The 57,671-nt window shown below is 36.2% G+C and carries 48 protein-coding genes and 1 riboswitch (1 of these 49 running past the window's edge); of the genes, 17 read left to right on the top strand and 31 right to left on the bottom strand.

The features are described from left to right. Positions 1 to 506: 506 nt before the first annotated feature. The 5 genes from GQ596_RS06865 to orn form a co-directional block, all read right to left on the bottom strand. A complete protein-coding gene (locus tag GQ596_RS06865; RefSeq protein WP_160400944.1) occupies positions 507 to 1,928 on the bottom strand; it encodes a cation:dicarboxylate symporter family transporter in 1,422 nt (473 codons plus the stop codon). 110 nt (positions 1,929 to 2,038) lie between these two features. Continuing rightward, a complete protein-coding gene (locus tag GQ596_RS06870; RefSeq protein ID WP_160400945.1) occupies positions 2,039 to 3,370 on the bottom strand; it encodes a CoA-disulfide reductase in 1,332 nt (443 codons plus the stop codon). A gap of 187 nt (positions 3,371 to 3,557) precedes the next feature. Next, positions 3,558 to 4,568: a ferrochelatase gene (gene hemH, locus GQ596_RS06875; RefSeq protein WP_160400946.1), complete on the bottom strand. Its 1,011-nt coding sequence runs from the start codon at positions 4,566 to 4,568 to the stop codon at positions 3,558 to 3,560. 2 nt (positions 4,569 to 4,570) lie between these two features. Continuing rightward, a complete protein-coding gene (gene waaA / locus GQ596_RS06880) occupies positions 4,571 to 5,845 on the bottom strand; it encodes a lipid IV(A) 3-deoxy-D-manno-octulosonic acid transferase (RefSeq protein WP_160400947.1) in 1,275 nt (424 codons plus the stop codon). A gap of 5 nt (positions 5,846 to 5,850) precedes the next feature. Then, positions 5,851 to 6,414: an oligoribonuclease gene (gene orn / locus GQ596_RS06885; protein WP_202112496.1), complete on the bottom strand. Its 564-nt coding sequence runs from the start codon at positions 6,412 to 6,414 to the stop codon at positions 5,851 to 5,853. A gap of 79 nt (positions 6,415 to 6,493) precedes the next feature. Here orn and rsgA point away from each other — a divergent pair, with 79 nt between their 5' ends. After that, complete coding sequence (gene rsgA, locus GQ596_RS06890) at positions 6,494 to 7,522, top strand: small ribosomal subunit biogenesis GTPase RsgA (RefSeq protein ID WP_160400949.1); 1,029 nt, start codon at positions 6,494 to 6,496, stop codon at positions 7,520 to 7,522. 127 nt (positions 7,523 to 7,649) lie between these two features. Here rsgA and GQ596_RS06895 read toward each other — a convergent pair whose 3' ends face one another. Next, a complete protein-coding gene (locus GQ596_RS06895) occupies positions 7,650 to 8,204 on the bottom strand; it encodes an HdeD family acid-resistance protein (protein WP_160400950.1) in 555 nt (184 codons plus the stop codon). A gap of 193 nt (positions 8,205 to 8,397) precedes the next feature. After that, complete coding sequence (gene dauA, locus GQ596_RS06900) at positions 8,398 to 10,071, bottom strand: C4-dicarboxylic acid transporter DauA (protein ID WP_160400951.1); 1,674 nt, start codon at positions 10,069 to 10,071, stop codon at positions 8,398 to 8,400. 249 nt (positions 10,072 to 10,320) lie between these two features. Here dauA and GQ596_RS06905 point away from each other — a divergent pair, with 249 nt between their 5' ends. Further along, positions 10,321 to 11,667: a histidine-type phosphatase gene (locus tag GQ596_RS06905; RefSeq protein ID WP_160400952.1), complete on the top strand. Its 1,347-nt coding sequence runs from the start codon at positions 10,321 to 10,323 to the stop codon at positions 11,665 to 11,667. A 70-nt stretch (positions 11,668 to 11,737) separates the two neighbouring features. Here the strand turns inward: GQ596_RS06905 and GQ596_RS06910 are convergent, their stop codons facing one another. The 11 genes from GQ596_RS06910 to GQ596_RS06960 form a co-directional block, all read right to left on the bottom strand. Then, positions 11,738 to 12,532, bottom strand: a complete 795-nt coding sequence (locus GQ596_RS06910; RefSeq protein ID WP_160400953.1) for an ABC transporter ATP-binding protein — start codon at positions 12,530 to 12,532, stop codon at positions 11,738 to 11,740. A 2-nt stretch (positions 12,533 to 12,534) separates the two neighbouring features. Then, complete coding sequence (locus GQ596_RS06915) at positions 12,535 to 13,467, bottom strand: ABC transporter permease (protein WP_160400954.1); 933 nt, start codon at positions 13,465 to 13,467, stop codon at positions 12,535 to 12,537. Positions 13,468 to 13,536: 69 nt separating this feature from the next. After that, complete coding sequence (locus GQ596_RS06920; RefSeq protein ID WP_160400955.1) at positions 13,537 to 14,514, bottom strand: ABC transporter substrate-binding protein; 978 nt, start codon at positions 14,512 to 14,514, stop codon at positions 13,537 to 13,539. A 277-nt stretch (positions 14,515 to 14,791) separates the two neighbouring features. After that, entirely contained in the window at positions 14,792 to 15,754 is a 963-nt protein-coding gene (locus GQ596_RS06925) for an ABC transporter substrate-binding protein (protein ID WP_160400956.1), read from the bottom strand. Positions 15,755 to 15,917: 163 nt separating this feature from the next. Further along, the gene (gene fdhE / locus GQ596_RS06930) at positions 15,918 to 16,826 is read right to left on the bottom strand and encodes a formate dehydrogenase accessory protein FdhE (protein WP_160400957.1); all 909 of its coding nucleotides are present in this window, start codon (positions 16,824 to 16,826) and stop codon (positions 15,918 to 15,920) included. Positions 16,827 to 16,930: 104 nt separating this feature from the next. Continuing rightward, on the bottom strand, positions 16,931 to 17,647 hold the full coding sequence (locus GQ596_RS06935; protein WP_160400958.1) for a formate dehydrogenase subunit gamma: 717 nt from the start codon (positions 17,645 to 17,647) through the stop codon (positions 16,931 to 16,933). Further along, positions 17,640 to 18,614, bottom strand: coding sequence for a formate dehydrogenase subunit beta (gene fdxH / locus GQ596_RS06940; RefSeq protein WP_160400959.1), 975 nt, complete (start codon positions 18,612 to 18,614; stop codon positions 17,640 to 17,642). The genes GQ596_RS06935 and fdxH overlap by 8 nt, the downstream gene beginning before the upstream one ends. A gap of 15 nt (positions 18,615 to 18,629) precedes the next feature. Next, entirely contained in the window at positions 18,630 to 21,698 is a 3,069-nt protein-coding gene (gene fdnG, locus GQ596_RS06945) for a formate dehydrogenase-N subunit alpha (RefSeq protein ID WP_160400960.1), read from the bottom strand. 249 nt (positions 21,699 to 21,947) lie between these two features. After that, a complete protein-coding gene (gene plsB / locus GQ596_RS06950; protein ID WP_160400961.1) occupies positions 21,948 to 24,395 on the bottom strand; it encodes a glycerol-3-phosphate 1-O-acyltransferase PlsB in 2,448 nt (815 codons plus the stop codon). 326 nt (positions 24,396 to 24,721) lie between these two features. Continuing rightward, positions 24,722 to 25,486: a type I 3-dehydroquinate dehydratase gene (aroD, locus tag GQ596_RS06955; RefSeq protein ID WP_160400962.1), complete on the bottom strand. Its 765-nt coding sequence runs from the start codon at positions 25,484 to 25,486 to the stop codon at positions 24,722 to 24,724. A gap of 113 nt (positions 25,487 to 25,599) precedes the next feature. Then, the gene (locus GQ596_RS06960) at positions 25,600 to 26,472 is read right to left on the bottom strand and encodes a shikimate dehydrogenase (protein WP_160400963.1); all 873 of its coding nucleotides are present in this window, start codon (positions 26,470 to 26,472) and stop codon (positions 25,600 to 25,602) included. Positions 26,473 to 26,646: 174 nt separating this feature from the next. Between GQ596_RS06960 and GQ596_RS06965 the strand changes: the two genes are divergently transcribed. Both GQ596_RS06965 and rsmB read left to right on the top strand, forming a co-directional pair. Then, on the top strand, positions 26,647 to 27,990 hold the full coding sequence (locus tag GQ596_RS06965) for a Na+/H+ antiporter family protein (protein WP_202112495.1): 1,344 nt from the start codon (positions 26,647 to 26,649) through the stop codon (positions 27,988 to 27,990). A 45-nt stretch (positions 27,991 to 28,035) separates the two neighbouring features. Continuing rightward, the gene (rsmB, locus tag GQ596_RS06970) at positions 28,036 to 29,328 is read left to right on the top strand and encodes a 16S rRNA (cytosine(967)-C(5))-methyltransferase RsmB (protein ID WP_160400964.1); all 1,293 of its coding nucleotides are present in this window, start codon (positions 28,036 to 28,038) and stop codon (positions 29,326 to 29,328) included. Between the two features lie 55 nt (positions 29,329 to 29,383). Here rsmB and GQ596_RS06975 read toward each other — a convergent pair whose 3' ends face one another. Continuing rightward, positions 29,384 to 29,923, bottom strand: coding sequence for an NAD(P)H-dependent oxidoreductase (locus GQ596_RS06975; RefSeq protein WP_160400965.1), 540 nt, complete (start codon positions 29,921 to 29,923; stop codon positions 29,384 to 29,386). Between the two features lie 108 nt (positions 29,924 to 30,031). Between GQ596_RS06975 and GQ596_RS06980 the strand changes: the two genes are divergently transcribed. The 3 genes from GQ596_RS06980 to radA all read left to right on the top strand — a co-directional run bounded on the left by GQ596_RS06980 (position 30,032) and on the right by radA (position 32,923). Continuing rightward, positions 30,032 to 30,373 (top strand): helix-turn-helix domain-containing protein, encoded by a 342-nt coding sequence (locus GQ596_RS06980; protein ID WP_160400966.1) that lies wholly within the window; start codon positions 30,032 to 30,034, stop codon positions 30,371 to 30,373. 186 nt (positions 30,374 to 30,559) lie between these two features. Beyond that, positions 30,560 to 31,534: a phosphoserine phosphatase gene (gene serB / locus GQ596_RS06985; RefSeq protein ID WP_160400967.1), complete on the top strand. Its 975-nt coding sequence runs from the start codon at positions 30,560 to 30,562 to the stop codon at positions 31,532 to 31,534. A 9-nt stretch (positions 31,535 to 31,543) separates the two neighbouring features. After that, the gene (radA, locus tag GQ596_RS06990; RefSeq protein WP_160400968.1) at positions 31,544 to 32,923 is read left to right on the top strand and encodes a DNA repair protein RadA; all 1,380 of its coding nucleotides are present in this window, start codon (positions 31,544 to 31,546) and stop codon (positions 32,921 to 32,923) included. A 127-nt stretch (positions 32,924 to 33,050) separates the two neighbouring features. Here radA and ppnN read toward each other — a convergent pair whose 3' ends face one another. The 3 genes from ppnN to GQ596_RS07005 form a co-directional block, all read right to left on the bottom strand. After that, the gene (gene ppnN / locus GQ596_RS06995) at positions 33,051 to 34,427 is read right to left on the bottom strand and encodes a nucleotide 5'-monophosphate nucleosidase PpnN (RefSeq protein WP_160400969.1); all 1,377 of its coding nucleotides are present in this window, start codon (positions 34,425 to 34,427) and stop codon (positions 33,051 to 33,053) included. A 124-nt stretch (positions 34,428 to 34,551) separates the two neighbouring features. Next, a complete protein-coding gene (locus GQ596_RS07000; RefSeq protein ID WP_160400970.1) occupies positions 34,552 to 34,860 on the bottom strand; it encodes a hypothetical protein in 309 nt (102 codons plus the stop codon). Positions 34,861 to 34,963: 103 nt separating this feature from the next. Continuing rightward, complete coding sequence (locus tag GQ596_RS07005; RefSeq protein ID WP_160400971.1) at positions 34,964 to 36,754, bottom strand: SEL1-like repeat protein; 1,791 nt, start codon at positions 36,752 to 36,754, stop codon at positions 34,964 to 34,966. A gap of 287 nt (positions 36,755 to 37,041) precedes the next feature. Here GQ596_RS07005 and GQ596_RS07010 point away from each other — a divergent pair, with 287 nt between their 5' ends. The 3 genes from GQ596_RS07010 to GQ596_RS07020 all read left to right on the top strand — a co-directional run bounded on the left by GQ596_RS07010 (position 37,042) and on the right by GQ596_RS07020 (position 41,573). Next, on the top strand, positions 37,042 to 37,842 hold the full coding sequence (locus tag GQ596_RS07010) for a hypothetical protein (RefSeq protein WP_160400972.1): 801 nt from the start codon (positions 37,042 to 37,044) through the stop codon (positions 37,840 to 37,842). 34 nt (positions 37,843 to 37,876) lie between these two features. Further along, a complete protein-coding gene (locus GQ596_RS07015; RefSeq protein ID WP_160400973.1) occupies positions 37,877 to 38,863 on the top strand; it encodes a putative type VI secretion system effector in 987 nt (328 codons plus the stop codon). A 1,045-nt stretch (positions 38,864 to 39,908) separates the two neighbouring features. Continuing rightward, positions 39,909 to 41,573, top strand: coding sequence for a hypothetical protein (locus GQ596_RS07020; RefSeq protein ID WP_160400974.1), 1,665 nt, complete (start codon positions 39,909 to 39,911; stop codon positions 41,571 to 41,573). Between the two features lie 106 nt (positions 41,574 to 41,679). On the opposite strand, the gene GQ596_RS11105 is transcribed toward GQ596_RS07020, so the two are convergent. Together GQ596_RS11105 and GQ596_RS07025 are read right to left on the bottom strand one after the other, a co-directional pair. Continuing rightward, a complete protein-coding gene (locus GQ596_RS11105) occupies positions 41,680 to 41,844 on the bottom strand; it encodes a hypothetical protein (protein ID WP_160419960.1) in 165 nt (54 codons plus the stop codon). Between the two features lie 234 nt (positions 41,845 to 42,078). Continuing rightward, on the bottom strand, positions 42,079 to 42,342 hold the full coding sequence (locus GQ596_RS07025) for a hypothetical protein (RefSeq protein WP_160400975.1): 264 nt from the start codon (positions 42,340 to 42,342) through the stop codon (positions 42,079 to 42,081). A 694-nt stretch (positions 42,343 to 43,036) separates the two neighbouring features. Beyond that, a riboswitch (molybdenum cofactor riboswitch) is annotated at positions 43,037 to 43,163 on the top strand. Between GQ596_RS07025 and moaA the strand changes: the two genes are divergently transcribed. Next, entirely contained in the window at positions 43,158 to 44,132 is a 975-nt protein-coding gene (moaA, locus tag GQ596_RS07030) for a GTP 3',8-cyclase MoaA (RefSeq protein WP_160400976.1), read from the top strand. It overlaps the preceding riboswitch by 6 nt. Here moaA and gluQRS read toward each other — a convergent pair. From gluQRS to syd, 5 genes are all read right to left on the bottom strand, one after another. Further along, positions 44,112 to 44,999: a tRNA glutamyl-Q(34) synthetase GluQRS gene (gene gluQRS, locus GQ596_RS07035; protein WP_160400977.1), complete on the bottom strand. Its 888-nt coding sequence runs from the start codon at positions 44,997 to 44,999 to the stop codon at positions 44,112 to 44,114. The genes moaA and gluQRS overlap by 21 nt on opposite strands. A 42-nt stretch (positions 45,000 to 45,041) precedes the next feature. Further along, positions 45,042 to 45,497 carry an RNA polymerase-binding protein DksA gene (gene dksA, locus GQ596_RS07040; protein ID WP_160400978.1) on the bottom strand — a complete coding sequence of 152 codons (456 nt, stop codon included), beginning with the start codon at positions 45,495 to 45,497 and terminating at the stop codon, positions 45,042 to 45,044. Positions 45,498 to 45,633: 136 nt separating this feature from the next. After that, entirely contained in the window at positions 45,634 to 46,119 is a 486-nt protein-coding gene (folK, locus tag GQ596_RS07045; RefSeq protein ID WP_160400979.1) for a 2-amino-4-hydroxy-6-hydroxymethyldihydropteridine diphosphokinase, read from the bottom strand. Between the two features lie 193 nt (positions 46,120 to 46,312). Continuing rightward, a complete protein-coding gene (locus tag GQ596_RS07050; RefSeq protein ID WP_160400980.1) occupies positions 46,313 to 47,488 on the bottom strand; it encodes an amino acid aminotransferase in 1,176 nt (391 codons plus the stop codon). Between the two features lie 130 nt (positions 47,489 to 47,618). Continuing rightward, positions 47,619 to 48,152, bottom strand: a complete 534-nt coding sequence (syd, locus tag GQ596_RS07055; protein ID WP_160400981.1) for a SecY-interacting protein — start codon at positions 48,150 to 48,152, stop codon at positions 47,619 to 47,621. 761 nt (positions 48,153 to 48,913) lie between these two features. Here syd and rne point away from each other — a divergent pair. From rne to metA, 6 genes are all read left to right on the top strand, one after another. After that, positions 48,914 to 51,610 (top strand): ribonuclease E, encoded by a 2,697-nt coding sequence (rne, locus tag GQ596_RS07060; RefSeq protein WP_160400982.1) that lies wholly within the window; start codon positions 48,914 to 48,916, stop codon positions 51,608 to 51,610. 78 nt (positions 51,611 to 51,688) lie between these two features. Further along, positions 51,689 to 52,624 (top strand): ABC transporter permease subunit, encoded by a 936-nt coding sequence (locus tag GQ596_RS07065; protein ID WP_160400983.1) that lies wholly within the window; start codon positions 51,689 to 51,691, stop codon positions 52,622 to 52,624. Then, on the top strand, positions 52,617 to 53,477 hold the full coding sequence (locus GQ596_RS07070) for an ABC transporter permease subunit (protein ID WP_160400984.1): 861 nt from the start codon (positions 52,617 to 52,619) through the stop codon (positions 53,475 to 53,477). Before GQ596_RS07065 ends, GQ596_RS07070 begins: the two co-directional genes overlap by 8 nt. 2 nt (positions 53,478 to 53,479) lie before the next feature. Further along, a complete protein-coding gene (locus tag GQ596_RS07075; RefSeq protein ID WP_160400985.1) occupies positions 53,480 to 54,469 on the top strand; it encodes an oligopeptide/dipeptide ABC transporter ATP-binding protein in 990 nt (329 codons plus the stop codon). A 22-nt stretch (positions 54,470 to 54,491) separates the two neighbouring features. Further along, positions 54,492 to 55,304, top strand: a complete 813-nt coding sequence (locus tag GQ596_RS07080) for an ATP-binding cassette domain-containing protein (protein WP_160400986.1) — start codon at positions 54,492 to 54,494, stop codon at positions 55,302 to 55,304. Positions 55,305 to 55,498: 194 nt separating this feature from the next. After that, positions 55,499 to 56,431, top strand: coding sequence for a homoserine O-succinyltransferase (gene metA, locus GQ596_RS07085; protein WP_160400987.1), 933 nt, complete (start codon positions 55,499 to 55,501; stop codon positions 56,429 to 56,431). 95 nt (positions 56,432 to 56,526) lie between these two features. On the opposite strand, the gene dtd is transcribed toward metA, so the two are convergent. Continuing rightward, complete coding sequence (dtd, locus tag GQ596_RS07090; protein WP_160400988.1) at positions 56,527 to 56,961, bottom strand: D-aminoacyl-tRNA deacylase; 435 nt, start codon at positions 56,959 to 56,961, stop codon at positions 56,527 to 56,529. 7 nt (positions 56,962 to 56,968) lie between these two features. Then, positions 56,969 to 57,671: the 3' portion of a virulence factor BrkB family protein gene (locus GQ596_RS07095; protein WP_337189506.1), read on the bottom strand. 164 nt of this gene lie beyond the right edge of the window; 703 of the gene's 867 nt are visible here — the last part of the coding sequence; its start codon lies off the right edge, out of view — the gene reads right to left on this strand; it ends in the stop codon at positions 56,969 to 56,971.

Consider the following 57,671-nt stretch of genomic DNA (forward strand, 5'->3'; position numbering starts at 1 on the left):
TTAGCACGCCAAACAGGACGTTTGGCGAGTTTGTGGTGCGTCGGGAACGCGTCCACAAACGGTGCGTTAAGACCGAGCGACGGCGGAGGGGCGCCGAAGGCCACATTCTGTAGCCAAAGCGTGGGTTGTCAGGGAATTCGCTTTAATTCCCTGACTCGGACGTGGGCACAACAGCTATTTTATTCACCCAAAGCTCAAACGTCCGAAACCACCGCACCTAATCCATTCTATACACCAACAAAAAAGCATCATTTTGATAAAAAAATAAGTCAGGAAAGGTATTGATTTTATTGAAGTTTTTGTTTAGCTCTTTTTAAGAAAAATCAACCGCTTGCATAATTAGCATTAAACACCAACAACTAACAAACCCGTAAAACCAATAAAAGCACACTCAGGATAACTGCATTTAACCGCAAAAAACGGTCAGAAAAAGTGTTGATTTTATTAAATTTTTTGATTTTTAAAATCAACACTAACATCAGCTTAGAACAACCTCCTCATTGCTATCAAACCTCTGATGACTCATTTTCAAGAGTAATATTCGGATCGTTATACACACCCATATCCATAAGGCCAATTTCACGATCGGTTACCACTGCGGCTGTCATAGCGCCAGATACATTAGCTAAAGTTCTTGCCATATCAATAATTGGATCCACGGCTAAAACCATTCCAATTAATGGGAAGTATTCGGCCATCCCCATCCCCGATAAAACAACAGTTGCGGCAACTGTTGCTGTGCCGGGAATGCCGGCGATGCCGATTGAACCAATAACGACCACAATGACAAGCATAATATAAAATTGGATATTTGTTTCAATGCCAACCATATGGGCTACCATCACGGCAAGTAAAGCAGGGAAAAAACCTGCACACCCATTCATTCCCATTGTACTGCCAAGTGAGCCGACTAAATTTGCAGTGCCGGTATTCACTCCCATTCGAATGGTTAACGTTGAGATAGTCATTGGTAATGAGCCAACTGATGAGCGACTAGTAAAGGCTAATAACCATGTTCCTAGCGCTTTTTTTATAAACATAGTTGGTGAAATACCATGAATCGAAACAATGGCAATATGCACAATTAACATAATCAATGTGGCAATATAGATGGCGGCAACAAAGCTTGAGACCTGAATAATGGCCGGTATTCCATTAGAAATAATGGTGCGAGCCAGTAACGCAATGACTGCGTAAGGCATGTATTTAATAACCGTCATCGCAATGGACATAACGATCTTGTAAAGTGCTTCGATAAATGTTTTAAAGAGTGAAATAGGTTGTGGATTCTTCTTTTCCATTCTATTGGCGGCAAGCCCCATTAAGGCAGAGAAGATGACTAATCCAACAATATTTTCATTTACCATTGATGCAATAATATTACTTGGGATTAGATTTACAAAGGTATCAATAATATTGGTGTATTGTTTTGCTTGCGCTTGATGTACAGAGCTTGAGCTTATTTCACCTAAAGAAAATAGATTTGCTAGCAAAATACCGATGATACAAGCAATGGCTGTTGTAAACAGTAACCAAAAAATTCCTCTAAATGCAATTTGAGGTAGATTTTTTTTGCCCGAAAAGTCGATAATCACTTTAACAATCGATACAAAAATAAGTGGTATTACTAGCATTCGGATAAAGGCAATAAATGCTCGACCAAATAGCCCATACCATGTTGCGGTTTCCTGCATCCAGAGGGTTGCCGCATCAGGAAATCCCGCCACAGCTTGAATGCCTAGACCAAGTATAGCACCAAGGATTAGGCCAACTAACATACGAACTGAAAAATTGACTTTTTTATCTTGCAACGGTTTCATCACCGCAAAAAAACAGATGAGAAGTAGTCCAATACCAATGAGGGTTTGATAATGGGTAATTGATAAGAACTTTTCAAAAAAAGTCCCCTGAAAAATGGCATCTGACATAATTAGCCTCTCTTTTGATAATTCAGTTATCTGGTTAACAATCTATGTTTAATTACGTGCTATGTTTAATTACGTGATTTGATGTTTAACTATAAATATATTAATGTTGTTTATTTTGCGATTGAGCCTGCAATATTTAAAATATCCCAAGGTCTGGAAAAAGGTGGCGCGTACAGAAAATCCATCATGGCTAATTCATCAATTTTCAAATTCGCCCATATAGCGGTTGCTAACGTGTTCACTCTTAATACCGCGCCATTCCCCCCCGCTATTTGTCCACCTAAAATCACGCGCGTATCGGCATGATAAATCAGTTTTGCTGTTACACTTGTTTGTCCAGCAACATAATTACTGTGATTTTTATCTTTAACTATGACAGTTTTATAGGGGATTGCGGCTTTTTGGGCTTCGTTTTCAGTTAAACCCGTGCGTCCTGCTTCGATATCAAAAACTTTTAACGCTGAAGTACCAATCGTGCCGGGATATTCGCAATGTCCACCACCTAAATTTTCGCCTACAATTTTACCAAGCTTGTTTGCTCCTGTGGCGAGCGGGATATATACCATTGAATGGCTAACTTTATGGTAAAGCGCGGCGCAATCGCCAGCGGCATAAATATCAGCAATATTGGTTTGCCCTAAGCTGTTAGTGATTATGGCTCCATTTTTAAGTAGGTTGATGCCAAGATCTTTATAGATATCACTGTTTGGTTTTACTCCCGTTGCAATAATAACGATATCAGCAGGATATCGTCCTTTATCAGTAATTACATGGGTGACATTGTGTGATCCCTCAAAGCTAAGAACTCGCTCTTGCAAGTGTAGGTCGCAATGTTGTTTAATATTTTCTTCAATTAGGCTGGTAATTTGTTCATCAAACGCATCGACTAGGATTCTGTCATCTAATTGAATCAATTTGACATTTTTTTGTAAGGCGACCAGCGATTCAGCGATTTCAAGCCCAATATAGCCAGCACCGACAACAATAACATTTTGGGTATTTTTGTTTGATAATACGTGTTTGATTGCTAATCCATCGTGCAGATCACGTAATGTAAAAATGTTTTTTAGCTGATCATTTTTAAAAGCTGGTATGATAGGACTTGCGCCAACCGCCAGTAATAATTTATCGTAGTTGTCATCAAAGCAATGGCCAGTATTATTATCTTTTATGGTTAATTTTTTTTGATTAACATCAATCGTCATTACTTCATGTAACGTTTTAATTTCAATACCATCTTTTTGAAATTGTTCTGGTGTTCGAGATATCATTTCATTGGCATCAGTAAAGTGGTTACCAATGAAATAGGGTAAACCACAAGCGCCAAACGAGACAATATTTGATTTTTCATAAATACGGATGGTTGCCTCTGGGTTCATTCTTTTGGCTTTTGCGGCGGCACTTGCGCCTGCGGCTTGAGCGCCAATGATGATGATTTTCATTTAATTTGCTCCTCAGTGCTCAGATACTCAATTATTAATAATATCCTATCATACGCCATAAATTATAGGAGAGATAGACAGCTATTTAGCATTAATATTTGTGAATTTGAATCATTTGAACATTTACAATCACCAGTCTTGCATAATCTTTTTAAGTCACTTTGCTTCTGTAAAAAATTTTAGGAGACTATGTGTTTGAATATAAGGTGTTTGAGCATAAGTTTTTAAATGTAAGCGGTTGAGTATGATTAATTAGCTCTATGATAAAACTAATCTGTAAGTCGCTCTCATTTAATGCGGGAATATAATAAAACGTTTTTCCTCCTGCATTAAAAAATAGTTCTCGATTTTCTTCATCAATTTCATAAAGGGTTTCAATACAATCTACCGAGAAACCTGGGCAGATGACGTGCACGTTTTTTATGCCTTGCTTGGCTAGCTGTTTTAATACATCACTGGTATTGGGTTCGACCCATTTACCTTTACCAAATTTGGATTGATACGCCATTTGGATTGGTCGATTTATCCCATTTTCTCGACATTTTTCGATTAATAATTGCGTGGTCATTTCACAACGTTCAATATAATCCTCTTTTCGTTTGTGGATATAGCGCTCTGGGATACCATGGTAAGACAGAACGAGCACTTCCGGCTCGCCTTGCTGTTGAAAAGCCTGTTTGATTTGCAAATATAGTGCATTGATATAACTTGGATGATCCGCATAATCACGAATGTAGTTAATGTTTGCAGTGATTTGATTGTGGTTGATGAGTTGGTTAAGTTTATCTAGTACGGCAAGTGTTGTGGTGGTTGAGTATTGCGGAAAGAGGGGCAATACTGTAATTTTGGTACATGAGCTAAGATGATTCAATGCCGATTGCATAGTGGGATCACCATAAGTCATGGCTAATTCGCATTGCACATTGGGTAAACACTGTTGTAACTTGTTACATAATAATTGGCTGTAATGCAATAATGGCGAGTTACCCTCTATCCAGATTTTTTGGTAATGCTTAATAATATAAGGTACGCGTTTAGGGATTATGCGGTACTTTAAAAGCGGATACCAAAGCAGTCTAGGCAGATCAACAACATGCCTATCAAGCAGGAACTCAGTTAAATACTGCGTTATGGCTTCTGGCGTTGCGGCGTTTGGAGTGCCTAGGTTTACAAGTAATAGTCCTTCTTTTGAGGTCACCATTAATCCTTATTTTTAATATATCGGTTGATAATAGCAAGAAGCCGACCTAATGCCCCTTGATTTTGTTTTAATACTTGATAGGCGTGTTCACCCATTTGTTGGCGATTAATTTGACTGTTTAATAATGCATCAATCGTTGAATAAAGTGCATCAGCCGAGCTAGCACAAACTTGCATTCCTTGTGCTGAAATGAGTTGTTCACCAATTACTTTAAAATTAAAAAAATGTTTGCCACTTATGATCGGGATGTGATGCAGTGCTGGCTCTAGTGGGTTATGTCCTCCATGCTCAACTAAGCTCCCCCCAACAAAGGCGATGTTGGCAATGCCATAAAGTTCTATTAGTTCGCCCATTGTGTCGCCCAATATAACTTGGGTTTGTCGCGTTGGGGCATTATTGTGACTGCGGTTGATGTAATTTAGTTTGCGGTCATCAATTAGCTTTTCAACTGTTTTAAAGCGCTCAGGATGGCGGGGAACAATAATTAATAATAAATCAGGATGTTTGAGTAATAACCGTTGAAAGGCCGTTAAAATAATTTCGTCTTCGCCATTATGGGTACTTGCGGCAATAAATACTGGGCGATTTAATGGCCATTGCTGTTTTAGCGTGGCAATTTTTCGCTGTTGTTGTTCGGTTAGCTCAATATCGAATTTAATACTGCCTGTGACGGTTAAGTGATCAGGCGGTAAGCCTAATGACATAAATCGTTCGCCGTCTTGCTTATTTTGTGCGGCAATGGTGCTGATTTTTGATAATAAGTGGCTAATGGCAGAACCGAGTTTGCGGTATCGGTTTGCTGATCGCTCAGATAATCTAGCATTGGCAATAATTAGGGGGATGTTTTTGTTATGGCATTGGCTAATCATGTTAGGCCAAAGTTCGGTTTCCATAATAATCACTAATTTAGGTTGTACTGTTTTTAGAAAACGATGGATTGCACAAGGTAAATCGTAAGGTAAATAAACATGGCTGACACTATCACCAAGTAACGATTTGACTCGTTCAGATCCCGTTGGTGTCATGGTGGTGACAGTGATGGGTAAATGCGGGTATTGTTGCTTAAGTGCTTTGATAAGTGGTATTGCGGCGATGGTTTCGCCTACCGATACCGCATGAACTAAAATGCCGTTGGGCTTGACTTTGTTTTTACAAAAACCATAACGTTCAAGCCAACGTTTGCGATAATTTGGCGCTTTAAGGCTACGCCAAAGTAACCTTAGCCAGACAAAAGGTTGTAGTAAATATAATAAAATAGTATATAAAATTTGCATACTAATTAAATAGTTATATTAAAAAAGTGTTGGCGATAATAAGCCAATTCGGCAATCGAGTCACGAATGTCTTCAAGTGCTTGGTGTGAACTTTGTTTACTGATGCCTTTTAATATTTCGGGCTTCCAGCGTTTGGCTAGTTCTTTAATTGTACTGACATCTAAATAGCGGTAATGAAAATAGCTTTCTAAATTAGGCATATAGTTAAATAAGAAACGTCGATCTTGCCCAATGGTGTTGCCACAAATTGGCGAGCTGTTTTCAGGCACCCATTGTTTTAAGAATTCAATGGTTTGTAATTCGGCTTGTTGTTCGCTGATGGTACTTTGGCGAACACGTTCAATTAGTCCTGATTTGCCATGTGTGTTTTGGTTCCATTCGTCCATTAGTGCTAACTGTTCATCAGATTGGTGAACGGCAATGACAGGTCCTTCAGCAAGGATATTAAGGTCGGAATCGGTGACGATCGTTGCAATTTCAATAATGCGATCAACGGCTGGATCTAGTCCTGTCATTTCAAGATCAATCCAAATTAGATTGTTGCTATTAATTTGTGTTTGTTTGGTCATAATATGTGATAGATAATTTCTTTTTGATACTGAGTAGTGTAGCATAACTGGCAATCTGTTTTAGTAAAAAATGAGTACTATGGCAAAAATTCAATTATCCAATAATCAAAAAAGACGCATGGCAGCTAAACATCAACAACGGCTAGCAACAAAGCAAGATGAAAGCCTATCTAACTTTTCATCACCGCGTGATGGTGTGGTTATCAGTCGTTTTGGTAAATCGGCTGATGTTGAGGATAATATTGGCAATATTTATCGCTGTAGTATTCGACGAACGTTACCTTCGTTAGTCACTGGCGATAAAGTGATGTGGCGTGAAAGTTTAGAGCCTAATACCAATGGTGTGATTGAAGCTGTTCACCCTCGACATTCTGAATTGGTTAGGCCTGATTTTTATGATGGTGTTAAACCTGTTGCGGCAAATGTGGATCAAATTGTGATTATATCGGCTGTATTGCCAGAGTTGTCTCTTAATATTATCGACCGTTATTTGGTGGCTTGTGAAGCAACAGATATTAAACCGATTATTGTTTTAAATAAAATTGATTTATTAAACGATGTCGAGCGAGCAAATGTTGAAAGCCAATTGGCTATTTATACTAAAATTGGTTATCAAGTGTTGTATGTTTCATGCCAGCATCAACAAGGTATTGCTGTATTACAGGATATTTTACAAGGTAAGATTTCTATTTTAGTTGGACAGTCTGGTGTGGGTAAATCAAGTATTATTAATTTGCTGTTACCGCATCAATCACAATCAGCGATGACTGGAGATATTTCAGAAATATCAGGGCTTGGTCAGCATACAACCACATCCTCTAGACTTTATCACTTATCAAACGGTGGTGATATTATTGATTCTCCAGGGATCCGCGAATTCGGATTATGGCACTTAGAACCACAGCAAGTGATTAGTGGTTTTAAAGAATTTGATAATTATTTGGGCGGTTGCCATTTTCGGGATTGTAATCATCTTGACACACCAGGATGTTTACTACAAAAAGCCGTGCAAGATGGTGAAATCGCTCAATCAAGGTTAGATAACTATCATCGAATTTTGCAGACAATGCAAGAAGTTAAGGCAAAAACCAATAAAAGCTATAAGTAGTCGGTTTTGGCGTGTTGTTTGTTGCAATTAAGCTGTATTATGTTCATAAATGATTGCTCACAATAAGTAGGAACCGTGTGACATATAGCTAAACGTATCGCTACTTGATTGTGAGCACTGGCATAATTTATTTTTTATTTACTGCTTTAATTGCAAAACCAATCGCAACATAAGCCCAACCTTGGAAGATGAGGTCGATACCTAGAAACATACCTAATACCCAAAGGCTGTCGTATGGCCATCCTATGATAATCATAAAGCCTAAAATAAGTGTAATAATGGCAGAGGTTAAAATCCATCCCCAGCTTGGTAAATTACGATTATTTAGCGCTGCAAATAACTGAGTAAAACCACTCATCAGTAATAAGAATGAAATAACTAGTGTTAACGCCGATGAAACCGCAACGGGTTGGAAAAATGACATCAAGCCAATCACTATATATAAAATCCCCATTACTGCCCATAAAGCTGATTGACCAAAACTTTTTATGTTAAATGAATGTAATGCTTGAGCAATCCCTGCAATTAATATTAATGAACCAATAAAATAGACAGAAAAGACAGTGGCGATAAACTGATAAGTTAATGCTAAACATCCTAATACAATTAAAATAACACCAATTAAAATAAACCAATTTGATTTTGGTTTTAGGTTTTGTAGCTCGTTTTTGTTAGATATCATGTTATTTTCCTGTTTTTATAAGTTAATTTTGGGTTTTAAATTAAAATTATCTTTAAAACCTATGCGTTTGCTAATAGTGAATAGAAAATAAAAAGAAAGGTCGTGGAGCTTTAATTTATTGCACAGTCATTATTTTTGCTGAAACTTTGACTGTGCAGTTAAATTAGTAAATATGATAAGACTAAATTTAAAATTAATCTTTATCTTTCAGTGCTTCTTCTAATGTTGAATAGAACATGATTTTGTTAGATGTTGGCACTACTTTGGCACGAGCAAGGGTTTTTAATGGTTGAAATTGTAACTCGCAAATCGATAAATCGACATGTTCAGGAAGTTCATCAATAAAATGTATTAAAGCATTGAGTCCGCCTGCATCAAGAATAGGCACGGCATCCCATTGTAATACGATGTGTTTATAACCATTGATTTTTTGATATATTTCTGAAAAAGTACGTTCAGCAGCAGCAAAAAAGAGTGGGCCGTTAATTCGTAATGCAAGGGTTTTATCGTTGCTTTGGTTTAGTTCAACTAAGCGGGTCATTCGAGCAATACGGCGCATAAATAGAATTGATGCCAGCACAATTCCAACAGTAATTGCAATCACCATATCAAATAGTACTGTTAGCGACATGCAAATAAGCATAATTAAAATATCGTCTTTAGGGGCGCATTTGATGATATAAATGACACGTTGAACAGCACTCATGTTCCATGCCACGATAAGTAACAAGGCAGCCATCGCAGATAGAGGAATAAACGATAATGCTGGCGCAAAGCAAATAAGTGCAAGTAATACAACTAATGAATGTAATACAGCAGCAATAGGTGATGTTGCTCCTGCTTTGACATTGGCGGCCGACCTTGCGATAGCCGCTGTTGCTGATATACCACCAAAAAATGGGGCAATGATATTACCTAAACCTTGCCCAATAAGTTCACTATTTGAGTGGTGTTTGGTGTGTGTCATTTCGTCTAATACGACTGCGCACAATAGTGATTCAATTGCACATAACATTGCCATGGTTAGTGAAATGGGTAATAGGGCTGTGAGCATTGACCAATCCCAGTTAAATTCAGTATGAAGCCACGGTAAAGAAAATTCTGGTAGTACGGATGGAATACCGTGCCCTATGGTATTATCAGCCATTGTGTAGGTGAATCGAGAACCAATTGTTTCAATCTGGTAGCCTAATTGATTAAAAATAAACATGACAATCACGCCAGCAATGAGTGCAGGTAGGTGCCCCGGTATTTTTACTTTAAGTTTTGGCCATGCAATTAATACCATTAGTGTGACAAAACCAACAATGGTGTCAGCAATGTTGATAGTTGGTAGGTTTTTTGTTAGTTCAATGACTTTACTAATATAGCTTTCTGGCATATGTTCAAGCGTTAAGCCAAAAAAATCTTTAATTTGCATGGTGGCGATAGTGATGGCAATGCCCGAAGTGAAGCCTAATACAACAGGGAGTGGAATATATTCAATTAATCGACCTAATCGAGCCATGCCCATAAAGATAAGGAATATCCCCGACAATAAGGTGGCAATGAGTAGTCCAGATAATCCGTATTGTAATGAAACAGGATATAAAATAACGACAAATGCAGCCGTTGGGCCAGAAACACTAAAACGTGATCCTCCCGTTAATGCAATCACCAAACCAGCAATAATGGCTGTATATAAGCCATGTTGTGGCGGTACTCCACTGGCAATTGCTAATGCCATTGCTAGCGGAATAGCAATAATACCAACAGTTATGCCGGCTATTAAGTCTTTAATAAAACGAGGAATGCTGTAAGGGGTGTTTATGCATGAGGATACTAATGCACAGCTAATTTTTGTGCCAGAAAGGCCGTATAATTTCATTGTATCTAATCAATTAAAGGAAAGTTGTGTTGAGTGCTTAATAAGATAATCTTTTTTACAAAAAATAAAAGAGTGTTATAAAAATAATCATCTTTTTTTTGAAGTTTTTTATAGGTAGTGTTTTATTGATGCGATGACTTGATAAGTACGGCTTATTTTAATTTTTATGTTAATCTACACTATAAGGTAGTGATGTTGAGCGTATTTTTAATGGTATATTAACATTGTTTATTTCAAGGGGAAAAGCGTATGGTTACGGTTCGTTTTTGCAAATGGTTTACTGTTTTTTTATGTGCGTTTTCTGCTGTAAGTTTTGCTCAACAATCTATAATTGTGGGGTCTAAGACAGCTTATCAATATGATACCGAACAAAAGATTACTCCTGCACCAGTTGGGTATGTGGCGTTTTATATCGATCATGTCGGACGACATGGTTCACGTTATATCAGTAAGTCAAAATCTGAAGATATTGCTTATCAAATTTTGTCAATGGCCGAAAAGCAAGATAAATTAACTAACCTTGGAAAAGATTTATTGAGGCAAATAATTCGTATTAGTGAGTTAAATAAAAATCATTACGGTCAACTTACCGATCTTGGTCGTAAAGATATAGCTTTGATTAGTCAACGAATGCTGAACAATAATCCTACTGTGTTTAACGGAAAGGAAATTGATGTTGTTTCCTCTAGCTCACCAAGAGCCAAAGAAACCGCAGAAATATTCGTTAGTTCTTTCAAATCTAAATATCCTAATATCCATGTCACACAGCAACCCGAAGATCAGCAAACGTTATTGCGTTTTTTTGATTATTCACCAGATTATGATGAATATAAACACAGTAAAATAGTAAAAAATGCCGTGAAATCAGTAGAAAATGCTCCTAAAACGCAACAAATAAGCAAACAGGTTGCAAAAAAGATCTTTGTTGATGATTTTATTCAAAAGCTAGATAGCGGTATTGAAGTTGTCGACAAACCATCTGTAACAACGCGAGATTTCGTGATTGCGATTTACCAATTGTATCAAGAGTTACAAGCATTTTCGCCTCAATTATTAAAGGATAATTATCTTGACCTTAATTCGTATTTTTCGGTTGATGAAAATACTTGGCTTAATACCGTGGTTACAGCTAAAAATTATCTGGAAATTGGTCCTGCTTTTGATGCCAATGGTATCCAAATAAAAATTGCCGCCCCATTGTTGTGGGATATGTTAAACACTGCCGATATTGCAATAGCGAATAATAATATTGATGCTAATTTGCGTTTTGCTCATGCTGAAACTATTTCACCTTTAGCTACTTTACTTGAAATTGAAGGTACATCCACTGTTGCTGAGTCTATTTTTGATTATTATGCCGTTTGGCAAGCAGATAAAATTATTCCTATGGGTGCCAATATTCAATGGATTTTTTATAAAAGCGAACAAGCAAATCAGCCTGTATTAGTTAAAGTATTATTAAACGAGCGTGAAGTGCATCTACCTATAAAATCAGCGCAATACCCTTATTATCGTTGGAGTGATATAAAGCAATTTTATACAGATAAGCTTAATAAATTAGGTTTAAGTTATGTCCCGTCACCCGTGGCAAATTAGGCTGTAATGGAATTAATTGCGATAGATAAAAAGCAATATTTCTAATAGAAATATTGCTTTTTGATAATGGTTAACCTAAAAGCAGAGCATCGTCGGTAACCTTTTCACCGCGTGTTCGTTCAAACATGGCTAAAAGGTCGGTGACAGTTAATTTAGCACGTTCTTCGCCCGATACATCAAGTACTACTTGCCCTTGATGCAACATGACTGTTCGGGTGCCATATTCCAAGGCTTGTTTCATTGAGTGAGTTACCATCATGGTCGTTAATTTGTTTTGTGACACGATTTTATCAGTAAGATCTAAAACAAATTGCGCCGTTTTAGGATCAAGTGCCGCAGTGTGCTCATCTAGAAGTAGTATTTTAGATGGTTGTAAAGTTGACATTAATAAGCTAACAGCTTGCCTTTGCCCACCAGAAAGTAGTCCCATCATGTCGGTTAGTCGATTTTCAAGTCCTAGGTTTAATGTTGCTAGTTTTTCTTTAAATATTGAACGTGCTTTGCGGTTAAGCGCTGAAGATAATGTGAATTTTTTACCACGGTTATAAGCAATAGCAAGGTTTTCTTCAATCGTTAGGTTTTCACAAGTTCCAACCATTGGGTCTTGGAATACTCGAGCAACCATACCCGCGCGTTTCCATGCTGGCCATCGAGTGACATTTTTATCATTGATCATAATACAGCCAGAATCAGTCAGTAAATCACCACTAATTGCGTTAAGTAACGAGCTTTTCCCTGCACCATTACTGCCGATGATTGTGACAAATTCCCCTTCACTGATGTTAAGATTTAACCCTCGTAATACATGATTCTCAATCGGCGTACCTTGATTAAAGGTTAAATGTAATTGTTCTGCTTTAATCATGTTTACTTTCCTCTTTTCTTCGAGAGTTTTCTTATTTGTTTTGGTAATACAAGTGCTAATACCATTAATAATGCGGTGATGATATTAAGATCTTCTGTTCCAACACCAATACTTTTTAGGGTTTCATTACTTAATGCAAAAGCAATAAATAAACGATATAAGATAGACCCTAAGATGATCGCAAACATAATCGACCAGATGCGTTTTGTTGGGAAGATGCTTTCTCCAAGTATAATCGAGGCAAGCCCAATAACGATAGTGCCAACGCCGATAGTGATGTCAGCACTGCCTTGTGTTTGTACAAATAATGATCCACCTAGCGCAATTAAACCATTTGAAATCGCCATTCCTAAAATGATGATGCCATCCGTTGGAATCCCTTGCGATTTTGCCATTCGTTGGTTAGTCCCTGTAGCTCTTAAAGCAAGGCCTTTTTGGGTATTTAAAAATAGGTTTAGTAGCATCCAAAATACAATGACAAACCCTAAGATTATAAGGTATTGCGATATAGATCCTTCAAAAGGAAGTGATGTAAAAATTGTATCCGAACCCAATAATGATAGGTTGGGTGTACCCACAATTTGATCCGCTTCACCAGTGACATAACGGCCAACACCTAAAATCCGAAGATTTATTGAATAGAGCCCCATCATGACAATAATACTAGCGAGTAGCTGTAAGATATTTAGTTTGACATATAATAACCCTGTCATTGCACCAGCAAGACAACCTGCAAACATGCCAAGAAATGTTGCAATCCAAGGATCAACGCCAATATAGATGAATAAACCACATACCGCCCCTCCAAGAGGAAAGCTACCATCAGCAGTTAGATCAGGAAAATCCAGTAAACGAAACGAAATAAATACACCTAAACTGACAAGTGCATAAATAAGGCCAATTTCGGTTGAGCCTAATAAAAATTCAAAAGACATTCAAAAATCCATTAAAGTTAACCGCCAATATTGGCGGTTTAATGATAATAAAAGTGTAAAAATTAAAAATTATTTTTCAACAATTTTTGCGGCTGATTTTAATATATCTTCAGATAAAGTGACACCTTGGCGTTCAGCTGCTTTTTTGTTAATTGTTAGTTGAGTAATATTGCCCACTTGTGGTGGGATATCACCTGGGTTTTCGCCATTAAGGATGCGAATAACAATTTTACCAGCTTGTCGACCAAGATCATAATAACTCATACCTAAAGCAGCAATAGCACCGCGTTCTGCAGAATCAGGATCTGATGCTAGCAAAGGAATTTTGTTTTCGTTAGCTACTTTTGCTAACGCTTCATAAGCGGAAACGACGTTATTATCAGTTGTGGTATAAATCATATCAACCTTACCTTTTAAGCTTTGAGCTGCGGTTGAGATATCTGATGTTCGTTGAGCTGGGGCAGCAATGATTTTCATACCTCGTTTTTCAAGTGCTGATCGTAATTCTTTAAGTACAATTGTTGAATTAACTTCACTTGGGCTATAAACATAACCAATATTTTTAGCATCCGGTTTAATTTTTAGCATCATCTCAATTTGAGAATCAAGCGGTAGTGCATCAGATACGCCTGTTACATTCGTTTTTGATGCTTCCCAGCTTGATGTTAATTTAGCCGCAACAGGATCAGTTACAGCAGTAAAAACGATAGGAATATTTTTGGTTGTAGCAACTAACGCTTGTGTACTAGGCGTTGCGATACCAACGATAACATCAGGTTTACTTGCTGCAAATTGTTTAGCAATTTGCGCTGCATTTGCACTAGTTCCTTGTGCACTGGCAAATTGTAGTTTTAGATTTTGGCCATTAATATAACCGTTATCTTTTAATTCGTCTTCAACACCTTTGCGTACATTGTCTAACGCAGGATGTTCAACAATTGCGGTGATAGCAACAAATTTTTGTTCAGCTTTAGGTTCAGCAAAAGAACAAAATGTTGCTAACGATAAACTCAGTAACATACAAAGTTTAATTATAGAATTACGCATAAAACGCTCCTGTAATATTTTTTTTACATATAAGCTAAATATTGAGTTACTATAAAGCAAAATTAGATAATTTTCTATAATAAAAAACAGGTTATCTGTAAATATTTCATTACAGTTACAAAGGCATTATTAAAAGCGATGTTAATGATGTGTATCTTAGTATTCGATTAAAGTTGAGAGTCAGTGATGTTTATTGATTCAGAATGATGCTTTGTAATATTAAGTGCCTTGTTCACTTAAGTGAACAAGGATTTTTATTGATTTTAGGGATATTAAATTAATGATTACCGATGACTTTGTCAGCAGATTGAATCACTTCAGGTGTAAATGTAATTCCTTGTTTTTTAGCTGCATCAATATTGATGACAAGGCGAAGAGATTGTCCTATTTCTGGAGCAATATTACCTGCGGTTTCACCTTTTAATATGCGTACAACAAGTTTGCCTGACTGACGACCCACATCGTAATAACTCATGCCATATGCCGCAACAGCACCGTGTTCAATAGCATCAGGGAACGAGGCTAAAAGGGGAATTTTATTCTCATTAGCAAATTTAACTAAAGACTCATAGGCCGAAACCACATTGTTATCCGTTGTGGTATAGATTAAATCAACTTTACCCTTTAATGAGGCGGCCGCCGTTGGAATGTCTGATGTTCGTTGAGCTGGCACGGCAAAAAGGGCGATCCCCTGTTCTGTTAACAATGTTTGCAGGTGTCTTAGTACAACCGTTGAGTTAATTTCACTTGGGCTATAAATATAACCGACTGATTTAACGTTAGGTACAATTTTTTTCATAAAATCAATTTGTGGACCTATTTCTTGGTAATCAGATACGCCAGTAATATTGGTGCCTGTTGGTTGCCAATCTTTGGTTAATTTAGCTGCTATGGGGTCGGTAATTCCTGCAAAGACGATAGGAATTTGTTTAGTTGCAGCAGCTGTTGCTTGTGCGCTTGGTGTTGCAATTGCAACGATAACATCAGGTTTTGCTGTAGCAAATTGCTTTGCTATTTGAGCTGCAGTGGCACTGCTTCCTTGTGCGCTTTTGTATTGTACGGTTAAATTATCATTTAATGTATAGCCGCTATCGGTTAATTCATCTTTGACACCATCACGGATTTGGTTTAATGATGGATGCTCAACAATTGCCGTAATGGCGACATTTTTCATTGCATCAGCAAAACTGTAAAAAGGCACAAGCAATATCATTATTATCAATAAAGTAAAGCGTTTCATAAAATACACTCATAAACTAGTACAATAGTTTCATTGTAGCCTTATTAGCCTAAAAAGTTAAGTTGTATTTTATGAATTAATGATTATTGTTAACAAAGCCGTTATAAAAGTGGTAATCAATAACCATAAATTATTTTTTTAATCATCGTGTTATAGTCACTTTTTATTGAGCGAATATAAAAGGATTTATTCCACTTTTAGCAAATCCCTCTTCTTCTGTTTTGATATCTAATATTAGCGAAGCAATGTCATCAGCAATAATCTCAATGTGTGGATCTTTATCTTGATCGAAGATTTTTAAATAGCTATGGCAAGCATCACAGCATTCTGTTTTTGTGGGGGATAATTCGTTATCAAGTGAAAAGTATTGAATATCTTTCATGTTATCACAGCAGGTACATTTTATTCGAGGCACATACCATTCGCTTTCACACAAACTACAATGTAAATAGCGTAAGCCATTATTGCTACCTAATTGGATGATACTAGCAACAGGTATGTTGTTGCATACTGGGCATAACCAGCTTTTATCAGTGCTTTCTGCTATTGCTTTGCCTTTAATTTGGCTTGCTAGTTGACTGTAATAAACCGACAATGCTGCCCAAATAAATATCGCTTCGTTACCCTCTACATGAGCAAATTCATTATTGAGTAGATGTAGCGCTTTATCTTGTAGCTGCTGAACACTATTTTTTTTAAGTTGCTCAATGACTAATGTTATTTGTTCAGTTGTTGCAGTTATCGAACTTAATAATTCATTGAGGTATTCTTGCCAACTCGTGGACAATGGTCGATTGCTTAAACTTAATGGTGGATTTTCGTTGTTAAGATATTCAGACAAATCAACATTAATAGGATTTTGTTTAGCTAAATTGGCTTGTTGTTCGGCGATTGTGGCGCAAAAATTTAAATAATCACTAAATAGGTTATTGGCTGCCAAGCTTTTTAAGCGCTTTGCTCGATGTGCATAAGTCGTTGTTGGTGATGGATAAAAAATTAATGGAATCTGTCTAATCACTGAGTTTGTTGCCTGTTGTTCAAGTTGTTTTTGTGGGATGATTTTTATACTCATTATAAATTCTCATTGATTGTGACTTAGCTGATTATAGACTTTAACCAAACGTAGTACCGCTGATATATTGTCAGCGGTAAATTGGCGTTATATAAAAACGTTAATTAAATCGTTTTATGTTCAATGTCATTCTTGATATCATGTTTCGTGTCAGTTGTCGGCTGATCTGATTCGGTTTTGGCTTTTAGTTCTGCTTGATAGACTTTTTCCATCTCTTGTTCATACCAAGCGGAATGATTTTTTCGTGCCCAAGCACGTGATACATAGCCCGTTATCATCCCTTTAATCGAGCCTTTAACCCAAATTGCCATATAAGCATGGCCAATAGCCAGTAAAATTAAGCTAATTGCGGCAAGTGAATGAAATAATATCGCAATACGAACAGTCTGTACTGGAAAATAATCCGAAATATACTGACGCCACATAATAAGTCCCGTAACGAATAAGACAAAAATTAAGCCCATAATGCACCAGAACAGAAACTTTTGACCGACGTTGTATTTACCAATTGGAATGCCTTCTTCTTTGCCCATAATGACGCTTTTAAAGTTTTTAATCCACACCATATCTTGCTTATTAGGGATGTTATGATGAACCAATTTTAAAAACATAAACATTAGCAATACAAAAACAATACAGCCCAAAATAGGGTGTAATGTCCTCACTAATTGTGGGGTGCCAAGGAACAAACCAAATAGTTTTATTGATGGGAAAAACAGTGATAAACCTGATAGCGCAGTCAAAATAAATAGACATACCATACACCAATGGCAGAAGCGAACAATTAATGGTGTTCTTAATATCATTCCTTTCTTATTCATGATGATTCTCCTGTTGTGGTAAATTAGCACCATTTTTACGTTCAACAACTGGTAATTCTAATTTTTTTCGTGCTTGTTTATCGGCTTCTTTTTCGTGTTCAATATCATCTTGGTCGACTTCAATTGCACCTACGCCCATATAATGGAATAGTAAACCTCCAAAGGTTGCAACAAATGCTGCCGCTGAAAGTGGTTTCCAAACACCTTTCCAGAATTTAACAATTTCGCTAATTTGTGGATCTTTAGGCAGACCGTGATAAAGTTCTGGTTGATCTGCATGGTGTAAAACATACATCACATGCGTACCACCAACACCTTGTGGATCATAAAGCCCCGCATTTTCAAACCCTCGTTTTTTCAAATCGACAATTCTGTGTTCAGCATGGCGAATCATGTCTTGTTTTGTGCCAAAATGGATAGCGCCCGTCGGGCAAGTTTTTACACATGCTGGCTCTTGCCCCACAGCAACACGATCTACGCATAAAGTACATTTATAAGAGTGATTATCTTCTTTACTGACCCTTGGAATGTTAAAGGGACAACCAGCAATACAATAGCCACAACCAATACAGTGTTCTGATTGAAAATCCACAATACCATTGGCATATTGAATAATAGCACCTTCGGCAGGGCAAGCTTTTAAGCACCCAGGATCTGAGCAGTGCATACAACCATCTTTACGAATCAGCCATTCGAATTTACCATTAATTTCAACTTCCGAATAACGCATTACTGTCCAAGCTTTGGGCTCTAAGTCAGCGGGATTATCATACACGCCGACAGTATTGCCAATTTCGGCTCGTAAGTCATTCCATTCGCTACAGGCAACTTGGCACGCTTTACAGCCAATACATGTTGTTACATCGATTAATTTTGCGACTTCTTGTTGATAATCGCGGGCTCGTGGCGCTGGTGTTAATGCGTTGGTTCCTGAGCGGCGAATAATATCTTGTGTTTGTAATGACATAATTGATCTTCCTCCTTATGCCGCACTGGTAACTTTTTCAATATTGACTAAGAATGATTTATATTCTGGTGTTTGTGAATTAGCATCACCTAAATGAGGTGTTAATTCATTAACCAAAAATCCTTTCTTTGTTTGCCCTGTGAATCCCCACACAATAGGAATTCCTATGGTTTCAATCTCTTTACCATCAACGGTTAATGTCGGAAGACGTTTTGTCACGACTGCTTTAGCTTTGATATAGCCCCGATATGAAGTTACTTTAACCGTATCGCCTAATTTGATACCTTTTTTATTGGCTAAATTTTCACTTAGTTCAATAAATTGCTCTGGTTGAGTGATCGATGCTAACCTTGCATGCTGTGTCCAAAAGTGGAAATGTTCAGTGATGCTATAAGTCGTGCCAACATAAGGAAATTCGCTAGCATTACCTAAGCGAGCCAAATCTTCTTTAAATGCTCGTGCAACAGGACTGCTTATTTGATTTGGATGCAATGGATTATTGGTAATAGGCGTTTCAAACGGTTCATAATGCTCAGGGAACGGTCCATCAACTAATCGATTTAAACAAAATAATCCACCTAAACCATCATTATTCATAATAAAAGCGCCTGCTCCAGCACTTGGCGATAATGTTGCCGTAAAATCAGGAACATCATTACCGATCCAGGTTGAGCCGTTCCATTTTACTAAAACTCGTTTTGGATCCCATGGTTTGCCGTTTTCATCCGCTGATGCACGATTATAAAGTACACGTCGATTCATTGGCCATGCCCAAGCCCAACCAGCATGAACGCCTTTGCCAGACGGATCGCTTGGATCTCGCCTTGCCATTTGGTTGCCTTGCTCAGTCCAAGAACCACAAAATATCCAAATACCTGATGACGTTGTTCCATCTGCTTTTAATTGGGAAAAACCACTGAGTAACTGACCTTTTTTAAGGATAACATTTCCATTTGCATCAGTGATATCTGCAAGTGCACGTCCATTATAATCTTTGGCTAGTTCTTCGGCTGCTGGACCTTCAGGGTCTTGATAATCCCAAACTAAATTATCAATTGGCTCATGATAAGTACCGCCCTCTTCGGCATATAGTTCTTTAATTCTTAAAAAGATACGTGCAATAATTTCAGGATCATATAATGCTTCGTAAGGCGGTTTAGCTGCCGCCCAATGCCATTGTAACCAACGGGAAGAGTTAACAATTGTTCCGTTTTCTTCAGCAAAACAGTTAGATGGTAATCTAAAGACTTCCGTTTGAATCTTGCTAGAATCCACATCATTTGATTCACCATGGTTTTTCCAAAACTCAGCGGTTTCAGTCGGCATAGGATCAATGCTAACTAAGAATTTTAAGTTAGATAAACCTTCACGAACACTATTTTTATCGGGTAGAGCAGCAAGTGGGTTAAAGCCCTGACAAATAAAGCCATTGGCTTGTCCATCGCGCATCATTTTACTAAATCTTAAAACATCATAGGTTTTATCCCATTTTGGTAACCAATCAAATCCCCAATCGTTATCTTTAGTCGATTTATCACCGTACATTGATTTCATAAAACTGACAAAGAATTTAGGATAATTTCCCCAAAAATTTATTTCGCTTGGACCAAGTGGTTTTGGTGTTTTTTCATCTAGATACTGAGTAAGTGAAACTTGAGACTCTTTAGGTAAATCAAGATAAGCAGGCAAACGATTTGACAACAAACCTACATCGGTTAAACCTTGAATATTTGAATGCCCACGCAGAGCATTAATACCTCCGCCCATAACGCCAATATTACCTAAAATAAGCTGGACCATGGCAGCAGTACGGATAATTTGTGATCCATAAGTGTGTTGAGTCCAACCTAATGCATATAAAAAGGTTGCTGCTCTATCATTGGTTTTTGTGCTAGCAAGTGATCGGCAGACATGTAAAAATCCATCAATTGGGCTACCAGTAACCTTATTTACCATTTCGGGGGTATAACGGCTAACGTGTTGTTTTAATAGATTCCAGACACAACGAGGATGGTTTAGTGTGTTATCCCGAAGAGCATAACCATTTTCGTCTTTTTGATATGCCCAACTGGTTTGATCATATTGACGATTAGTTGCATCATAACCACTAAACAATCCACTATTAACATCAAAATTAAAATCATCACGCACAATTAAGCTAGCATTGCTGTGTGTCACTAAATACTCAAAGTTAACTTCGTTATGAGTAATCAGATAATTAATAATACCAAGTAAAAATGCAATGTCAGATCCTGAGCGAATGGGTACATAATGATCCGCAACTGAAGCTGTTCGGTGAAAACGAGGGTCAATGGCAATTAGTTCTGCGCCATTATTAATTTTAGCTTCAATTGCCCATTTAAAGCCAACTGGATGGGCTTCTGCGGCATTACCGCCCATGACAATAACAACATTGGCGTTTTTGATATCATTCCAATTGTTAGTCATTGCCCCTCGACCAAACGTGGCAGCTAAGCTAGATACAGACGGTCCATGACAAACTCGAGCTTGGGTTTCAAGGCTTAACATGCCTAATGCACGAGCAACTTTAAAGGCTAACCAGCCTGTTTCGTTGCTTGCGGCCGATGTGACAAGCCATCCTGTTGTTGTCCAACGATTAACCGTCGTGCCTTTCTCATTTTTTTCAATGAAGTTTTTATCTCGGTCAGCTTTCATTAAACGAGCAATACGGTCAATTGCATCATCCCAACTTATTTTTTGCCATTTATCTGAACCTGGTGCTCGGTATTGTGGATATCTAACACGATTTTCACTTTTGATATAATCAAGAACTCCAGCGCCTTTAGGACAAAGCGAGCCGCGGCTAACAGGATGATCAGGATCGCCCTCAACATGAAAGATGGATGATTCGGCATTTTTAGCGCCATCGCCACGACTATAAAGTAGCATTCCACAACCCACTGAGCAATAAGTGCAGTTGTTACGAGTTTCTTTGGATTTGAGTAATTTAAATTGGCGAGTTTGTGCAAGCGCGACATTCGGCGCTAGTCCTAGTGTGGCTACCGTTGTTCCTGCCATACCACCAGCACAGATCTTAAAGAACTGCCTACGGTTAAATAGCATATGGGCTCCTTAGAAAGCTGACATTACATTATTTGATTTATTATATTGGAAGTTATTAACATCCTTATAAGTTGTAATGATAATCTTTAATAGCATGGAAATAAAGGAGAAAACAGGGATGAATTCACAAAATTTGATGTATATCAAAAATATTATTATTAAATATTGCTTGTTTGGCATGTTCGCAAGATTGCGTGATTTTTCATGCCAAACAGTATCAACAAAAAGTATGACTTATTATTTTCTTTTTTAGTTTTTTATTATGTTATTTTTATTGTTTGATGATAGATTAATTTCGTCAATGGTTTGCATTACCCTTGCAGTAATAAGGGGTTTAAGAATTTCGTTCATTTTTTCAATTTTTGGTATGTTTTTGTCACCGTGATCATCTAGATATCCTTGTTCACGCAATGATGCTACTAATGTTGAAAAAACACCTTTATCAAAAAATTCAGGCGCATTGATGCCGTGTAAAATGGATAATCGTTCAGCAATTAATCGACCTTCTTTTTCTAGTGTTGCTCGGCTAATGGTTGGTTCTTTTTGCAATAAAGAAAATGCAATGGCATAACGCTGTAATGTATCTTTAGATGATGAAGCAAGTAATTGTAATCCCGAAATTTTTAAATAATTTATTGTCAGCTTATTTGTCGAATCATTAATCAAATTCAACTCGGTATAAGTTGCAATGATTTGTTTTACATACTCGGTCAGTTGTTCATCGTTATGATAAAGAAATAGCTCTGATTTGATTAAAGGGAAAAGTAGTTTTACTTGTTGTAAAACGTCATCAGGTGAAATTTGGTTATGTTTGAGTACAATTCTGGCTATGATGGCCGGAATAATCAGTAAATGCTGAATATTATTACGGTAATAAGTCATTAATACTGCTTGTTCGGTTGTAAGGCCAACCATTTCGCCAACGTCGTCAGTAGTAATAATAAATTTGCCCATTTCTTTGGCATGCTCAAATAATTCTTCGGGCGTATCATCGGGAATAGTAATTAAATTCGAATAAGGGACTGTTTTAAAAAGTTTTAAAAGATAATCAATATGTTCCAAAAGTCTGACTTTGGTTAGTGCGCATTGGTCTGCAGCTAATAATATTGAACAACATAAATTCATTGCATTAATCGCTGCTGATGAATTTATATTTTCCATAATTTGCTTGGCAAGTAAGTTGGTTGTTGGTGTTAACCATTGCGGGCGTTGGGCGCCTGTTGGTTCGATAGCTTCTCGCCATTCGGGAACGTATTGGTTTAGAAATTGATTTAACGGAATAGGTTGACCAAAATTGACATAACCAAATCCTAATTTCTTTAGCTTTAAAAATGCTTTAATAGTACGCCACAAACTCTCTTTTTCTTTTTTAGCGCCTCGTAGTTCATTGGCGTAGGTTGCAACTTCTAATACATGCTCGTAACCAATATAAACAGGTACAACAGTAATTGGTCTTGCATCTCCACGTAATAATGTTTGAATGGTCATCATTAACATCCCCGTTTTAGGATCGAGTAACCGACCCGTACGAGAGCGTCCACCTTCAACAAAATACTCAACAGCATAACCGCGAATAAATAGTTCGGCTAGATATTCTCGAAAAACTGAGGTATAGAGTTTATTACCTCGGAACGAACGGCGGATAAAAAATGCACCTAATCGTCTAAAAATAGGACCCGCTGGCCAAAAATTTAAGTTAATACCAGCGGCAATATGTGGCGGAACTAAACCTTGTCGATAAAGCACATAAGATAATAATAAGTAGTCCATATGGCTACGGTGACAAGGCGCATAGACAATTTCGTGGCCATTTTGTGCCAATTCACGAACAGGATCGGCATTGGTTACTTTTAATCCTTGATAGAGTCGATGCCACGCCCAAGTAAGGACAAAATCAGTTACTCTAAGCATGCGATAAGAAAAACTAGCGGCAATTTCGTTCAAATTAGCTAATGCATTTTTTTTCGCTTTATCAAAAGTGATATTTTTACTTTTAGCCTCTTCTTGTATTGCCTCCGAAATAACTTGCTTTTTGAGTAAATTATTTAGCATTGCTTGACGAACAGGTAACTTAGGTCCAATTGAAGCCATACGTTGTTTGGCAAAATGAATTCGTGCAACACGAGCTAATTTATGAGCTAATACTGAAAGATCTTGTTCTGCAACATGAATATCTTTAAACGAAACCGTACGAGAAAAGCGCGTATAACAGTCTCGTCCTGATGTGATTATTTTGAAAAATTTACTTGTTGCACCAAGCACTTGTAGTGATAACTTTTTTTTGCCTTCTTTATCGGGACAACGCCCAAACATAACCGAAACAGGTAACATTTGAATATCAAGATCATGATTTTGTTGATGTGCCGAAATATAATCTCTTAAAATGCCAATAGCTTTGTTTTTTTGTTGATTAGAGGCAAAAATACCAGGGCCTTTATCAATATAGATATAAGCTGGAACGTTTTTTCCGTTGATGTCGATTCCAATTAATGGATCAGGTAAATTATATTGTAAACAAAGTGACCGAACCACCATTAAGTCGATTTGAGAGTTGTAAGGTAATACATATAAAATGGGGCTATCGATATCAAGGTCTAATTCTGTTATTGGATCGGTTGGTATCGGTTTACTTTTAACAAAAAGTTTGACCAGCATTTGGATAAGAAAAAAATAGACTTTAGTCCACCAAGAAAACATAAAAAAATAAACCTCATACTTTTGCGTTATTCATAATACTTTAAAAAAGCAACGAACTCAGTATATACTTGTTACTGCCTAATTGTTAGTAAATTTGCATAACCTTTAGGCTATATGATTAGATAAATTCGAAGCCAAATTATCACAATATTTAGCCGTATTATAACGGTTTATCGTTATCAACGCCACGCATCGACTTGGCTTTTAAGTATCAAACGAATTTATTGGGATATCGCCAATTATTTAATGAATTACTACCGCTAATGGTGCGCTCATAATTATGATTAGAAAGCTGTATTGTCATTTATTAAAAATGACAGATTCAATTAACCGTGGCTTTTGTATAGCACATCTAAAATGTATCGTAATTCTTTGACATCTAATTGCCCTGGTGCAGAGGCATTTTTAGCTGCTCCAAAAGTCATTGCAGAACCAAATGTGATTCCTGCAATGCGACTAATAGCGCCAAGCCCCGCCATAGACATGGTAATAATTGGCTTGGTTGCGTATTTTTCGTTCATTTCGGTTGTGGCGGCCAGTAAAGTTAATACATCATCTGTGGTTTTGGGCATAACGGCAATTTTAGGAATATCAGCGCCTAAATCTTGCATTTTTCGTAATCGCTCGATAATGTCGCTTTTTGCTGGTGTTTTTTCAAAATCGTGGTTTGATGCTACAACAAAGACTTGATTGTTGTGGGCAATATCAATGATATCTTTTACATAATCATCACCAATAAATACTTCAACATCAATCAGATCAACAAGTCCACTACAGGCCATTTCTTTATTCAATTGAATATAAGAGGATAACGGCCAAGGTTTGACTCCTCCTTCGTTTGCTGTTCTAAAAGTGAATAAAAGGGGTTTATTGGGTAATAGATCTGTTATTTTTTTAGCGACTTGTTTGACAGCGAAAATATCGTCAACTTGGGTAAAATGATCGACTCGCCATTCTAAAACATCAAAATCAATGGATTGCAAAAATTGAACTTCATCGATTAATTCAGCTTGAGTTTTACCAACAATTGGTACAATAATTTTGGGTGCTCCAACGCCGATCTCAAGTTGTTTGATAGTAACTGTTTTCATTTTATTTCCTATTAATTGTCGATACTCTCATTATAAATGGCTATTTTATGTTTTATATCGGATAAAACAATAGAGTAAAACGAGTTGGTATAATGTTATTACATCGATTTTAACTAATCATTAAAGCCCATTTTTTCTTTTACATATTCAATTGGAGCGTCTTCACCTGTCCATATTTTAATTTGCGCAGCTCCTTGCCATAACATCATGCCAATACCATTTAGTGTTTTGCAACCTTGCTGTTCAGCTATCTCTAATAGTTTTGTTTTGCGTGGACTATAGATACAGTCTGTCACAATAAGATCTGCATGTAGCATGGTGGGATCCGTAATTAAACTTTGACCTTCTAATGGCTTCATTCCAACGCCTGTTGCATTACAAAGCACAGTACTTGTTGCTATTTCTTGACGTAGCTGTGTTTTATCGGCCAAATCGAGAACGTTTACCTGACATTGTGTATTTTGATTTAGTTTTTCGGCAATGGCTTCTATTTTTGTATAACACTCATCTTTTTGATTAAAGATCGAGATTTCTTTTACACCATCAAGAGCGGCTTGCACTGCAATGGCGGTGCCTGCACCACCAGCACCAAGGATGGTTATTTTTTTACCTATCATATTGACACCAGCTTCTTTTAGCATCCGCATGTAACCCATTCCATCGGTGTTATAACCAGTTAAAACACCATTGTCGTTTGAAATGGTGTTACATGCTCCGCTCATTTCAACCGCTGGTGTTAATTTATCCAGATATTGGCAAACGACCTGCTTGTTTGGCATGGATACGGCACTGCCACGTAGACCTAATGCTCGTAGTCCTTTAATAGCATCAGGAAGTTTTTCTTGGTCAACTTCAAACGCTAAATAAACATAGGGAATATTCAATTTAGAATAGATCGTATTTTGCATCTGAGGGGATAAACTATGGCGAATAGGATAAGCCATTAACCCAATCAATAAAAAATGTCCGTCGATATTACTTCTCATTCACCATTCTCCGCGCAAGTTTTTCTTTATTATAATAGGGGTTATGTTTAATCATTCTTCAATAACATGCCTAGGGCACACCTATCGGAAAAGAGTGAGTATACACTATCAATTGCACTTTCGACACCTATCGCCTAGAATAATAAACTTTGCTTCTTAACAAAGAATCTATTTATGAATACCATGCTTGATTTGTTCTCATCAATAAATGCCGTTGTGATAGCGGTAATTTGTATGTTAATTTTGTCTCTTTGCCGTGTTCATGTGGTAATTAGCTTAATTATTGGGGCATTTGTTGGTGGCTTGTTTAGTCATTTATCGTTAAAAGAAACGATTGATGCTTTTAATACAGGTATTAGTAATGGCGCTAATATTGCATTATCTTACGCCATGCTTGGCGCTTTTGCAGTGGCAATATCAAAATCTGGTCTACCCGAGCTATTGGCTGATAAAGCAATAAAACAGCTGACAACAAGTAATGCTAAAAAGCGCATTAAATGGTTATTAATTATTATTATTGCACTTGTTAGTATTTCGTCACAAAATATTATTCCGATTCATATTGCTTTTATACCGCTTTTAATTCCGCCACTCTTGTATGTAATGTCTCGATTACAACTTGATAGGCGAATGATTGCTTGTATCATGACATTTGGGTTAATTACGCCATATATGTTTTTACCTGTTGGCTTTGGTAACATCTTTTTAAATCAAATTTTATTAAAAAACATTACTGCATCAGGAATGGATGTGAGTCACGTCAATGTAATGCACGCCATGGCTATTCCTGCGCTAGGTATGTTTTCTGGTTTATTGTGGGCGATTTTTGTCAGCTACCGTAAACCAAGAGAATATAAAATTATTGATGAACAGACAAATCTTGACGCGTTAAAAAATGTAAATAAGCGTTCACTTATTGTCTCATTATTGGCGATTATTCTTTCATTTGCTATCCAACTTTACACGGGTTCAATGATTTTAGGTGCCTTAATTGGTTTTATCTGTTTTATTGTGTCAGGCTCCATAAAATGGGGTGAAGCCGACGGTGTATTTACCGATGGTATCAAAATGATGGCAATGATTGGTTTTGTGATGATTTCCGCACAAGGCTTTGCCGAAGTTCTAAAACAAACTCACGAAATTGAACCATTGGTTATTAATAGTGCTGCTTTATTTGCAGGAAATAAAATAGTTGCATCATTTATGATGATGTTAATAGGGCTTATTATTACGCTTGGTATTGGTTCTTCGTTTTCAACGGTACCGATTATTGCCGCAATTTATGTTCCGCTTTGTGTTCAACTTGGTTTTTCGCCAATTGCAACTGTTTGTTTAATTGGTGCATCTGGTGCAATTGGGGATGCTGGTTCTCCACCATCAGATACTATTTTGGCAACCTCAGCAGGGCTTAATAGCGATGGGCAACATGATCATATTCGTGATAGTGTTATTCCTACATTTACCCATTTTAATATTCCATTATTTATTGCAGGTTGGGTTGGATCGTTAATTTTATAATCAACATTATTCTATTTAATTGTTGTTTTTTAGGTCATTATTATTATGAATAATCAATCACACCAAAATATTCGTGCAGTTTGTGCGCAAGCTATTTTTAATGTGCTAGAAGAAGGGCAATCATTAAGTGCAACCTTAACGGCACTTAATCATAAAATAGCTGATAAAGATAAGGCTTTAGTACAAGAGATCTGTTTTGGTGTGATGCGAGTATTACCCGAACTTAATTTTTATATTCACACCTTGATGAGTAAAGTATTAACGGGTAAAAATAGAATTTTACATGACCTATTGTTAGTGGGTATTTACCAAATTCTTTATACTCGTATTCCTGCACATGCGGCAGTTGCCGAGAGTGTAAATGCGGTTAACTCACTTAAAAAAACACAACTTAAAGGATTAATTAACGGTGTATTGCGCGAATTTTTGCGCCAACAAACATCATTACAACAACAATTTACGCAAGACAGTAAACAACAAAGCCAGCAAACACTGCACCCAAGTTGGTTGTTAACACGCCTTAAACAAGCTTATCCAAAGCAGTGGCAAAGTATTGTTAATGCTAATAATCAAAAACCACCAATGTGGTTGCGCGTTAATCTTAATCAATACTCAGTAAGTGAGTACCAACAATTACTAGCCAAAGACAACATTGAATCAGAAACCTTTGCGGATATACCTTCGGCAATTAGGTTAATAACCCCCGTTAATGTGGCAAAATTACCTGATTTTGCAAAGGGTGCTGTCACAGTGCAAGATCTATCAGCACAATATGCTGCGTATTTATTAGCGCCACAAAATGGCGAACAAATTTTAGATATGTGCGCGGCGCCCGGAGGTAAGACTACACATATTTTAGAAGTAGCTCCAAAAGCGCAAGTCTTAGCTGTAGATATTGAACCTAGTCGAGTTAAGCGTATTAACGAAAATTTAGCTCGCTTAAAACAGCAGGCTGAAGTAAAAGTAGGGGATGGTTTAACGCCCGAAAATTGGTGCAAAGAGCGCAGTTTTGATCGTATTTTACTTGATGCACCTTGCTCAGCAACAGGCGTTATTCGCCGTCATCCTGATATCAAATGGTTACGCCGTGATAGTGATATAGCGCAGTTGACTGAATTACAATACGCAATTTTAACTAAAATATGGGCTTATCTAAAAACGGGTGGTACTTTGGTTTATGCTACTTGTTCAATTCTGCCAGACGAAAATAAATTACAAATTGAGCGTTTTTTGCAAGAAAACACCAGCGCCAAATTACAAGGTGAACTAAAACAATTTTTACCGTCTGAAAATGGGGGTGATGGTTTCTTTTATGCGGTTTTAAAAAAGCATAGTTAATACAACATAAAATATGATGATTTATCAATTACTATAAATATCATATTGATTTTTATTAGTTATATTTGTTTATAATTTCAACTAACTGTTGACCGTGTTGTTGTGCTTTTGTTTTTATTTTAGCTTGTACTTCTTCAACCACAGGTGAAACACCATATAAAAGTTTCGGTGGCAGATATTCCATTTGCGCATATAAGGCTGATATTTTGACGGGCTCTAATAAATTATCCATTAAATCGTTGCGATATTTTTTATAATTCTGTTCTTGTTGTCCTATGGTTAAACTTGGTAATAGTTTTTTATCTTTTAATTTATCGCCTTTGGAGCCATAAGCAAATTGGTAAGTAAATACTTCATCAAACCATATTTTTAATATGGCCGGCATGTTATACCAGTACATTGGATATTGTAAAATAATAAGGTCATGTCTGAGTAATGCGGCTTGCTCCTCTTGCACATTGATTTGATAGTTTGGATAAAGATTGTGAATATTGCGAATTTCAATATCCTCAACTTTATTTTGTAATGTTTCGATAATTGTCTTATTGGCGGTAGACTGTTTAATGTTAGGGTGACCTAAAATAATTAATGCCATAATGATTCCTTTTTCCTTTTTTGCTATTAAAATGATAGTTACTCTAATTAGCTTATTCGTAAATAAGCTTATAGCAATAACTATCAAACTTGATAGTTAGGTGAATTAATGCAAATAGATGAACAAAGGCCATTAAAACGTTATAACAATAAAACTTATGATTGTCCTATTAGTTTATCAATGGATTTAGTTGGCGGAAAATGGAAAGGGGTGATAATTTATTATTTGCTTTCTGGTGAAAAAAGATTCAGCGAATTGAAAACCATTATTCCTAATATTACCGATATGACATTAAGTATACAACTTAAAAAATTAGAGGAGAATGGGTTAATTACTCGACATGTTTTTGGTGATAAACCCCCTTTAAAAGTTGTCTATAAATTAACTTCACTTGGCGAAAAATTGGAGCCTATATTAGAGCAACTTTGTTTATGGGCGTTGAATATTTAAGATCACTATCAGTATCGTGGTGGAATGATTAAAGGCAATCGATAGATTTATTTTTTTGTTAAAAAGTTTCAGGTAACTATGTGTTTAAGTATAAAAAACTAAAAAAATCACACAATCCTAATTTGGACAATCTTTAGTAGTTGTGATAAATTTTGGGCTTGTTTTATGTTATGAAGACTTCCTAATATGGCTTATATACTTACCTACAATGACCTTCCTGAAAATATTCAATCTTGGCAGGGGTTACCACTTTCATTAAATGGCTGTGAAGTGGTTCCTTTGGATTATAATGCTGGTAAAACAGGTTGGATTATTTATGGTAAGAAGTTAAATAAGACCATCTTGTCAAAATTTCAAGATCAGCTTGCTATGCCAATGGTGATAGTGTCATCGTGGAAAATAAAAACTTACCAAATTGTTCGTATTGCAGGTGTTATGCCTAAAAAAGCCAAATCGATTTCATTGACTTTAGGTATTGATGTTGCACCAATTGACAATTTGCCTACGCTACGCTCTCCTGGATTATTAGTCATGGATATGGATTCGACAGCGATCAGTATTGAATGTATTGATGAGCTTGCTAAATTGCAGGGCGTTGGAGAGCTAGTTGCGGCAGTAACCGAACAAGCGATGCATGGTGAACTTGATTTTGCGGCGAGTTTACGCAAACGAGTGGCAACCTTAAAAGGGGCACATCAAGCTATTTTAGATCAAGTTAAAGATAATTTACCGCTTACTCCCGGACTTACTTATTTAGTGAAAGAACTGCATAAAAAAAATTGGCATGTTGCTATTGCGTCAGGCGGTTTTACCTATTTTGCTGATCACTTAAAGCAAAAGTTAAAATTAGTTGATGTTTATGCCAATGAATTAGAGATTAAAAATGGTAAATTAACTGGTAAAGTCACAGGGCAAATTGTTGATGCTAAATATAAAGCAAGAACACTACAGCAGTTAGCCACATCGCTAGACATTCCTATTGAACAAACGGTTGCGATTGGTGATGGTGCTAATGATTTGATGATGATCCGTATTGCAGGTCTTGGCGTTGCTTATCATGGTAAGCCTAAAGTTGTCGAAAAGGCACGAATTAGTATTAATTATGCTGATTTAACTGGATTATGGTGCATTTTATCAACCAGTTTATTAAGCGAAGGTTAGGAGATTAAATTGGCAAAAGCAGTAAAACGTGCTTATGTTTGTAATGATTGCGGAGCAGACTACCCTCGTTGGCAAGGGCAATGTAGTTCATGTCACGCTTGGAACACCATCACCGAAGTTAGACTTGCTAGCACCTCATCACGTAATGATCGGTTAACGGGGTATGCAGGTAGTAGTGTTGGACAAGCTAAAATTCAAAAATTATCTGAAATCAGTTTAGAGGCATTACCGCGGTTTTCAACGGGGTTTTCAGAATTTGACCGCGTGCTTGGTGGGGGTGTTGTACCGGGTAGTGCTATTCTTATTGGTGGAAACCCTGGGGCAGGTAAAAGTACGTTGTTACTGCAAACCATGAGTAAGCTCTCATCACAAATGAATACACTTTATGTCACTGGTGAAGAATCACTCCAACAAGTGGCGATGCGTGCTCATCGCTTAGGGTTACCTGCTGATAATATCAATATGCTATCTGAAACCAGCATTGAACAAATATGCTTACTTGCTGAACAATCACAACCTAAACTGATGGTGATTGACTCAATTCAAGTTATGCACTTAACTGACATTCAATCGTCCCCCGGTAGTGTTGCACAAGTGCGTGAAACAGCAGCTTACTTAACGCGTTTTGCCAAAACTAAAGGTATTGCCATTATTATGGTTGGACATGTCACCAAAGATGGCTCGCTTGCAGGACCCAAAGTGCTTGAACATTGCATTGACTGTTCTGTCTTATTAGATGGTGATGCGGATTCACGTTTTAGAACATTACGAAGCCATAAAAACCGTTTTGGTGCCGTTAATGAACTAGGCGTATTTGCCATGACCGAACAAGGTCTAAAAGAGGTTAGCAATCCATCCGCCATCTTTTTAAGCCGTGGTGATGAAATGCTACCGGGTAGCTCAGTAATGGTATTGTGGGAAGGGACACGTCCATTATTGGTTGAAATTCAAGCCCTTGTCGACCATTCTATGTATGGCAATCCACGACGTGTAACAGTAGGATTAGATCAAAACCGACTTGCATTATTACTTGCAGTATTACACAGGCATGGTGGATTACAAATGGCCGATCAAGACATTTTTGTTAATGTAGTTGGTGGCGTAAAAGTCACCGAAACCAGTGCAGACTTAGCATTAATTTCAGCTTTAGTCTCTAGTTTTCGTAATCGTCCGTTACCGCAAGATATCGTTATTTTTGGCGAGATTGGACTGGGTGGTGAAATTCGCCCAGTACCAAGTGGTCAAGAACGTATTACTGAAGCGGCTAAACATGGCTTTAAAAAAGCAATTGTTCCCATTGCCAACATGCCTAAAAAGAAACCCGAAAATATGCAAATTTTTGGCGTCAAAAAGGTATCAGAAGTGCTAGATATTTTAAGTAATTTTTAGCTAAAAATCGTATTTGCCTTTTACACAAACGTATCCGCCGATAAGGTATCGGTGGATACGATAAATTAAGCGACTATGTGCACCAACAATTAAAACACTATGTGAAATACTAAGTTAAATGCAAAGCTTAATAACAAATCTCATAACAAGGCTGATAAGCCGTTCCACCCGGTAACTTCATACGGTCTTGCTTAATAAAGCTTCGCAATAAATTATCCATTTGTTTCATAATTTCGCTATCGCCTTGTAGCTTATAAGGACCTTTTTCAGCAATTTGCTTCATACCAAATTCTTTAACATTACCCGCCACAATACCCGAAAACGCACGACGCAAATCAGCAGCTAATAGTTCAGCAGGTTGATCCTTATGAAGATTTAAGGACGCCATATTGTCATGAGTTGGATCAAATGGATGTTGTAGCGATTCGTCAATTTTAAGTAACCAATTAAATCCATAAGCATCGCCTGTTTTTAAGCGTGAAGATTTAACATGCTTAACACCCTCTTTCATAATGCGAGCCACTTGCTCAGGTGAATCGATCACAATTTGATAAAGCTTCGTCGCTTCATCGCCTAGTGTGTTACGAATAAAGCTATCGATAGAAGCAAAATAGGCTTCGCACTCTTTAGGACCTGTTAAAATTAACGGTAATGTTTGTTGTTTATTGGCTGGATTTAGCAAAATACCCAGAATATAAAGTAACTCCTCGGCAGTGCCAGGACCACCAGGAAAAATAACAATACCATGAGCCATTCGCACAAACGCTTCAAGGCGCTTTTCGATATCGGGCATAATAATCAATTCATTAACTAGCGCATTAGGCGGCTCTGCGGCGATGATTGACGGCTCGGTCATGCCAATAAAACGGCTCTCTTTGTAACGTTGCTGTGCATGGCCTACGGCTGCCCCTTTCATTGGTGCTTCCATCACACCCGGACCACAACCCGTACAAATGTTTAACTCTCGTAAGCCCAGTTGCATGCCGACTTGACGGGCATAGTAATATTCATTTTCATTAATAGAATGTCCACCCCAACAAACAACCAAATTTGGCTCTTCGCCCACATGGAGTGCATTGGCATTACGTAAAATCGAAAAAACAAGGTTAGTGATATAAAATGAGTGATCTTTTTCAAGTTGAACATTTGCCATTAACTCTTTAATGGCACTGATTTGGCTATTTAAAAATAAAATATCTCGCAATACCGCAAAAAGATTTGCTTGAATCGAGCGAATAATCTTTCCATCAACAAAAGCGCTTTCTGGCGCATTAACGAGTTCTAATTTAACACCACGCTCTTTACTGATCACATTGATTTCAAAAGACTTAAATCTATCGAGCAGATCTTTAGTATTATCGGTCTTGCTTCCTGCATTTAATGTTGCCAATGAGCAATTTCGATATAATTGATAAAGCTCACTATTGGCTGATTTTTTTAGGATATCAACTTCAGCCTGAGCAAGTAAATCCATCGATCCTAATGGGCTAATATGGGTAATCATCGCAACCTCGACATGACGTTTTTATCAACAAAGGGATTATTATATACTCAAATCACCATTTTATTGCGTTTTGTATTATAAAAACACTAGGAAAATGAGTTCCCTATATCTTATCTAATTAACATTATAAAGGAATACAATTTTCGCGCTTTTCCTGATCTTGCTTATAGCGTATTAATTTAGTCTTGTAGCCGAACGCATCATCATACAAAATATCTGTAATACAATTAAACGTATTATCATCAACTTGGAATAGATTTGCCTTAGTAATTCTTGTTATTTTTCGTTCAGTAGATGCTAAAACTGATTCAGTAATGTTACACCATGAGTAAAATAAGCCACATGCGGTTAATGTAAGTAACATCAAAACAAGTAACCGAGTTTTTTTGCGTTTGTTTTTTATTCGATTTGCTGTAATTATTTCTTCATTCATATCTAATATTCTGAATTAAACTACTAATATTAAGTAGTTATCTTGTTAATGTTCAATTTTCTATTTTAGTTTAACGATTGCTTTTTACTAACCTTGATTATCATTAATTTGTGGTTTCAACCTCAGTTTCAACCTCAGTTTCAACCTTATATTTAACCTCAACGGTAGGTGAACGATAATTTTTTCTATGATTTACATATTGGGTGGTTAACCATTTCAAATCAGGGTGAGATTTGTCAACTGTCATCACAAAGTTTTGAGCTGGTAAGTAGCCTTGTTCGGCTGCTAAATTAAGATATCGCCAAGCTTCTTGGTAGTTTTGTTTAACGCCTTTTCCTAAATAATAGATGACACCTAAGCGATAATTAGCAAGTCTATAACCTAAATTTGCTGCTTTTTGGTAATGGGTTATTGCTGTTTTTGAATCTTTAATTATAAAATCATATAACGTACCCAACCCATAGATTATTTTGGGGTTTTCTGGTTCTAGGGTTAAGGCTGATTGATAAAGGTCTAATAATTGCTCTGGGGTTTTTCCATTGATGTTTTGTGCCTCACGGTAATAACCATAAGCTATTCCTCGTTTCTGGGCTAAAGCTAATATTGGCGTTGCGGAATTATAAGTTTGATATGATTCAATTCCTACATATTGTATTTCATCTACTAATTTAGTATAAAATCTTTCTTCATCTTTTCTGTTTTCACCAAAGACTTTTTCAACTATTTTGCTTGCGTTAGTTATATAAAATTGACTATATGCATTAGTAATATTTTCTTTATTATTTTTATCAGTTGAATTTATCAAGTGATAAATCTCGCTTTGAGTAAATGTTGAACTTTCATAAATAGGTTCAATGACATCGAATAAGAATTGTTGTTCTAAAGATTGATCATTATTTTTATCTTTTTTAATTGTTTCACTATTAATAACGCCTAAATGATAGTATTTAGCTGCTTGTTCAGGATTTTTCTCTATTCCTAAACCATTTAAATAGAGCCAAGCTAATTTCAATGCCATTTTCTTTCTTATTTTATTTTTTATTTCATAATTTTCAACAAATTGCCCTAGATATTTAGCTGCCAACTCATAATTAGGTAATTCTGATTTTGACCCATCTATTTGACCGCCATTTAGAAAATACTCAATTATTTGATCTGTTGCATTAGATACCGCATTAATTATGTTTTCATTTTTTTTTAGATAAATATTCTTTTCTAATTTATATAAAGCTTGTTCAAGCCAATATATCGCTTTTTGCGGGTTATTAAGCTTATTTTTATAGATATTAAAGAGTTGATATTGAGCGTAACCATAAAAACCGAAATCATAGCTTTTACTCGCCATTTCATAATATTTTACTGCTTTAGCATAATCAGATTTAACATCTACACCCTCATCATAGAGGGTTGCTAATACGTATTGCGCCTGACCAACACCATATTTCCTTCCCTGTTCGTTTAGCCACAGCGTGCCTTCACCTACACTAAATTTTGCTTTGTCAGGAATGGGGGAAGCGGCCTTTTCTAACCAAAAAATGCCTTTTTTAATATCTTTATTTACCAATTTACCTTTAACATAGGCTATTCCTAAAGCTGTTTGGGAAAGAGGGTATAAGTTTTTGGCTGATTTAGTTAAAAATTCAATATATTTATCGGCAGATTTATCTTGGCATCCTGCTAATTTTTTATTTTTTAACTCAAGATAAAACTGATGAGGTAGGCAATCCCAATCATCATTTTCAACTAACGGATTATAAGCTTGAGCAACGATATATTGAGCCACATTATCGTTTTTATTTATTGCTAAAGACCAAATTTTTTGATTAATTGTATTTGCAAATACTTGGTTTGATAATTCAAAAATTATTATAATTGATAATATAAACTTATACATGGATATCCCTATGTGCTCTATTTTAATTTTTATTCTTTTTGAAATTAATAAATTTTTCTCTATAAAATTATTATAAGTGAAACCATAACTCTTTCTATTGATTTTCCAGACTCAACTTATTTTTATCAATCTCTATAGTAAAGGTATTACTTTCATTTTTTGTCTAATGGATGGGTACTTGTGCCAATATGGATGAGTTTTAATTAATTTTTATTATGTTTAATTATACCATTATAATATAAAATGAGCCGTAATTTTAGCACAAAACGAAATAAGATATTGAATTAATGAAGAATAATTTTTTCTTATTAAAAGGAACAGTCCGTTGTTTAAAGGTAAGTCAAAATAGCCAAGAGACTAACACTAAGTTAACGGCGACGGATAGAATAGAAAAAGATATTTGTTCGGTGATTTGTTCAATAATAGCATTTATTTGCTTTTTTATTTGTTGTCGCCCTCCTTTAAGGGGGCAATACTTTTATTGCTATGTAGGCAATAAAAAAGTCGAGGGAAGGCTTAATACGATTGATTTTAAAGACGGCGATTATGTTGAAATGCTTGTTAAGTCGCCCAAAAATGATGTTTATCAGCCTTATGCCGTACGAATTCCAAAACGGCATGCGATACTCTTTCCGCAAAGTATTGGCTTAACAACGTTCGTAATTTTAAAAATTAGTTTTATTCTGATGTCGATATTTGCCGTTGTCATCTTACTTTTTTTATTAATTTTTGAAATATTTAATGGTTGTTCATTAAATCATATTTTTAACATATTTAAATACAGTTTTTTGGGTTGGATCATTGCAATTATTGCTGTTTTTTTTATGGGCGAAGGTGGATACTCTTTTTTTTCCAATCAAATTTATGCCTGTTTTGGGTACGAGAAACCTTGGAAGTATGATGCTGAAAAAGAAAAAGAACGTTTTAAAAAATTGCACCGAATTAATGATCCTGAAATATTTAACGACCCTCAGACTCCTGATTTTGAGAAGTTAAAAAAATTTAAATCATTAACTAGCTACTATTGTAGAACACCAATTTTACCTAATTGGGTTAAAGTTATTGATGAGCAAAATAAAAATGAGTAAATAATCTAATATACAAATATAAGGAATAAAGAACATGCAACAAAATATAAGTGATAGTCATTATTACCAAATGATTACTGGTTATATCACCGATCTTGAAGTTTATGACACGCAAGAAAGTTATCTTAATGCGCGCAAATTAGCTGGGCGCCCTGATATCAATTTATTAAGAATTGGGCATTTAGATTTAGTTTTTATGGCTAATAGAATGAGAATAAACGCATCAAAAATGCAAAACATTGATTGCGACACAGCCGATATTGAGCAGTATTTTTGTTGCAAATTAGGCGATAAGGTGATTGAAGGTGCATTTTGTCGAGCATTTTTCAATGAAGGCGATTATGTAGAGGTTGTTGTCGATCAACTAGCAGAAGGAACCTATTTTGCTTACGCATTACGCCGACCTGCCGATAGTCTTTTATGGTTACATCCTTATGCAACCGAGGGAACGGAAGCTAACAATAAAAAGCGACAACTGCCTATTTTACCGCTTATTCTCCTTATTGGTACAGCAGGACTGGGGGTATTTATTTTCTTTTATTTTGTAGTAATGACCTTTTCTAAACAAGATTTTTCGCTACTTCTTATGGCTGCTATGGGATTATTATTTCTTTTACCTGCTTATCTAACCTTTTCTACATTAAAAAAATCAAATTCAGGTTCTGTTATTGCTGATAAGATTTTTGCAACTTTGGGTTATAGTAATCCTAAAGCGGTTGATATTGAAAAAGAATATACTGTTTTTAGTGACAAATTATTCGATTTATACAGACAATATTGTGAAAATAACAATGCTTCTTTAACGATTGATGAAGACACATATAATAAGTTTATTGATCATTATATGCATCAGCAATCAGAAGATGATTCACAAGACGAGATATTACTAAAACAATATTTACGCCAAACACAAAAAATAGATGGCATTCAATGGGTGTTTTTTCATCTTAATGCGCCGACTATCCCTAGTTATATTAACGTTATTCATACTGAAAACAACAATCACAAAAGCGAGCAATAATTGTTAACTGTTGAGTATTTGATTCAGATGTAAAAACCACGGGTAAAATCCTGTAGATTTATTTCGGGATTTTATCTTTTAATTCTTTGGTTTTTATGATTTACCAACAAAATATCCTAGCCAAAAAACCACAATAGAACACGCTAATAACAGCCATTTTTCAGCCAAAAAACGGTCAGGAAAGGTATTGATTTTATTGAAGTTTTTATTTCATTAAAAATCAGTTAGTTATAAATGTTGTGTAACATGGTGTTTTATAATGAATAAATCACCACTGATACGTTAAGATAAAAAAGGTCATTGTTATTATTAATTAGCATTTGTTTACTATTTTTTACAAAAAAATCAAACTAAAAATTTTTTTAATCGCTATACTTTTGCAACCTAAAATTAGGTGATTTTTCTTATTTTATATATTGATAGCTGTTAAAAATTAAACAAAAAATATTGAACGGCATGATGACACCGCCGCCACAATAGCTCCTTTTGATATTAAAACCAAAGCCTATAATAACAATAAAATACATCCTAACATTAGTAAAAGCACGGTATAAGTTTTATGATAGAATTTTCAACTTTCAACCGTGCTATTTTTTTATAGCGCCAAATGCAAAATGAGGATGCTAACTCAATCAACATCGGCGCTTGCTCTATTATTGGCATATTCTAAAATCGAAACAAAACAAAACAAAACAAAACAAAACAAATAAAATAGTCTTAAGTGGTTTTTATCAGTCGCTTTTTATCTAAAAAGCAACGCAAAAACCCCAAAAAAATCGGTCAGGAAAGGTATTGATTTTATTGAAGTTTTTTTTGGCATTTTTATCAAACAAAACCACCCCCAAAAAAATCCAAAGCAACGCACTCAACCTTCTAACAAATCTTTACAATAAATTAACAAAAAAAGTGGCAGATTATTCGCCATCAAGCTATAATTTTTAGGCTTATTCAAGCAGGGAATCGCTCAAAAATAAAGCGAACGGATATAAAAATCGATAAAAAACAATAAATTACTTGACAAGGGAATAAAAATGCATTACCATGGTTGGCATCTGGCATCTGGCATCTGGCCTGCCAAACCTATGCCCTAAATCTTATTGATTCGCACAGTGGTCAAAAACAGGCGCCACAGTTATTTTCATTACCGAAGTCATTTCGCGTAGCGAAATCGACGCCGTCATCGGCCATATTTTCGGCAAAATTATCGCCGATATCCAAACGGTTATATAAACCGCCATTACAATCCAAACCGCGATTATTGTTTAAGCCATCATTGTTATCTAAATCCGCATTAGTTTTTGCGCCATTGTTGTTATTGTCATATACGCAGGGAGTACAGGCGTTATCGGCACAGACATCAAAAGTCATAGAGGGGAGTGCGCCGTATTTAACGTTTGATGGGGGGCGGACCAAGGCAACGAATACGGACACCTTTTTGGCAATAGAGTTGCCAAATGGTAGAGTTATCACACCATCAACTAACACATCGAGTGCTACAAATCCGATAATGTTACCTAGTGGAAATTTCACCTTTAATGATATTCATATGGTGATACCGTCGGGTTCAGCATCTATCAATTTAAATAGTTTAATTACCCGAGGGAAGTGGGGGGATGACGATGGAGATGGACAGGGAGCTGGTGGAGTTACTGCATCAGGGAGTATAGGGGTAGTGATTTATGATAAAGATGGTTATACCGTTAGTCGTGATGATACAGTAAGTAAATGTAAAGCTCCTTATAAGGTAAGCTTAAATAGTACAGGAGGTAGTTTAGCTACACAATATGGTTTGCCGAATAGTAGTACATTTAGTGGTGGTCGTGCGGAGTATTATATCAAGCCTGATTCTTCTGTTGGTGTCTGTTACGCAAGGCCGAATTTGCTATATGATGGTACTACTGGCATCGATTCTAATGATAATCCAGACTACGCAGGTCCGGCTAACATATGGAATCCTAGTAAGGGCTTTTTAGTTCAGTCAACGAGTCCATCATCTTACGGCAGGAACTTTCCTACTACAGGAGCAGATGGTTTGTATTTTGATTTGGATGTAGTGGGGTTAGATGTAGCTCAGTTAACTTGGTCTCGGGTCACTCATGGTGGAATAATGGCTACGGTGGCAAATGTTATACCTAATGATAATTGGATTCCTAGTGTTGATAGAGGGAAACGGGTAGCACGGGTAACGTTGAGTGGTCCTAGGGCTGATAGTAGTCAAATACCCACAGACTATCCAGGTCGAGTTGCACGTCCATCTTTGCCACAGACCTTCGAGTTGGTGGGTAGGGATAGAAGTGGTAATGAGGTGAAGTATGGATTTGTGATAAAGCAGTGGTTCGTCAATCGTGGTACTGAAATGGATAGCGCTTATCGTCAAGAATTATGGTGTAATCGTTTGGGTTATCGTTTGGCTAGGGTAAGGTATTTAACCAATGCGAAGTGTGGTGTAGATAGTTCTTTCCCATGTGTAAATAGCATAGATGGCGTATCACCTCGTTCATCTGGTAATCATTATCAGCGTCACATAGGCGCAGGGTTTTTTACTGAGTGGGGCTCCATGGGCAACTACGCTGGTACGGGCTTCATCAACTACAGCTACTGGACGAGAGACGCAAGGGATAGCACCCACCGGTTCCTTGTCAACTCGTACAAGGGCGGCGTCGTCAGCTCCGGAGCCAGCACCCATTACGTTGCTGTTTGCGAATTTTAGCTTTTAGCGTTTAGTTCTTAATCCTTAGGGCGCGGGGGGCGATTATGGTGCCTGAGGGGATAATATAAAAAAGAATAAAGCCCCCGCGTAAGTTGGGGCGTTTCCCTTAGGGTTGCGCCGTTGTGGCAAAGCCACAATAGCGCCGCCCCCCCGCCGCCGACGCAGAAAGCGTAGATGGCAGTTTTAGTGGATTACGCTGTGGCGCTTTAAAGCGGTGGTTTATTTTTAGTACGGCAAGGTTTTGGGCGTTTAGGCTTTTGTTAAAAAACATCAAAAAAATTCAATAAAATCAATACCTTTCCTGACCGATTTTTTATCAAAATAATCCTTTTTGTTAGTGCATGAAATGGGTTAGGTGCAGTGGTTTCGGACGTTTTGACCTTTGGTGAACAAAATAGCTACAGTGACAACGTCCGAGCAAAGGGAATTAAAGCGAATTCCCTTTGCAATCCCACGCTTTGGCTGCAGAATGTGGCCTACGGCTGCCCTCCGCCGCCGCTCGGTCTTAACGCACCGTTTGTGGACGCGTTCCCGACGCACCACAAACTCGCCAAACATCCCTGTTTGGCGTGCTAACCTCGCTCTGTTGTCGGCACATTCCGACGCCGTAACAAGACAGACAGCATAACCTTGAGCGGCTTTTATAAGTCACTTTTTTATAAAAAACACTGCAAAAACCCTCCAAAAAGTGGTCAGGAAAGGTATTGATTTTATTGAAGTTTTTATTTAACTCTTTTTTATCAAAATCAACCACTTGCATAATTAGCATTAAACACCAACAACTAACAAACCCGTAAAACCAATAAAAGCACACTCTGGATAACTGCATTTAATCGCAAAAAAGCGGTCAGGAAAGACATTGATCTTATTGAAGTTTTTATACAATGCTTTTATCAAACAAAACAATCCCCCAAAAAAAATCGGCTATGCTATCTGTTTTATTCAGGCGTCAGAATGTGCCGACAACAGAGCGAGGTTAGCACGCCAAACAGGACGTTTGGCGAGTTTGTGGCGCGCTTGGAGCGCTTCCACAAACGGTGCGTTAAGACCGAGCGACGGCGGAGGGGTAGCCGAAGGCCACATTCTGTAGCCTTGCGAGGGGTTTTTAGGGGATTTCGCAAAAAATCCCCTAAATCGGACGTGGTCACTGTGGCTATTTTGTTCACCCAAAGCTCAAACGTCCGAAACCACCGCACCCAATTTATTCTATTCACAAAAACAAAAAAGGCCTAATTTTCCGCTAAAAAATCGGTCAGGAAAGGTATTGATTTTATTGAAGTTTTTATTTAACTCTTTTCAAGCAAAATCAACCGCTTGCATAACTAGCATTAAACGCCCACAACTAACAAACCCACCGCACCCAACCCTCTCTATACTCTAACAAAAAAAGACATTATTTCCGTCAAAAATCCTTTATTTGTAAAAGCCAATTTGTTCATAGTCAAAAAATAAAGTCTATGCTAGACTGAATCAAACTCTGAAGCTCTTTTACCTAAGTGAAATAGTGATTTCATAAGGTGGATTAGCCGCGGTATAGCTCAGAAATGGCTATGCTTCCCGATTTGGATAAGGTGTTTGTTTTATATGCAATTAATGGATAATTATCAACGTCGATTTCAGTATCTGCGTTTGTCGATTACCGAGCAGTGCAATTTTCAGTGTCAGTACTGCCTGCCTAATGGCTATCAACTTAATAAAGCACATCAATTTTTAACTCTTAACGAGATTGATAATGTAGTATCAACATTTGCTGAACTTGGTGTGCACAAAATTCGGTTAACAGGTGGCGAACCGAGTTTGCGTCGTGATTTTGTTGATATTTTGTCGCTGATTTCTGCATATCCAAGTATTAACGAAATTGCCATGACAACTAATGGGTCACGTTTATTAAAAAATATCCATCATTGGCATCAAGCAGGTTTGAATGCGATTAATATTAGTATTGATAGTTTTTCCCCCCATTTGTTTAAATTAATTACTGGGCAAGATAAGCTTAAAGAATTATTGCAATGTGTTGAAAAATCGTTAGAAGTGGGTATAAAAAAGGTCAAAATTAATACCGTTTTGATGAAAAACATGAATGATAATCTAACTGATTATTTATCATGGATTAAACTGCGTCCTGTTGAGTTGCGTTTTATTGAACTAATGGAAACAGGCGAAAGTGGTGATATTTTTAATCGTCACCATGTTTCAGGGCAATCAATCGAATTACAACTAATTGAGCAAGGTTGGTTGTTGCAGCCTAAAGTAGCTTTATCTGGACCCGCTAAGGTTTATACTCATTGCGATTATCAAGGTAAGATTGGGTTGATTATGCCGTATTCAAAAGATTTTTGTAAGAGTTGTAATCGGTTAAGGGTATCATCAATTGGGCAGTTGCATTATTGTTTATTTGGTGATGCGTCTGTTGATTTGCGTGATTTGCTCCAAAGTTCAGAGCAAAAACAACAATTAATTGAAAGAATCTTTGCTTCGTTAATGATAAAGCCTGAAAAACACCTATTGCATGACCATAAGGTTGGTGTTATGCCTAATTTATCTTATGTTGGTGGTTAATAAGCGATTTTGTTTGGGAATATTGGTTATTTTCCAGTGGTTAATTGCCCAATCTAATAACTGTTTTTGCGTGGCATCTTGCCAATCTTGAGGGATTTGTTGTCCTAAAAACTGTAGTGCCTGTATTGTTAAGGATTGTGTATTACTGACTTCAATGGCCTTTGCGTGGTTTTGTTTGGAAAGCTTGTTGCCGTTACTATCTAGTACCAATGGTAAATGACAATAGCTTGGTGTTGGTAAGCCCAAAAGCTGATAGAGCGAAATCTGTTTAGCGGTGACAGGCAATAAGTCTGCACCTCGCACTATTTCGGTAATACCTTGCTGGTGATCATCAAGTACTACCACTAAATTGTAAGCAAATAAACCATCTTTGCGGTGAATAATAAAGTCTTCTTGAGCATTTTGGGCGTCGAACGTTTGAATGCCACGAATGCGATCGGTAAATTGATATACGGGTTGCGTCTGTTTTAGGCGTATGGCAAGTGGTTGGTTGGGGCTATTTAGATGTCGATCACGACAAAAACCATCATAAATCCCATAAGGTAAATTGTGAATGCGTTGCCTTGTGCAGTCACAAAAATAAGCCTGCTGTTTATCTAAAAGAGTTTGTAGAACAGCTTGATAACGTTCACTGCACGTCGATTGGTATAAGATTTCATCATCCCAGTATAAATTAAAGGCTTCTAATGTTTTTAAGATGAGTGATGATGCGCCTTTTACTTCTCGTGGTGGGTCGATATCTTCAATACGAACCAACCATTTGCCATGACAAGATTTTGCTTGTAAATAGCTACCAAGAGCGGTCACCAGTGAACCAAAATGTAATGGTCCAGATGGTGACGGGGCAAAACGACCAATATAGTGCATAGGTCAGTTAGGTAGAATAATAAAAGGTTAAGAAAGTTGGGTTTACATGCCCATTTGTTTTTCGCGAAGTTCAGCAAGTGTTTTACAGTCGATACATAAATCAGCTGTAGGTCTTGCTTCTAAGCGGCGAATACCAATTTCAACCCCGCAAGAGTCACAATAACCAAAATCATCGTTTTCAATTTTCTTTAATGTTTTTTCGATTTTTTTGATTAGTTTTCGTTCTCTATCGCGAGCACGTAATTCTAAGCTGAATTCTTCTTCTTGCGTTGCTCGGTCAGCTGGATCTGGGAAATTAGCCGCTTCGTCTTGCATGTGCGAAACTGTTTTTCCCATTTCATCTTGTAATTGAGCAAGCCATGCTTCTAAAATAAGTTTGAAATGTTTTAATTGCTTAGGATTCATATACTCCTCGCCTTTTGCTTCTTGGTAAGGTTTAAGCCCCGCAATTGAAAGCAAGCTAAGAGAAGATGTATTTAATTTTTGTTCCTTTTTCACAGCAATCCCCTTAAGTACAGATTATTTGCAAGCGGTAAACTATAGCAATAAATTAGCTGTTGGCAAATTTTTTTTTATCTTTTTTCTGCCTATAAATAAGCAAAATAGTACAACTGTATGTTATTAATAAAGATAATTACTTATCCCACTTTTCTAATCCATTTTTAGGGCATTGGGTTACTAAATCATACAACTTATCGTTATCAGGTAAAATAAGTTCAGGACTGATATCAAAGAGTGGGTAGAGAACAAATTCTCTATTTTTCATATGGTAGTGAGGGATCGTTAGTCTTTCGCTTTCGATCACTAAATCATCATACAGTAAAATATCAAGATCTAAGGTTCTTGCTCCCCATCGATTTTCTTTACGTACACGACCTTGAGCTTTTTCAATTGTCTGTAATGCATCGAGTAGTTCAATGGGAGATAGGGCTGTTTTAATTTTTACAACAGCATTAAGATAATCATTCTGATCCTGCGGTCCCAGTGGCTTACTGCGGTAAAAAGGTGATACTTCTAAACATGTTGTATTAGGTAATTGTTTTAATGCCATTATTGCACGATTAGCTTGTGATAATGGATCTTCAAGGTTACTGCCTAAGGCGATATAACAGATAGACATAATTGGTCGTTTACTTTTTGATATGGCTGGTGTTTGATAAAAACGATTTTAACACATAACATTATTAGCAAAAAAGCTATATCGTTTTGTTACTTATTGTTTTGGAATGTTGATCTAAATGATGATATAAAAAACCAATAAGCCTGCGGTTTATTGGTTAGTTTGGAATGATAAATTTGATATTTAGTCGTTTTTATAGCACTTTAACAATTGATTCGCAAAGTCTAGACATATTATCTAATGTCATACCTGCAACATTAATACGACCTGAATTAACAATATAGATACCATAGTCGTTGCGCAATTTGAGTACTTGTTCTTCATTTAGACCACTAAATGAAAACATGCCATTTTGTTTGACAATAAAGCTAAAATCTTGGTTAGCACCTTTATCTTGTAAGGTTTTAACAAATAGTTGGCGCATACGGTGAATGCGTTGGCGCATATTGGTTAACTCATTAATCCATTCTTCTTTTAGTTCTTCATTGTTTAAAATGTGAGAAACGATTTTAGCACCATGTGCAGGAGGGTTGGAGTAGTTAGCCCGAATAATCGTTTTTATTTGGCTAAAGGCTCGATCGGCAATTTCGCTATTGGCAGCAATTAGGGTGAATGCGCCAACACGTTCATTATAAAGACCAAAGTTTTTTGAATAGGAACTGGCAATAAGTAATTCAGGTTGATTTTGTGCAAAGAGTCTTAAGCCGTAGACGTCTTCTTCTATACCTTGTCCAAAACCTTGATAAGCAAGGTCGAATAATGGTAACCAGCCATTTTTTAAGGCTAGATCCGAGATCGCCTGCCATTGTTCGGGTGTTAGATCGATACCTGTTGGGTTGTGACAACAGCCGTGGAATAGTACTGCTTCACCAGTAGCAACAAGGCTTAAATCGTTCATCATGGCATCAAAATTAAGGCTGTGAGTTTCAGGGTTGTAATATTGATATTCACGAACTTCAAGTCCTGCGGTTTGAAATATACTGCGGTGATTTGGCCAAGAAGGGTTGCTTATCCAAACTCGTTTTACTTTCGTTCTGCGAGCTAAAAAGTCTGCCATTATGCGTAAAGCGCCTGTTCCACCTGGTGCTTGAGCCGTTCTTGCTCGTTCATTTTCATGACCAAAGAGCAAAATTTGCGTTGCAATATTAAAGTCGTTGATACCGTCAATAGCTAAATAACTTTTAGTTGTTTCATCAGCTAATAAAAAATGTTCTGCTTTTTTTACGCTTTCTAAAATAGGTGTTTTGGTTGTTTCATCTTTATAGACGCCTACGCTAAGATTGATTTTATTGGTGCGGTCGTCTTTGTTGTAAAGATCGGCTAATCCTAAAATAGGATCAGCCGGAGCTGCTGTTAAATATTCAAACATAATTCACCTATCTGATCTAATGGCTTTTAGTTCATTATATACACATTATTTTGTAAGTTACAATTTTGATAATGACAATCTATTAAAAAATTTTTAAATAAATTAATCTTATTTTTTACCAATATATTTTTTAACAACAGGTAACTAGTTGCTGTAAAAATTGTTGTAAATCATCGGCTAATATTGTTAGCTCTCCGGTAATAAGATCTTCTTTTACAATTTCACCTGTTAGGTTGTTTAAACTAATGATTTCGGTGCTTTCATCCGTCGAGGCTATAAATACCGTTGGTGTGCGTCGTAACTTTTTTTGTTGTGATAGATGAGCAATTAGGTTTTGTTCTAAATTTGAAAAATCATCATCATTCCAAGCCTGAATTAAAACTAAATTAATGTTGTTAATCTTAGCTGGCATATTGCCTGCGTATTGTGTGCCATAAAAAACATGGCTACTTGGGTGTAGCGTAATGCCTATTAGTTGCTCAACGATAGTTAAAGATCTTGGTGGAACTAATAAAAAAGGTTGCCAATATACAGTTAATTGTTCTGTTTTTAGAATACAAGGTGAGGGTATGGCGTGCAGTTCTTCACTTTGTGGCGCATCGTCAAATTGGTTGAGCCAACGTGAAGTAAAATTTATTAGGGCTGTTTTATCTGGGTTATCCATAAGTCGACTTTATCTCTTATTTATTTTATTGTTTATTTTATTGCTTTTATTAACAATTATTATACTAATTAAGGTAGTAGATGCGCCAGTTTATTAAAATCTTATTTTTGATTAAGTCGATAAATAAAAAAAACAAAAATTGTAAAGATGTTTAAGGTTAGTAAGGCGTTTTAATATAAATTAATTGAATAATAATATAAAAAAATTATTAATTAAAAGCCTATGTGTAAACAATAAGAAGTAGCTTGCTAATAGGGTGTAAAACAGTGCGCTTAATTTACTTGCTATCCTTTGCCGAAACGTTAATAATAAGCAGGGATTTTTTATCCTTGTAATGCAGCAATGGCGTTAGACATTACAATTTATTAAAAAATAAAATAGCGTAAGTAGAGTCATTATCATTAAATAATATGTTTATTTTAAACAATCATATGAAGTTTTAGTTTGTTAACTAAAGTAGGTAAACGAGCTGAGGTTTGCAAATTAATTATAACAATAATATCAATTAATTATATAATTAATGATAGTTTAAGAAATATACAGAGCTTTTAAGTGTCAATAATGACCTAAAACTTTGTATAGATATTGTATAAATAATACTGGGTTCACATAAAATAATAACAAAAATAACACAAATAAAATAATGAATGCCGTATTGAAGTTAATTAAGTTCCGTTATTTATCATTGTTAAAATATACATTTATTACTAATAATAAGATTCTGCCTATAGTTAACTAAGATTAATGAAGAGTGTAGAATAATGAAAAGAATGCTAATCAATGCAACTCAGCAAGAAGAGCTGCGTGTTGCGCTTGTTGATGGCCAACGCTTATATGATTTAGATATAGAAAGCCTTGGACATGAGCAAAAGAAAGCCAATATTTATAAAGGTAAAATTACTAAAATCAATCCAAGTTTAGAAGCTGCTTTTGTTTCTTATGGTGGTGAGCGTGATGGATTTTTACCGCTAAAAGAGATTGCAGAAAGTTATTTCCCATCTAATATTTCTGGACGTCGTAGTATTAAACATCTACAAGAGGGGCAAGAAGTCCTTGTCCAAATTGAAAAAGAAATCCGCGGGAAAAAGGGCGCAGCGTTAACCACCTATATTAGTTTAGCTGGTAGCTATTTGGTGTTGATGCCTAATGATCCACGTGCTGGTGGGGTTTCGCGTCGTATAGAAGGTGAGGAAAGAGCCGATCTTAAACGAATTATTGATGCGATTGAAAAACCCAAAGGGATGGGTGTTATAGCTCGAACCGCAGGGGTTGGTAAAACCCAAGAAGAGTTGCAACAAGATTTAGATGCATTAGTTAACTATTGGACAGCAATTTTAAACGAAGCTAAAAGACATCCTGCTCCAAGTTTAATCCATAAAGAAAGTGATATTATCACTCGTGCTTTTCGTGATTATTTACGCGATGATGTGGGCGATATTTTAATTGATAATCCTAAAGTACTTGAAGTTGCTAAAAAACGCTTAGCTGATCTGGGACGAGTTGAGTATGTTAGTCGCCTTAAATTTTATGAGAGCGATGTGCCTTTATTTAACCATTTCCAAATTGAAGGACAGATTGAATCGGCATTCCAACGAGAAGTTCGTTTGCCGTCTGGTGGTTCTATTGTTATTGATACCACTGAAGCACTTACTGCAATTGATATCAACTCGGCTAAGTCGATTCGTGGTAGCGATATTGAAGAAACCGCCTTTAATACCAATCTTGAAGCTGCTGAAGAAATTGCTCGTCAGTTACGTTTGCGTGACTTAGGTGGATTGATTGTTATTGATTTTATTGATATGACACCAATTCGTAACCAACGTGAGGTTGAAAATCGCCTAAAAGAGGCAATGAAAACAGACCGTGCACGTATTCAAACTACACGTATTTCGCGCTTTGGTTTGCTTGAAATGTCACGCCAACGTTTAAGTCCATCTTTACGTGAAGCGACGCATCATATTTGTCCACGTTGCCAAGGCACTGGCACTGTTCGTGATAATAATTCATTATCTCTTTCTATTCTTCGATTAATTCAAGAAGAAGCGATGAAAGATAATACTGTACAAATTGATGTTATCGTTCCTGTACCCATTGCAAGTTATTTACTTAACGAAAAACGCCGCGCTATTACCAATATTGAACGAATGCATCCAGATGTGAAAATTGTGATTGCTGGCGATGAAGAGATGGAAACGCCGCTTTATAAAGTCATCCGCAAACGTGCTGGCGAAGAAACGGACGTGCTAAGTTATAATCTTCCAAAACTGATTCGTGAACTTGAAGAAGAGGAAGATGAACAACAAGCCGTTGAAGTGATTGTTGAACAAGCAGTGTTATCTGGTCCTAAAGTTGAAGCATCTGTTGCTCCAAAAGATAAAACAGATTCAAAAACTAAAAAATCAGAAGGTTTATTTGGTGGGTTGTTGGGTAAACTACGTAAATTATTTGCCTCAGAAAAAGCGGAACCAGAACCAGAAGTTAAACCAAAAACAACTAAAAGACGAGATAATCAACGTACAAATAATCGACGTCAACGCAATAATCGAAACAATAGTGCTGCTAATACTGCTACTGGTGTTGTTGCAACAACGGGTAATATTGATGAGGCTAAAGAGCAAAGTAGAAATAATAATCGCAGAGCTAAACAAAATAGTCACTCAAATACCAATTCGTCAAATTCAACAAGTAATGTAAAAGTAGATAGGTCTGCTGACGAAACGCTACCACCGAAACAGCGTGAAGTTAAACCAAGGCGCCAACAACGCGCATTGGCTAAAAGTGTTCGTGTAAAAAATAGCGATACAATAGAGCAAGCTCAAGAAGAAAGAGTAATCATTCCTTCTTTATTGTTACCAATTATTGTTTCTAAACAAACTGAAGACGATATTGTATCTGAAACTCAACCAAGACGTCAGCGCCGTGCTTCAAGGCATTTACGAATGAATGGCCAACGTAATAAACGTCGTGTTCGTAATGTGGAACTAAAACAATCTCCAATGCCATTACCTTTTGCTGCAGCATCATTAGAGTTAGCATTAGGTCGTGTTGTTGTTGATTATAGTCAAATAACAAATGACGATTCTAGTATTGTGACACCTGTTATCCCTTCACTTTTGCTTCCTGTTATTGTTAAAAATGAAGAGGATGTAAATAGCAATAGTGTTGATAGTGTCACCGTTGATGATGTGTTTAATGATTCTACAAATGCTCAAGAAGAACTTAAACATAGTGAAAAAAATAGTAATGATGTCGATTTGGAAATTAATGACTTTCAATCAATAGGTTATTCTTCATCTGCAATGGCTAAAGCTCCCGCACCAGAATATGTGACTTCTGATATTGGAGTGAAAGCACGTGATGAGTCAGATTATTGTTTTGAAGGAAAAGGTAATGCTGGCGGTTTAAGTGCGCAAGATCATGCATATGCTGCAGCAAGTAAACCGGTGATACCGGATTAATAAATAGATAAATCAAAACACGGTGATGTTTTTATGTTACCGTGTTTTGTTTATTTATCATATCAATAAAGATAAACAATGATTATCTATATTTTTAAGAAAATAGTTACGTTTTTATTTATTATTTGCGTGCTAGCTCAGATTAGCTTCTGTTTAGTTTATTTTACCCCTCATTCAATGTCTAACTTTCATAATCTAAATTTTATTGATGCTTATATTGTTTTTTTTAAGCAGTTGTTGCAAGGTCAATTTAGATTATTAACAGGAGAAACAGTACCGTTTTTTCATACATTATTAGCAACATTTGAATTGTGTATTCTTGCTCTATTGGTTGCTTTAGTTGTTGGGTTGCCTTTAGGTGTGTTTCTTGGCTTAAGCAATATTAATTGGTTAAATAGTACGATTCGCTTAGGGGCTTTATTGCTGTATTCTTGTCCTATCGTTATGCTTGTTATTATTGTGATGTATTGGTTATCACCAACTTGGCTTGTATCAATGAATTTTGATATGTCACCGTCGGTAACGGGAACTTCTTTATTGGATATTTTTATTTCAACAAATACATCTAAATGGCCAGCACTACTTGAACAACTACATTATTTAATTTTGCCAATTATTTTTTTAGCTATTCAGCCTAGCATTATGACTATTCAATTAATCAGTCAAAATGTAAAAAATATATCGAGACAGAATTTTATTAAAATGGCAGTTATCCGCGAACGCTCACCGTTTAAAATTTTACGTCGGCATTTATTACCTAATTCTATTCCAGTGACCATTCCACAGCTGACATATAATACTACAACGTTGTTATTCTCAACGATGGTTATTGAAATTCTATTTAATCGAGTAGGGCTTGGACAGTGGGTGATGATTGCTTATCGTGATCATAATTATTTTATTATTTCTATTGCCATTTTAGCTTGTGGCACTGTTATTAGTTTATTAACATTATTAGGCGAAATTTTGGCGATTGTGATTTATCCTTTACGCCATAAGGAACATTATGTCTAGGCGAGTAAGGTTACTTAAACGTGTAAATTCATGCTTTAATCGGTTGCATAGTAATCTTTATTTGATTGTTGGCTTTTATGGTATATTGGCGATTACATTTGTGGCATTGTCAACTAAGTGGTTCTTTCATGCTCATTTAGATCCGATTTATCCTGCTTTATTACCTCCAGCTTGGTGGCCTAATGGTGATATCAATCATATATTAGGAACAAATGATAAAGGACAAGATATTTTTGGTTTTTTACTTATAGGTTATCGTTCAACTATGTCAATGACATTAAAAACAGTATTTTATGTGGTTGTCATTGGTGGGTTAATTAATTACTTAATGTTTTTTATATCATTGATACGTCCTTTTGTATTATTTGTTTTTAAATTCTGTATGGTTGTTCCTCCGTTACTTGGTGTGATTGTTATTAGCTTATTATTTAAGGATGATATTACCAATATGTTATTGATTATTGGGCTATCATATACACCGAGATTTATTTACAATATTCATCAGAGTATTATCAATGAATGGAATAAAACTTATATTACAGCTTATAGGCTTGATGGTTTATCGTCATTTTCAATTTTAAACCATTACATTTTACCTAATATTTTACCTGTCTATTTGACCGAAATTGTTTCGTTATTTGGTTCAATTATTTTATCTATTACGACTATAACTTTTTTAGGTTTTGCTAACGATGTTTCCCGACCTGATTTAGGCATGATGATGTTTCAAATGAAAGATATTATTGCAACTAATTATTTAGCCTTTTTATCTCCTGGAATTGCGGTGTCAGCTACAATTATTTTTGTTTATTTGTTCAATTTTGGGTTGTATGGACAGCGGGCAGGAACTTAATTATGGCATTATTAGATATTCGAAATTTGACCATTGAGTTTATTACGCCAGATGGCCTTTTGCGCGCGATTGACCGTGTTAATTTGAAGTTATCTGAAGGCGAAATTCGAGGCTTGGTTGGTGAATCAGGATCAGGAAAAAGCCTTATTGCTAAGGCCATTTTAGGAGTGACTAATCATAATTGGAAAATTTCAGCTGATCGCTTTCATTTTGATAATATTGACTTATTAAAGTTAACACCTAAACAGCGTCGAAAAGTCATTAGTGATAATATTTCGATGATATTTCAAGAACCACAATCTTGCTTAGATCCTTCAATGAAAATTGGTCAACAATTGATTGAGGCGATACCAAGCCGAACTTTTAAAGGGCATTGGTGGCAAAGGTTATTTTGGCGTAAAAATCGTGCCATTGAACTGTTACATCGAGTTGGCATTAAACATCATAAGGAAATATTAAAATCTTATCCATTTGAATTGACAGAAGGTGAGTGTCAAAAAGTGATGATTGCAATTGCATTGGCTAATCAACCAAAACTACTGATAGCAGATGAGCCGACAAATGCGATGGAAGCCACAACTGAAGCGCAAATCTTTAGATTGTTGGCTAGTATGAATCAAAACATGGGTACTACTATTTTACTTATTAGCCATGATTTGCAGATGGTGACTCGATGGACAGATCGTATTAACGTACTGTATTGTGGGCAAACAGTTGAAGTTGCTGATAGTGAAGAGCTAATTAAATCACCTTATCATCCTTATACTCAAGCTTTAATTTATGCAATTCCAGATTTTGGTAAAGCGATGCCACATAAAAGTCCATTAAATACTTTACCAGGAGTGATTCCTTCTCTTGAGCGTTTACCAATTGGATGTCGATTAGGACCAAGATGTCCTTATGCGCAAAAAAAATGCATTCAAGCCCCTGAGCTAATACCGATAAAAGATCATTTCGTAGCCTGTCATTTTCCGTTAAATACTGATGAGTAACCATAAATAATAGGAATATACAATGAATCCAATATTAAAAGTGCGTAACTTATCTAAGCAATTTAAAATACCCAAAGGATTTTTTGGTCATTTACGAATTAATGCGGTTAACCCTATCTCTTTTTCATTAAATGAGGGTAAAACCCTGGCTATTATTGGGCAAAATGGTTCAGGAAAGTCGACTTTGGCAAAAATGTTAGTGGGCATGATAGAACCGAATAGTGGTGATATTTGGATTGATGGTAATAAAGTTGAGTATGGCGATTATAACCATCGTTGCCAGTTAATTCGTATGATATTTCAACATGTAGAAAGTTCGTTTGATCCTAGATTGCGTATTGGGCAATTATTAGAAATCCCATTAAAATGCCATACTCATTACAATGTTCATGAGCGTGAAAAGTTAATTAGTAGTGTATTAAAACAAGTAGGATTATTGCCAGAACATGCTTCTTATTACCCCTCTGTGATGGCTGCAGGACAAAAACAACGTGTTGCATTAGCTCGTGCATTGATTTTAAAACCCAAGGTGATAATTTTAGATGAAGCTTTAGCGGCATTAGATATTTCGATGCGTTCACAAATTGTGAATTTAATGTTGTCATTACAGGCTGAACAAAATATTTCTTATGTTTATGTTACTCAAGATATTGGCATGATGAAACATATTAGTGATGAAATTTTAGTTATGCACAATGGTGATCTTGTTGAATATGGTAATACAGCCGAAGTGTTGGCTTCGCCATTAAGTGATATTACACAAAAGTTGATAAATAGCTATTTTGGGGAGGCACTAACGGCCGATTCGTGGCGAACTGATACGCGAGCTTTTTAAGAAACTTTTTATGTCTATAATCATCAATAATATATTTAGCTATTGTTATGATTTTATGTTAAATATCATATCTATTATTATTCAATAAAAAGTCTCGACAAATCATTTAAAACAAATTATATTTAGCTGTATAGATTTCTAGACGTCTATTTTAGGTGTTTTAAAATAACTGATTGTGTTTAGGAGCTTTTGTTATGCCTATCTGTATTCCTGATTCATTACCCGCTGTTGATGTGTTGCGTAATGAAAATGTTTTTGTTATGACCTCGTCTCGGGCAAATACTCAAGAAATTCGTCCACTTAAGCTTCTTTTTCTAAACTTAATGCCTAAAAAAATAGAAACCGAAAATCAGTTTTTACGATTACTTTCTAACTCATCTTTGCAAATTAATATCCAATTATTGCGAATAGACCAACGTGAATCAAAAAATACACCAGTCGAACATTTGAATAGTTTTTATTGTGATTTTGATGATATTCGTGAACAGAATTTTGATGGATTAATAATAACTGGTGCCCCTTTAGGTAAAGTTGCATTTTCTGACGTGGTTTATTGGCCAAAATTATTTGAGATTATTTCTTGGGCTAAAGAACATGTTACATCAACAATGTTTGTTTGTTGGGCTGTTCAAGCTGCTTTGAATGTATTATATGATTTGCCTAAATTTACACGAACACATAAGTTGTCAGGCGTTTATCAACATCAAATTGTTCAGCCTAATGCGATTTTAACTCGTGGTTTTGATGATAGCTTTTTAGCTCCTCATTCACGATATGCTGATTTTCCACTTGATAAAATTAAAAATTATACGGATTTAACGATTTTAGCAAAATCTGATATCACAGGACCTTATTTAATGGCAACGGCAGATAAACGCATGGCGTTTGTGACAGGGCATCCCGAATATGATTCATTTACATTAGCGAATGAATATTTTCGTGACTTAAAAGCAGGTATTCATCCTGATCTTCCTGATAATTATTTCCCTGATAATAATCCTGATTTACAACCCAAAGCGACTTGGCGTAGCCATGCTTATCTATTATTTAGCAATTGGCTTAACTATTATGTTTATCAATTAACGCCTTTTGATTTGACCACTCGCAATTTAACCATTGATGATTAATAGCTAAGATTAGTTATAGGCTAGATACAAATATAAGAATTTAACTATTTAAATAAGTTGTGAAATATTATCTAAATATTTATTTAATTATATGATCAAACTTGTAACCAAAATGTTACTGGACCGTCATTAATCAATGATACTTGCATATCAGCCGCAAACTGACCAGTTTGCGTCATTATTTTTTGCTGACATTGTTCTACAAAAAACTGGTAAAGCCTATTTGCTTCATCAGGCTTAGCTCCTTTAGTAAAACTTGGACGCATCCCTTTTTTAGTATCTGCAGCTAGAGTAAATTGAGAAACAACTAGTATTTCTCCATTTGCTTGACTAACATTTAGGTTCATTTTTCCTTCATTATCACTGAAAATACGATAGCCTAATACTTTTTCACATAAACGAATTGCTTTTTGTTCGTCATCGTTTTGTTCAACTCCAAGTAAAACCAGTAAACCCTGATTAATTTGGCCAATAATATTATTGTCGACGGCAACACTAGCTTTTTTTACTCGTTGGATTAAGGCGATCATAAGTTAATTACTCTGGTAAAGGGGGATTATTAATAATGTGCTTTTTTTGTCGGTTATAGTCAGTTAAGGTTGCTGCAAATTCAGCTCCGAATAAAACAATGCACCAAGAAAAGTAGATCCAAACTAACATGATAGGAATGGATGATACTACTCCGTAAATAAGTTGATATGTTGGAAACGAAGTAACATATAATGCGAAAATGCGTTTACCTAATTCAAATAATATTGCAGCAACAAGGGCGCCAATCATTGATTCTTTTAATGGTACTGATTCCGTTGGGATAATGCTATAAAGTAACCAAAATCCCAATATAGAAATAAAAAATGGTAGGCTACTAAGCAAAATAGTGTTTGTTGTCGCTGCTGAAAACCATTTTAAAGAAAATATGTATGAACTTACTGCTATGCTTGTACCAACTAAAATAGGACCTAAAGTTAATATTGTCCAGTATATGGTTAGGTTGTACATAAAAGAGCGTTTTTTTTGGGTTTTCCAAATATGATTAAGTGTCGTATTAATTGAGTTAATAAGTAATAGTGAGGTAACGATTAAACCAATTACGCCAAAAAAAGTCATTTTTTTAGTGTTGGTTATAAATTGCTCTAAGTAATTTTGAATTGTATCACTGGCAGTAGGGACAAGATTGTTATAAATTAATTGTTTCAATGAATGGCTAACTTCTCCAAACATAGGAAAAGCAGACAATAGG

This window comes from Gilliamella sp. Pra-s60, assembly GCF_009795755.1.
Taxonomy (GTDB): domain Bacteria; phylum Pseudomonadota; class Gammaproteobacteria; order Enterobacterales; family Orbaceae; genus Gilliamella.

What these genes read in the sequence shown, in the direction of transcription:
- GQ596_RS06865 (WP_160400944.1), bottom strand. Translation starts at nt 1,928, where the DNA reads ATGTCAGATGCCATTTTTCAGGGGACTTTTTTTGAAAAGTTCTTATCA.
- GQ596_RS06870 (WP_160400945.1), bottom strand. Translation starts at nt 3,370, where the DNA reads ATGAAAATCATCATCATTGGCGCTCAAGCCGCAGGCGCAAGTGCCGCC.
- waaA (WP_160400947.1), bottom strand. Translation starts at nt 5,845, where the DNA reads ATGCAAATTTTATATACTATTTTATTATATTTACTACAACCTTTTGTC.
- orn (WP_202112496.1), bottom strand. Translation starts at nt 6,414, where the DNA reads ATGACCAAACAAACACAAATTAATAGCAACAATCTAATTTGGATTGAT.
- rsgA (WP_160400949.1), top strand. Translation starts at nt 6,494, where the DNA reads ATGGCAAAAATTCAATTATCCAATAATCAAAAAAGACGCATGGCAGCT.
- GQ596_RS06895 (WP_160400950.1), bottom strand. Translation starts at nt 8,204, where the DNA reads ATGATATCTAACAAAAACGAGCTACAAAACCTAAAACCAAAATCAAAT.
- dauA (WP_160400951.1), bottom strand. Translation starts at nt 10,071, where the DNA reads ATGAAATTATACGGCCTTTCTGGCACAAAAATTAGCTGTGCATTAGTA.
- GQ596_RS06905 (WP_160400952.1), top strand. Translation starts at nt 10,321, where the DNA reads ATGGTTACGGTTCGTTTTTGCAAATGGTTTACTGTTTTTTTATGTGCG.
- GQ596_RS06910 (WP_160400953.1), bottom strand. Translation starts at nt 12,532, where the DNA reads ATGATTAAAGCAGAACAATTACATTTAACCTTTAATCAAGGTACGCCG.
- GQ596_RS06915 (WP_160400954.1), bottom strand. Translation starts at nt 13,467, where the DNA reads ATGTCTTTTGAATTTTTATTAGGCTCAACCGAAATTGGCCTTATTTAT.
- GQ596_RS06920 (WP_160400955.1), bottom strand. Translation starts at nt 14,514, where the DNA reads ATGCGTAATTCTATAATTAAACTTTGTATGTTACTGAGTTTATCGTTA.
- GQ596_RS06925 (WP_160400956.1), bottom strand. Translation starts at nt 15,754, where the DNA reads ATGAAACGCTTTACTTTATTGATAATAATGATATTGCTTGTGCCTTTT.
- fdhE (WP_160400957.1), bottom strand. Translation starts at nt 16,826, where the DNA reads ATGAGTATAAAAATCATCCCACAAAAACAACTTGAACAACAGGCAACA.
- GQ596_RS06935 (WP_160400958.1), bottom strand. Translation starts at nt 17,647, where the DNA reads ATGAATAAGAAAGGAATGATATTAAGAACACCATTAATTGTTCGCTTC.
- fdxH (WP_160400959.1), bottom strand. Translation starts at nt 18,614, where the DNA reads ATGTCATTACAAACACAAGATATTATTCGCCGCTCAGGAACCAACGCA.
- fdnG (WP_160400960.1), bottom strand. Translation starts at nt 21,698, where the DNA reads ATGCTATTTAACCGTAGGCAGTTCTTTAAGATCTGTGCTGGTGGTATG.
- plsB (WP_160400961.1), bottom strand. Translation starts at nt 24,395, where the DNA reads ATGTTTTCTTGGTGGACTAAAGTCTATTTTTTTCTTATCCAAATGCTG.
- aroD (WP_160400962.1), bottom strand. Translation starts at nt 25,486, where the DNA reads ATGAAAACAGTTACTATCAAACAACTTGAGATCGGCGTTGGAGCACCC.
- GQ596_RS06960 (WP_160400963.1), bottom strand. Translation starts at nt 26,472, where the DNA reads ATGAGAAGTAATATCGACGGACATTTTTTATTGATTGGGTTAATGGCT.
- GQ596_RS06965 (WP_202112495.1), top strand. Translation starts at nt 26,647, where the DNA reads ATGAATACCATGCTTGATTTGTTCTCATCAATAAATGCCGTTGTGATA.
- rsmB (WP_160400964.1), top strand. Translation starts at nt 28,036, where the DNA reads ATGAATAATCAATCACACCAAAATATTCGTGCAGTTTGTGCGCAAGCT.
- GQ596_RS06975 (WP_160400965.1), bottom strand. Translation starts at nt 29,923, where the DNA reads ATGGCATTAATTATTTTAGGTCACCCTAACATTAAACAGTCTACCGCC.
- GQ596_RS06980 (WP_160400966.1), top strand. Translation starts at nt 30,032, where the DNA reads ATGCAAATAGATGAACAAAGGCCATTAAAACGTTATAACAATAAAACT.
- serB (WP_160400967.1), top strand. Translation starts at nt 30,560, where the DNA reads ATGGCTTATATACTTACCTACAATGACCTTCCTGAAAATATTCAATCT.
- ppnN (WP_160400969.1), bottom strand. Translation starts at nt 34,427, where the DNA reads ATGATTACCCATATTAGCCCATTAGGATCGATGGATTTACTTGCTCAG.
- GQ596_RS07000 (WP_160400970.1), bottom strand. Translation starts at nt 34,860, where the DNA reads ATGAATGAAGAAATAATTACAGCAAATCGAATAAAAAACAAACGCAAA.
- GQ596_RS07005 (WP_160400971.1), bottom strand. Translation starts at nt 36,754, where the DNA reads ATGTATAAGTTTATATTATCAATTATAATAATTTTTGAATTATCAAAC.
- GQ596_RS07010 (WP_160400972.1), top strand. Translation starts at nt 37,042, where the DNA reads ATGAAGAATAATTTTTTCTTATTAAAAGGAACAGTCCGTTGTTTAAAG.
- GQ596_RS07015 (WP_160400973.1), top strand. Translation starts at nt 37,877, where the DNA reads ATGCAACAAAATATAAGTGATAGTCATTATTACCAAATGATTACTGGT.
- GQ596_RS11105 (WP_160419960.1), bottom strand. Translation starts at nt 41,844, where the DNA reads ATGTTTTTTAACAAAAGCCTAAACGCCCAAAACCTTGCCGTACTAAAA.
- GQ596_RS07025 (WP_160400975.1), bottom strand. Translation starts at nt 42,342, where the DNA reads ATGCTAATTATGCAAGTGGTTGATTTTGATAAAAAAGAGTTAAATAAA.
- moaA (WP_160400976.1), top strand. Translation starts at nt 43,158, where the DNA reads ATGCAATTAATGGATAATTATCAACGTCGATTTCAGTATCTGCGTTTG.
- gluQRS (WP_160400977.1), bottom strand. Translation starts at nt 44,999, where the DNA reads ATGCACTATATTGGTCGTTTTGCCCCGTCACCATCTGGACCATTACAT.
- folK (WP_160400979.1), bottom strand. Translation starts at nt 46,119, where the DNA reads ATGTCTATCTGTTATATCGCCTTAGGCAGTAACCTTGAAGATCCATTA.
- GQ596_RS07050 (WP_160400980.1), bottom strand. Translation starts at nt 47,488, where the DNA reads ATGTTTGAATATTTAACAGCAGCTCCGGCTGATCCTATTTTAGGATTA.
- syd (WP_160400981.1), bottom strand. Translation starts at nt 48,152, where the DNA reads ATGGATAACCCAGATAAAACAGCCCTAATAAATTTTACTTCACGTTGG.
- rne (WP_160400982.1), top strand. Translation starts at nt 48,914, where the DNA reads ATGAAAAGAATGCTAATCAATGCAACTCAGCAAGAAGAGCTGCGTGTT.
- GQ596_RS07065 (WP_160400983.1), top strand. Translation starts at nt 51,689, where the DNA reads ATGATTATCTATATTTTTAAGAAAATAGTTACGTTTTTATTTATTATT.
- GQ596_RS07070 (WP_160400984.1), top strand. Translation starts at nt 52,617, where the DNA reads ATGTCTAGGCGAGTAAGGTTACTTAAACGTGTAAATTCATGCTTTAAT.
- GQ596_RS07075 (WP_160400985.1), top strand. Translation starts at nt 53,480, where the DNA reads ATGGCATTATTAGATATTCGAAATTTGACCATTGAGTTTATTACGCCA.
- GQ596_RS07080 (WP_160400986.1), top strand. Translation starts at nt 54,492, where the DNA reads ATGAATCCAATATTAAAAGTGCGTAACTTATCTAAGCAATTTAAAATA.
- metA (WP_160400987.1), top strand. Translation starts at nt 55,499, where the DNA reads ATGCCTATCTGTATTCCTGATTCATTACCCGCTGTTGATGTGTTGCGT.
- dtd (WP_160400988.1), bottom strand. Translation starts at nt 56,961, where the DNA reads ATGATCGCCTTAATCCAACGAGTAAAAAAAGCTAGTGTTGCCGTCGAC.